Raw genomic sequence first — 57,671 nt, forward strand, 5'->3', positions numbered from 1 at the left:
ACCCGCCGCGCCGACACCGCCACTCCGCAGGCCCCGAGCGGCACCACACCCGCCCAGACCGGCCGAGTCCGCGCGCCGTCACCGGCCGAGGCGGCCGTGACCACGGTCGAGGCGGCCATGTCGACCGTCGAGGCCACCCGCGCCGCGGCCTCCGCCGCCCTGGCCGCATACGCCGCCATCCGAGCGACCGGCAAGGCCGCCGACAGCGTCCTCGGCGCCTTTCAAGCCGCTGAGGCGATGCGTGCGGCCGACAAAGCGGCTGCCGCACCCGACGACGTCGAACTCGCCAACGCCGCGACCGAAGCAGAGAACCGAGCTGCCAAGGCGACGCTGCGCACCACCCGCCCGGCGATCCCGCCGATCACCAAGTCATAGCGTCAGACAGCAGAGCAGGGCCTGCGCCGCGGCGCAGGCCCTGCTCTGTGCGCTATTGCTATGTGCCCGAAGGCGGCTCACCCACCGTCGTCGCGGTATCGATCACGCCGAACACCTCGCCCTGCGGCCCCCGCAGGATGCCCATCCGACCGAACGGACTGTCCTGGGCGCCCATCATGACGGTCGCGCCCAACGCCACGCCCTTGTCGAGAGCCGCGTCGGTGCCGTCCACCTGGAACCACGTCAGCCAGTACGACATGTCCTCGCCGCCGGGTCCGATAGCCGAATCGTTCATGCCGCCGACCGGGTCGCCACCTTGCGTCAGGCTGAAGGTGGAGTAGACGAAGTTCGTGCCGTCACCGATTTCGGTGTAGTTCCAGCCGAATACGGCCGCGTAGAACTCCTGCGACTGCTTGTACTGCAGGGTGTGCAGCTCGTTCCAGCAGTACGCGTTCGGCTCGTTGTAGATCCCGGCACCGGTGTGCGCCTTGGCTTCCCACACGCCGAAGGGCGCCCCCGCCGGGTCGGCCCCGACGAACATCCGGCCGACGTCGAGCACGTCGAACGGCGGCATGAAGACCACACCGCCTGCCGCGGTGACCTTTTCGGCGATCGCATCGGCGCTGTCCGCGGCGAAGTAGGTGGTCCACACCGACGGCATGTCCATGCCGTCGGGCTTGGGCCCGATGCCCGCGGCAGGCCTGCCGTCGAGTAGCGCCAGCAGATAGCCACCCGCCTCCGGCGGACTGTCCTGGACATCCCAGCCGAATAGTTCGCCATAGAATTCGCGGGCGCGTGCGGTGTCGTCGACTTGCGTGTCGACCCAGCACGGTGTCCCCTGCGGCCAACTTCCGTCGTGAGTGGGCATTTCCGTGGCCTCCTGACCTCGGGTTAGCTGACATGCAACCGGCCGGAGCCGACGCACGGCAAGTCAACCACCCACGGCGGGCGGCGGTGCGCGGAATCGAGGTGGCCTTGACAGTGTTGCGACCTGGACGCTTGCCCAGTAATTGCGGTGAGCGACACCACATCCACCGGGCCGGAGCGTGGCAGGTTCAACCATTCGGTGAGTTTCGAATGAACCGTGCGCGACACCTCGTGTCGCGCACCACGAAATAGTTGTCGGGTGCTCGGTTCGTCGGCAGTATGGCGGAATGACAACAGCATCCGACCTCGGGCGAGAAAGTCTGCGGCTGGACGAACTGCCGGTTCGTCCCATTCATCGCAAATTGGTTGTACTCGTCGGCGCCGGACTGTTCTTCGATCTGTACGAGCTGTTTCTCGCCGGGACCATTACCGGCGTGCTGAAGCAAGAAATGCACCTGTCCACATTCCAACTCAGCGGCATTGTCGCTTCGGCCTTCGCAGGCCAATTCCTCGGCGCGCTGGTGATCGGCAGACTGTCCGATATCTTCGGCCGCCGCCGCATGTTCATGGTCAATATCGCGCTGTATTCCGGATTCACCTTGCTCGGCGCGTTCAGCCCCAACATCACCTTTCTGATGGCGACGCGATTCCTCGCAGGCCTCGGTATCGGCGCCGAGATGACCGTGTCGGACACCTATCTCTCCGAGGTGGTGCCGCCGCAGGTGCGCGGCCGGATGATCGCCATGGCGTACACGATCGGTTTCTGTGCGGTGCCGATCGTCGGGTTCCTCGCCAAATGGCTGGTTCCGTTGCAGCCCTTCGGCGTCGACGGATGGCGCTGGCTGTTCGTGATCGGCGGGCTCGGCGCCGCCGTGGTGGTCGTGGCGCGCAAGAACATGCCGGAATCGCCGCACTGGATCGCCAGGCAGGCCGCCAAGGCGACGACCACACCCTTCAGCGCGATCGTGCGACCGCCGTACCGGGCGCGGACCACCCTGTTCTCCGCGGTGATGATCCTGCAGGTCTTCGGCTACTACGGGTTCGGCACGCTGGCCGTTCTCGTGCTGGACCGCAAGGGTTTCGAAGTGGTGACCTCACTGAGCTATCTGGCCGTCACCTATCTCGGCTATCCCCTCGGCTCACTGCTTGCCATCCCGCTGATGGAACGGTTCGAACGCAAACATCTCGTGATGGCGACCGCGACGCTGATGGCGTTGTTCGGCCTGGCTTTCGGCTTCGCCACCAGCGTGCCGGTCATTCTGCTTTCGGGCGCGTTGTTCACTCTCGCCAGCAATGTCTTCTCGGACGCGCTGCACGCCTATCTCCCGGAATCGTTCCCGACCGCGGTGCGCGGCACGGCGTCGGGCGCGACCTACTCGTTGTCGAAGGTCAGCACCGCTGTCTTGCCGTTCGTGTTGCTGCCGCTGCTCGACCACCCCAACGGCCCAGGCCTGGTGTTCACGGTCATCACCGTCGCACTGCTCGCCATGGTCACGCTCGTCGGGATCTGGGGCCCGCGCACCGGCAGGCGAGCATTGGACGCGATCTAGACCAACACCCGAAAGCGCTGTGCAACAGCCGCAGCCGAACATGACTGGCTCGTGTGCGAGACCGGCATCATGGAGGGCATGGGTGGTCCAGGTGCGATGGTTCTGCTGAAGGAACCGATCGATGCGGAGGAGGTTCGCGGCCTCATGATGCAGGCATTCCTGCCCGCCTCCTGGGAGGACGACTGGCATCTCTGTGACCCTTCGGCTTTCGGAATGCCCGAGGACCTGGTCGATGCCGGGCCTACGGCAGTCGTCGTGCGACCACCCCATCGTGCGAATCCACGACTGGCCAAGGCAATCGGCTTCACCCCGGCCACCGCGATCATCGTGTCGATGGGTGCCAACCAACGCGTCGATCACCGGCTGGCCGGGCACCTGTGCCTGGTGCTCGCGCTCGAATACGACGGCTTGATCGATTTCTCCGGCAGCCTGGTCCCGTTCCCCTGGCCCGACGACATCCCCATCGTCAAACGAACTCGTGAGCAAGATGCCGAACTGGCGAGCCGGATCGCACACGGGATGCGCAAGCTGCCGGGCCGCCTGTATCTCGTCGACCGCTGCCACGTCGGCGACGTGGAGTTCCTCGACGCGTGGCTGCGCCATCCGCGCTTTCGGATGATCAAGTGACCGAACAGATTTCGTGTCAGCCGACGATGGGGTAGTTCGCCTGAAAGGCAAGACGGTGATCGGCGCCCGCGGCAATCCGGTTGAGTTCGTCGTCCAAGGCCATGAACGCCTGCCACGACGGCTCCCCGCTCGCCGCCACGAGGTGGGCAACGACCAGCTGCTCGAGCTCGGGAACGCGCTTGGCCTTCCAGATCTTGTCGGCCAGGCTGACCAGCAGATCGTCGATGCCGATATCGGCCTCGTGCCAGGAAGCGTGGGTGCGGGCGAAGCGAGCGAGGTCCGCGCTGACACCGTGCTCCAGCAGCAGCCGGTATCCGTCCTGTTCATGGGCTGAGCCGGGCCCCGAGAGCTCGTCCTGGTGGACGACCTTGCCGACGTCGTGGGTTGCTGCTCCGAACAACACTGCGGCCCTGTCGATTTCCACCGCACCGTAGTGTCGCTCCAGCCAGTCGACCACCTCGCAGGCGACATCGTGGACCGCGCGGAGGTGCGCCGCAAGTCTCGGCGGCGCATCCATACGCTCGAGCAGCGCCCCGACTCGTTCCGGCAACGGCCGCAACGCCGGATCACCTGAATCGGCTAGGGCTCTGCGCAGGACTTCCGAAGTCATCCGAGCCAAGGTAGCAGCAACGAAAAGCGGCCCAGAACATCGCGTTTCGAGCCGCTTTCCAGACAGCGGTGCGGCGGGATCAGCGGGTGCCGAACATCTGGGTCCACCACGGCCCCGTGTCTTCCAAGCGATTGCCGCGTCCTGGACTGCCTTTCAGCGCAGCGACGCCGACCGACTTCCAGGAGCATTTGAGCAGTTCCTCCCGGTGACCGGAGCTCCACATCCAACCCTGCATGGCCTCACGGGGATTGGAAGCACCAAGAGCGATGATCTCCGAGACCTCCGCCTGGTACCCCTGCGCCTTCGCGCGGTGCTCGGGGTAGCGGTGGCTGGCGACGGGGCTGATGTGATTGAAGTAGCGTCGCTCTCGCATTTCCTGGTTGTGCAGCCGCGCGGCCTTGGTCAACCGCGCATCCATGCGCAGCGGCTGGCAGCCCTTCTTCTTGCGCTCGGCATTGGTGAGGTCGAAGACTTCCTTCTCCCACGCCGTCGCGCCCTCACCCGCGTCCGGCTTTTCCGGCTCCGCAGGCTCAGTGGGTTTCGGCGGCTCAGTGGGTTTCGGCGGGTCGGTCGGTTCCGCAGGCTCGGTAGGTTTCGGCTGCTCGGGATCGTCGCCCGAGCAGTCGGGAGCCGCAGGTTCGTCGGTTCCGGTGTCGACGAAAGCGTCGCTGATGAACCCGCCGGTGTCGAGCTTGTCCCACACATCGGTGGCAGCCCATCCACCCTTGACGCGGTCGCCGCGAACCGTGCACACGATCGTCACCGTTGCACCGTGCCGAACACGGCCGACCTTCGAACTCTTCAGGCTCGGACCGGACCGAACATTGACTGGCAGACGCCAATTCGGCGCATGAACCGTCCCTGTCGCAGGCTCCTCCGGTTCGGCGGCCGCCGGTCCGGCCACTGCGCCGCCCGCGACGACAGCAAGCGCGCAGACCGCACCGAGCGCGGCTCGTGACCGCCGACCGGTGAAGTCCCGCATCATATTCCACATTCTCGACTCTGCATTCATCGACATCGCCTGTCCCCCTTGGGATCCGGCAATTCGATGGAGGTGACCACCACTATCGCGTTCTCCGTACTCGCGCTGACCCAGTATCGATCAGCACCGGAGCGCCGTTGATCCGATGCTGATCAGTACCGAAGCGTAGGGTCCTGCGACGCCGAGGTTGCGCTGTCTTAGGCCTTGTCAATACGAGTCAAGGTCAGCCTGATACCGGCGCGGTGATCCGACGGCCGGCGAACGCCCTACTTCGAGCAGCAATGAAAAACGGCTCGGAACATTTCGTTCCGAGCCGTTTTCCCTTTGTAGCGGGGACAGGATTTGAACCTGCGACCTCTGGGTTATGAGCCCAGCGAGCTACCGAGCTGCTCCACCCCGCGTCGGTAAACACAACATTACACACGGGTTCACGCTGACGCCAAATCGCCTGGTCAGACCGGCGATTTCGGTCTCGGCAGTCGATCAGCGCGACGAGCCGAGCGGCCCGACAGCTAGCCAGAACGCAAGATCGCACACGCACGGGGGCGACGAACCCGAACTCTTAGCAATGCGAATGGGTCTATCACCGACTATCGCAACCGCTCAAACGTGATCCGGGTCACCATTTCGTAGTGATCTCGAACACTTAACGGTGCTATAACAGACCGACCGGAACGCGTGTCGAGGGCATTTCCCACCTGCACAAAGGACGATATTCGGGTTATTCGCTTCATGCAATTCGGGTGTTATCAAGACGTGATCTGCCGAGATTTCTTCGTTACCGTGCGTTCACGGCCCGGATCATCCGTGATGGGCTCGAACTCGAACCGACGAATACCGGCGACCCTGCCCCACGGTTCGAGGATCCCCGACGACCTGGGGGCAGGGACCCGGCGACGTTATTCGCCGAGCCGGTAGGCGCAGGGAGGGAAAAGCACTTATGACTGAGAACCGGAAGTTCAACGCCCGCGCCCTCGGCTTTGCCGCCGTGACCGGCGCTCTTGTTGCCGTCCCGTTCGCATTCTCCACCGCGACCGCATCCGCAGCACCCGCCCACAACTGGGACGGTGTCGCACAGTGCGAGAGCGGCGGCAATTGGGGGATCAACACCGGAAACGGCTACTACGGCGGCCTGCAGTTCTCGCAGAGCACCTGGCGGGCCAACGGCGGTCAGGGCTCGGCCCACACCGCGAGCAAGGAGGAGCAGATCCGCGTCGCGGAGAACGTGCTCGCCACTCAGGGCCAGGGCGCCTGGCCGTCGTGCGGCAAGTACCTGCGCGCAGGCACCTCCGAGCCCGAGGTCGCCGCCACACCGGAGCCCGAGCCTGAGCCCGCTGCGCCGGCCCTGCCCGCACCGGGCAGCCGTCAGGCGCTCGTCGACCAGGCCAAGTCGGTGGGTAGCAACCTGGCCAAGCAGTACGGCGTCGAAGCCCAGTTCCAGCAGATCCTGGAGCAGAACGGTCCGCTGATCGAGTCGATCGCGAACCGATAACCTGCTGTCGCACAACGCAAGCGGCGCTGCTATCCCCGGGGATAGCAGCGCCGCTTCGTGTTTCGCTCGATACCTACCTCAGCGACCGGCGTCCTGGTAGGCCTTCACTGCCGCGTCCAGCTCGTCCAGCGCCTTGCCGAAGTCCTGGAAGTTGCCGGTGCGCATGGCATTACGCACATTGTCGATCTTCCGGTTCAGCTCTGCTGCGGCAGCGTCCTTCGCCGGGGACGAGCCGGGCGGCGGCGTCACCCCGGCAGGCGGTGGCGTACCGCCGGGCGGCTGTGTCGTCGAACCGGGCTCGACAGGTGGCGGCACGGTGCCCGGTTTGGGCCGCGCACCGGAGTCGCCACCGAACGGCGTCGCCAGTGCTCCCGCTCCCGGCAACACCTGGTTCAACGCGTCGGCCAATGTCGACGCGTAGCCGACCTTGACGCTGCCCGCTTCGTCGCGGTAGCTCACCAGCACGCGCAGCAGCTGCGGGAACGTCGCGGTATTCGGCCCGGTGTTGCGTTCGTTGTAGAACGGCTCCACGTAGAGAATGCCGCCGTCGGCGACCGGCAGCGTCAGCAAGTTGCCGTATTTGATCTTGTTCGAGTTGGACAGCAAGGTCTTCTCTTGCGACACATCCGGCGCGGTCGTCATCCGGTTCTGTGTCTGCTGCGGACCGAGCGTCTGCGTGTCGGTCGGCAAGCGACGAATCGTGAACTTGCCGTAGTTCTCCGGATCGGCACGCACCGAGATGTACGCAGAGAGGAACTGCCTGTTGTAGCCGACCATGGCACTGGTCAGGTTGAACACCGGCTTGTTCGACTGCGGATCACCGAGCAGTACGTAGTACGGCGGCTGGTTGAAGGTGCCGCCCTCGATCGTCGGATCGGTCGGCACCGACCAGAACGCGTTGTTGGTGAAGAACTCTCGCGGATTGTCCACGTGATACTTGGTCAGCATCTCGCGCTGCACCTTGAACAGATCCTCCGGATAGCGGAAGTGCGCCCGCAGCTCCGGCGAGATCTCGCTCTCCGACTTCACCGCGCCGGGGAACACCCCGCGCCACGCCTGCAGCACCGGATCGGTCTTGTCCGTCTCGTACAGCGTCACCGTGCCGTCGTAGGCGTCGACGGTGGCCTTGACCGAGTTGCGGATGTAGCTGACCGTCTTGCGCGGCAGCAGTCGACCGGTCTTCTTGTCGATGCTGTCCTCGACCGTGCTGCTGAGCGAGGTGGTCTGCGCGTACGGGTAGTTGTCGAGAGTGGTGTACGCGTCGACGATCCACTGGATCCGCCCGTTGACCACTGCCGGATAAGCGTTGCCGTCGGTGGTCAGCCACGGCGCCACCTTCTGCACCCGCTCGCGCGGCGCGCGGTTGAAGATGATCTTCGAGTCGTTGCCGATGGCCGAGGAGAAGAGAATATTGCGCTCGGCGTACTTGGCGGCGAAGGCAAGCCGGTTGAACCAGTTGCCGATCGACACACCGCCCTTGCCGTCATAGGTGAACTGCGCGGCGTCCGTGTCGTATTCACGCGGCGCCTGACTGTTGGCGCCGACGATCGCGTAGTCCGGGTTGGTCTGCGAAATCACCTCTCCGTAGTAGATGCGCGGCTGGTCGACCTTGATCCGCTGCTTGTCCGTCGGCGTGAACAGGTCGCTGACCATGAAGATCGGGTAGCCGCTGTCGCTGCTGCCGCCCGTCGCGTTCGGATCGGATTGCGGCTTGTTGACCCGGTTGGCCGGTGCCGCAACGAAACCGTTGCCGTGGGTGTAGACGGTGTGCTGGTTGATCCAGTCCGTCTGGTTGCCGCTCAACGCCGCGGGCGACAGCTCACGCGCGGCGACGATGTAGTCCTGCACATCGCCGTCGAGGTTGTAGCGGTCGATGTCGAGCGACTCGGGGAAACCGTAGAAGTTCTTCAGCTGACGCAACTGAGTGAACGTCGGCGACAGGATGTTCGGATCGAGCAGCCTGGCATTGCCGATCGTCGCGGCGTCGACCGGAACCTCGAGCGGCGTCTTCTTGCTCTCGCCCTTGTAATCCACATAGTCGATCTTGTCGGGCGTGATGCCGTACGCCTGCCTGGTCGCGGCGATATTGCGCTGAATGTATTCGCTCTCCTTGTCCGCCGCGTTCGGGCGCACCGAGAACTGTTCCACCACAAGCGGCCACACCGCGCCGACCAGGATCGAGGACAGCACGAGCAAGGCCGCCGCCATGGCAGGCACCCGCAGATCGCGGAGCACGATGCCTGCGAAGAAAGCGATCGCGCAGATCACCGCGATGGACAACAGGATCAGCTTGGCGGGCAGCACCGCGTTGATATCGGTGAAGGAACCACCGGTGAAGGTGGGCTCCTTGCGGCTGCTCATCAGCAGCTCATAGCGATCGAACCAGTACGCGATCGCCTTGAGCAGCACGAAGATTCCCGCGATCACCGCAAGCTGGACCCGCGCGGCCCTGGTGAGCGTGCCCTCGCGGCCGCTCAACCGCAGGCCGCCGAAGATGTAGTGAGTGATCAAGCTGGCGAAGAACGCGATGACCACCGCGACGAACAGCCAATTCAACACCATCCGATAGAACGGAAGCTCGAACGCGTAGAAGCTGACGTCCAGATGGAACTGCGGATCCTGCTGGCCGAACGAGCTGCTGTTCAAGAACAGCTGCACCGTCACCCAATTCGATTGCGCCACCAGGCCGGACAGCAGACCGAGCAGCAACGGGATGCCGACACCGAACAGCCGAAGCCTGCTCATCACGGTGGTGCGGTACCGCGCGATCGGATCGTTCGGCCCGGCCACCGGCACGAACACCGGCCGAGACCGGTAGGCGAGCAGCAACGCGAGCCAGACGATCAGGCCGACGAAGAGGGCGGTGGCGACGAACAGCAAGATCCGCGTCCGCAGCACCGTGAGATACACACTGCGGAAATTGACCTCCCCGAACCACAGCCAGTTGGTGTAGGTATCGGTCAGTCGTGGCCCGAGCAGCAGCAACGCCGCCAAGGCGATGGCCGCCAGAAGCAGCACGCGGCTGCGTCGAGACAGCGAAGGTAAGCCGGTGGGGGGCCGCATGCCCACGATGCCACTCTCCAAGGTCCGGCGGCGCCCGCGCCGAAAACGTCCGGCCGAGCCGCCGCAGTCCGATGTTGCGGATGGTCCTTCCGGACCGCTTCGGGCCCACTCTACGGAATCGGACAGTGTCTTTGGCAGCGCCTCCGGCGCTGCGTGTTCGCGGCCATAGGAATCAGCATCGCGTAGCGATCCGATGAGGGGCGGTGGTCGGGCGACGGGTGGGCCTCGCGTCCGAGCGGCCGAGACTCGCGCCTGCGGCGCATGCGCTTCGGCCACTCGGACGCGAGACGGGCCGCGAACGGCGCTCGAAAGCCTCGCGCGTAGTGGTTGAGTGGGTCGGTAATGGTGCTGCTTGTGTAGGACACGGGTGGTGGTCGGTGGCGAATCAGCGGGTTGGTGACTCGGCCTGCGGGTCGTTTGATTGGATACACCCCGTGACCCCCGCAGATCTGCATGCCGAACTCGTCCTCGCCCGTTCCGTCCGGGAGGTGGCGGAATTTGTGGATGCCGAGGGGTGGGGCAAGCCGCCGCAGATGTTTGCGCTGGTGCCGACGGCCGACCTGGTCGCCGCCCAGCCCGAGCTGCTGGACGAGCTCGACGAGGGCGCCGAGCTCACTCCTGTTGCCCAGGAGCTGTTCCCGGACGACGTGACGGGCGGTTCGATGGCGCTCGACGAGATCCTCGCGACCATGAGCTGGCCGCCCGCGGTGCTCGGCTGCGTCCTGGTGCAGGAGATCGTGGTGTTGCCGCCGGACGCGGAATCCGCGCTCGACGACGCGCTGGTGCCGTTGCTCGCCGACCACGAGGCCGCCGACGCCGCCGCGCGGGCCGCGGCCGAAGCGCATCCCGATCGGCGCGAGGCGCGACTGTTCGCCGCGGTGCTGCGCGAGGGTGCTTCGCTGTCCCTGCTGCAGGTGCGGCCGGAGGACGACGCCGACGAATTCGCCGACATGGACCTGCGCACCTACCCGAACCTGGCGCCCAACCTGATCGAGGCGCTGCACGCCACGCTGGAGTGACCGCGTCAGCTACTGCAGCTGACGGGCTCCTTGCCCGCGTTGATGTCGTTGAGCGCCTGCACTGCGCCGGTGAGGTTTTCGACCTTCACCAGGCGCAGGCCGTCGGGGATGCGCTGCTTCGCCTCGCTGCAGTTCGCGGCAGGGACGAGGAAGGTCTCTGCGCCCGCGTCGCGCGCGGCCATCATCTTGTACTGGATGCCGCCGATCGGGCCGACCTTGCCGTCCTGATCGATGGTTCCGGTGCCTGCGACGAAGCGCCCGCCATCCAGTTCACCGGGGGTGAGTTTGTCGATCAGCGCGAGGCTGAACATCAGCCCGGCCGACGGTCCGCCGATGTCGGCGAGATTGAAGTCCACTTGCATGGGCGGGCGCGCGCCCTCCCCCGGTGTCACGCCGAGGTAGCCCTTGGCCTGATCATCCGGCCGCGGGCCGAGGGTGACGGTGACGGTCTGCTCGCCGGTGTCGCGACGCACCAGCATGGTCAACTGAGTGCCCGGCGCCTGCCCGGAGACCGCAGACACCACATCCTTCGGCGTGTTCATCGGGGCGTTGTTGATGCTGATGATCTGGTCGCCCTGGCGAAGCAGGTCCTTGGCCGGACCTTCCTCGGCCACCTTGCGCAGCAGCACCACCGTCGGCAGGTTCAGGAAATGCAGCGCCGCCACTTCGGCATTGCCCTCGGAGTCCTTGAAGTCCTGCTGGTTCGACTTGTCGATCTCCTCGCGCGGCACCCCAGGCGGATACACCTCGGCGCGCGGCACCAGCCCGTGCTTGCCGCTCACCCAGAAGCCGAAGGCCTCGAAGATGCTCAACCCGTCCCGCACCGACACCGTCGTCATATTGAGGTGACCCGACACCGGGTCCACCTCGGTGCCGCGGACATCGACGACCTCTTTGCCGTCCACCTTGCCGAGCGTGTTGAAGGTAGGGCCGGGGCCGAGTGCGACGAACGGCACAGTGAGCACGGTGCCGAGCGCACCGAGCACCAGCACCGGGATCAGAGCGGCCACCAGGGTGAGGATCCGACGATTCACCTGGACCACAGTAATGATCGCCGCCCGCTCCGGGCCGCAGAGGCGAACATTCGGCACGCCACCGCGTCCTCGGTCAGCAGTCCGACAATTGACGTAATGATTACGTCATTATATTGTCGATACGTGCTCTTTCCGACACCCGCACTGAAAAGCAGCGACGAACGCGTGTTGTCCGAGGTGGACCGCATGCGCGATGAGCTGCGCCATCAGCTCCAAGGCAAGCCGACAAAATGGGCGAAAGGGTTGCGGAAGTTCCTTACTGCGGACGCGGTCGCGGCATCGAACTCGATCGAGGGCTTCAAGGTCTCCACCATCGACGTGGAGGATCTCATCGCCGGGGAACGTGACGTCGATGTCTCGGACGAGAACCGCGCCGAAACGCTCGCCTATGAGCACGTGATGACCTACATCCAGACCATGCACGACATCGACGACTTCGCCTACAGCAAGGGGTTACTCAACGCACTGCATTGGATGCTGCAGGGGCATCGGCACACCAACAGGAAGCCCGCTGGGCAATGGCGGCAAGGACCGGGCTACGTCACCGATGCGCGAGACCCGAGCATCGCCGCCTATACGGCTCCGGACGTCGAGGCCGTGCCAGGGCTGATGGCAGAACTGGTGGACTGGCTCGGTGCCGAGGACGCGGCGCATCCCCTGGTGCGGGCCGCGATGGCACATTTGCACTTGGTGTCGATCCACCCGTGGGCCGACGGCAACGGACGAATGTCCCGGTCGCTGCAAACGCTGATGATTGCGCGCGAGGGTGTGCTGGCTCCGGAGTTCTCCTCGATCGAGGCGTGGTTGGGACGGCCGGGCAATACCTGGGACTACTACCAGGTACTCGGGCGGCGAGGCAGCAAGTACCTGCCGGATCAGGATGTGTCGGAATGGATTCAGTTCAATCTGACCGCCTACCACCAGCAGGCGCAGACCGTCCATGCTCGGTTCCTCCGCTCCGGCCAGATCTGGGAAACCCTGACCGAATTCGCGTCCCGCGAGCGCCTCGATGAGCGGTTGATCACCGCGTTGCACGACGTCGCGTTGTCCGGTCGCGTCCGCCGCACTCGTTATGAACAGAACGAAGGCCTGAACCTGCAGCAGGCACAACGAGATTTGCGTGAGCTGGTCCACCGGCAGATCCTCGAGCCCGTAGGACGAACCCGCGCGCGGTTCTACGTCGCAGGCTCCCGCTTTCCCGAAGCACCCTTGGACATCGCCCGGACGCCGACAACGTTGACAGATCCGTACACCATCACCACATAGCCCGATGAACGTCGGGACCTATCGCCATGGAGCTGAGGCAGCACGGCGGGAAACAGACCAGTGCGACGAACGGCACAGGAGCGAGCACGCCGAGAACAGGCACTGTTTCGCGCTGCGCGAACGTCGGGGGGCTGCACTAAACGCGTAACGTGAACCGTATGAGTGACGTCCCCTTCGGATTTTCGAACCGCGACGACGATGACCGCAAGCGCGGTGACGAGCCGGGCGGTCCCGAGTCGAACAACCCGTTCGGCATGGGAATGGGCGGACCTGGCGGCGGCTTCGATCCGTCGCAGCTCGGACAGATGCTGACCTCGCTCGGCCAGATGCTCAGCGGCATGGGCCAGCCGGGCTCGGCACAGTCCGGACCGGTGAACTACGACGTCGCCAAGCGGCTGGCTCGCCAGCAACTCGGCAAGAACCTGACCCCGGTGTCGGCGAGCACCGCGAGTGCCGTCGCCGATGCCGCGCACCTGGCCGAGCTGTGGCTCGACGGCGCGACCACGCTGCCCGCCGGCGCGACCAAGACCGTCGCGTGGACCGCCAACGACTGGATCGAGGAGACCCTGTCGACCTGGCAGCGGCTGTGCGACCCGGTGGCGCAACAGATTTCCGGAATGTGGACCGCGTCGTTACCGGAGGAGGCGAAGGAGTTCGCCGCGCCGATGGTCGGCATGCTCGGCCAGATGGGCGGGCTCGCGTTCGGCTCGCAGCTCGGGCAGGCGCTCGGCCAGCTCGCCAAGGAGGTGCTGACCTCCACCGATATCGGTCTTCCGCTCGGCCCTTCCGGTACCGCGGCCCTGTTGCCCTCGGCGATCTCGGAGTTCAGCGCAGGCCTGGAGCAGCCGGAGAGCGAGATCATGGTGTTCCTCGCCGCGCGGGAGGCGGCGCATCAGCGGCTGTTCGGTCACGTGCCGTGGCTGCGCCAGCAGGTGCTCGCCGCGGTCGAGGATTACGCACGCGGCATCCGGATGGATTTCTCCGCGTTGGAGGAGGCGGCCCAGGGCATCGACCCGATGGCGTTGTCGGATCCCTCGAAGCTCGAGGAGATCTTGTCGCAGGGCACGTTCGAACCACAGACGACGCCGGAGCAGAAGCAGGCGCTGGAACGACTCGAGACGCTGCTCGCGTTGATCGAGGGCTGGGTCGAGGTCGTGGTCACCGACGCGGTCGGCGATCGGCTGCCCGGCGCGGGCGCGCTGGCCGAGACGCTGCGCAGGCGCCGCGGCACCGGCGGTCCCGCGGAGCAGACGTTCGCGACCCTGGTCGGTCTCGAGCTGCGACCGCGCAAGCTGCGCGAGGCCGCCGCGCTGTGGCGCAGGCTGACCAACGATGCGGGTATGGAGAAACGCGACGGCGTCTGGGCCCACCCCGACCTGCTGCCCGACTCCGCCGACCTGGACTCCCCCGCGGGCTTCATCGATTCGGTGATCGGCGGCGGCACCACCGCGTTCGACGATCCGCTCGCGCAGCTGGCAGAGACCGAGGCGCGGGAGCAGGCCGAGCGGCAACAGGCCGAGGAACGCCGAGCTGACAGCGGCGAGTCCGGGCCCGACCTCGGTAAGGACAGCGGCCCGTCCGCCTGACCTGCCCTGTTGACCGGCGTGAATCCTGGGGATAACCACGGGATTTCGCGCGAGTCACGCACAGCGGGGTTCGCATACTGCTTGGCATGACATCCCTGCGCCGTGGTCCGATGCTGCGCTCTCAGGTCGCGGTGCTGGTGCGCCCGTCCGGCGTCGTGCAGCTCGGGTGGCAGCCGGAGACCGCGGTGGTGCTGGATTCCGGCGGGCTGGACGCCGACACGGTCGTCGCGTTCCTTCGACTGCTGGACGGGTTGCAGACTCGACCCCAGATCGTCTGGCGCGCAGGCGAACACGGCATCGAACCGGAGCATGCGGTGGCGCTGCTCGACCTGCTCGACGAGGCAGGCCTGCTCGAGCATCCGGACGAGCGTGCCGGACGCATCCGCGCGGTGCGGGTGCACGGGTTGGGGCCGATGTCGGATGCGGTCGCCGCGGGGCTGCGCAAACTCGGCCTGCGCCCGAGCCGGTCCCGCGACTACGGACCGCAGGCCGCCTCGGTGTCCACCTGGCGGGTCGATCTGGTGGTGCTGACCGACGCGCAGATCGCGGACCCGCGTCTCATCGATGATCTTGTTCGACACCGGATTCCACACCTGCCGGTGCGGATCAGGGACGGCAGAGGACTGATCGGGCCGCTCGTGCTGCCCGGCGCCACCAGCTGCCTGCGCTGCGCCGACCTGTTGCGCTCCGACAACGACGACAGCTGGCCGCACCTGGCCGCCCAGTTGCTCGGTCGCACCGGTCATGCCTCGCCCGCCCGCGTCGCGGCCACCGCGGCACTGGCCGTCACCGAGATCGAAACGATCCTGTCGCTGTCGCCGGACCGCCCGCTCGCCACCCTCGACACCACCCTCGAGCTGGACCTGGACTCGCACCGGCTGGACCACCGCCGTTGGCCCCGGCATCCGGACTGCGACTGTGCGCGCATCCCCGCCGGGCTGCCGTTGTAAGGCAACGTTCGCGCTGCTGGACAGCACCGCGGCACACCACTGAACCGCCCTCCGCACAGGGCGTTTCGATACGGAACACGCATAAGTGCGCAAGATATGGCGCGCGAATGTGATCGCGATCGGGTCGAAGTGATCGGGGTCACTCGCTCGAACGCCGCCGTTTCAAGATTGCCGTGGCTAAGTAGCGGGTGCGTCCGCCATGATGGGTACGTGTCTGAGATCGTGCGCCGTCGCTCATCCCGAAACGCCAAGTTGGCCAAGATTCCACTCGGCATCGCCGGGCGCGCGGCCGTGGGATTCGGGAAGAAGCTGGCAGGCGGCGACAAGTCGGAGATCAACGCGCAGCTGAATCAGAAGGCCGCGGAGCAGCTGTTCACGGTGCTCGGCGAGCTCAAGGGCGGCGCGATGAAGTTCGGCCAGGCGCTGAGCGTGATGGAAGCCGCAGTCCCCGAGGAATTCGGCGAGCACTACCGCGAGGCGTTGACGAAGCTGCAGGCGGCCGCGCCGCCGATGCCCGCCGAAACCGTGCACCGGGTGCTCGACCAACAGCTCGGCACGCAGTGGCGGCAGCGTTTTCAGGAGTTCGACGACAGCCCCGCCGCGTCGGCCAGCATCGGCCAGGTGCACAAGGCGGTGTGGTCGGACGGTCGCGTCGTCGCGGTGAAGGTGCAGTACCCCGGCGCCGACGAGGCGTTGCGCGCCGACCTCAAAACGCTGTCCAGGATGACGGGATTGCTCGCGACGGTCATCCCCGGCGCCGACGTGAAACCGATCCTCGCCGAGATCACCGAGCGCACCGAGGAAGAACTCGACTACCGCAACGAGGCGAGCAACCAGCGCGCGTTCGCGAAGGCGTTCGACGGGCACGCCGAGATCGTGGTGCCCAAGGTGGTCGCCAGCGCGCCGAAGGTGATCGTCACCGAATGGCTCGACGGCACCCCGGTCTCCTCGATCATCAAGTCGGGCGCCGACGATCCGGAGGGCACCCGCGCGCTGCGCAACCGGGTCGCAGGCCTGATGGGCCGCTTCCATTTCTCCTCGCCCGAAACCGTCGGCCTGCTGCACGCCGACCCGCACCCCGGCAACTTCATGATGCTGACCGACGGCAAGCTCGCCGTCATCGACTTCGGCGCCTGCGCACCGATGCCGAACGGCTTCCCGCCCGTGCTCGGCCGGATGCTCGCGCTCGCGGTCGAGGAGCAGTTCGAGGAACTCACCGAGCTGATGTACGACAACGGCTGGGTCATCCCCGGCCGCGTCGTCACGCACAAGGAGATCGCGGACTATCTGCGTCCGTTCACCGACCCGATCAAGTCCGACTCGTTCCACTTCACCCGCCGCTGGATGCAGCGGGTCGCGGGCAAGGCGTCCGACATCACCAGCCAGGAGATGAAAACCGCACGGGCCCTGCAACTCCCGGCCGAATACGTGATGATCTTCCGCGTCCTCGGTGGCTCCGTCGGCATCCTCGCCCAGCTCGACGCCGAACTCCCCTTCATGGAACTGGTCCGCACCTGGATGCCCGGCTTCCGCGAAGAGCGCACCGCAAGCTGACATCTCTCGGTCACGGCGCGGCGGCCACCGGCATGGGAGCCGGATCCGCGCCGGACTCGCTGACTGAACTGAGTGCTTTGCCGCGGTGGGTCGGTTACCGTCACTGGTGTCCGGATGATGACGACATCGGCAAGGGGTGATCATCATTTCGTACACCGCACGGGTCGTCGGTGTGTCGATCGCGACCGTTGTGGTGCTGATGTCACCGTTGACGGTGGCTACGGCACCTGCGGCCGCCGGCGCAAGTTCTTCGATGGAGCTCACGCTTGGACGTGGCGCGTCCCTCAGCCTGGTCTTCGGGAAACGCACTGTCACGCTGACGTGCGCGCCGGAGATCGGCGGCACGCATCCGCAAGCACAGGCGGCGTGCCGCAGCCTGACCTCCTCCCGCGGCAGCATTCGCTCGCTCGCCGAGTACGCCGAACCGCCGCTGTGCCCACAGGACTTCGTGCCGTACGTGGCCACCATCGCGGGCACCTGGCAGGGCGAACCCATCGCCGACGGCGGAGTGTTCTCCAACGAATGCGTGCTGCGCGCAACCACCGTCTCGGTCTTCGACTTCTGAGAGCACCGAAGGCCTAGCGCCCGACCTGGTTTCGGCGACGCGCACGGTCATTGCCACCCGCCACCCAGCAGCAACCGCGCGGGACTGATCGCTTCGAGATCACCCTCGGTCCGCATCTTTCCGCATCCGCTGCGCTTAAGCGCAGCTAGAGGGGGGTGCGGATTATTGAAGGGTGCGGATTTTCCGATTTCCGGGCCACGGGCGTTGATGAATCGGAAGCCTTCTGATTACCGTGAGGCTAATGCCGTGATCCGGCGCATAGCGGCCGACAATGGGCAGAGCGAACAAGAAGTTGGGTGAGTGTGGGCAACCAAAGCGGCGACCCCGTGCGCTGGCCGGGGCTCGGCCGGGTAGTGCACGACCGCAGAAGGGCGGCGCGGCTGACACTGGCCGCGCTTGCGGCGAAAACCGAGCTGTCCCAGTCCTTCCTGAGCCAGCTGGAAAACGGGCGAACCAATTCGAGCCTGCGCTCGCTGCAACGCATCGCCGACGCGCTCGACACCACCGCGATCGAACTGCTCGCGGCCGCCGACACGGCGCCGGAATCGGTGCTCGTCCGGGCCGGCGAAGGCAGGCTCGACCAGGACGATCCCGGGCAGGACGGCTCGGTGCGCTCACTGGTGCACGGCAGAAGAGACCTGCGCGCGCTCGAGTTCACCGGCGGAACCGAGCGGGGCGCCCGCGAATTCACCCATCAGAACGACGAATTGATCTATGTGATCTCCGGGACGATCACCCTGGCCGCCAACGGCACCGAGGTGACCCTGTCCACCGGAGACTCCTACTACTGCGCCGCGGGCGTGCGCCACCGCTGGTGGGCGCACGCCGACGACACCACAACACTGCTGCTCGCCGTCGCCGACGGGCTGACGGTCCGCAGGGCACCCCACCGGCCACCGCGAACCTGATCCCCATACTCATCCCCGAAACCACTGCAGCACAACGCAAACGAGCCGCCCACCGGGCTACGGTGAGCGGTTCGTCTGCTTTCTCGTTCGTTGGCTCGGCCCGTGTCAGGACCAACCGAATCGAGCACATCGACCGGAGGGAGGGAAGTCACTCCCGGTTTCATGCCGGGACCGCGACCTTGCGCGGGCGTCCGCGCGGGCGCTTGCGAGCGATGACGACCCCCTGTTCGAAGATCTCACCACCCCAGACACCCCACGGCTCACGCCGATCGATGGCCGCGCTCAAGCAGCCCCTGCGGATGGGGCAGCTCGCGCAGAGCGCCTTGGCCTGCTCCAACTGGTTGGGGCTCTCGGCGAACCAGAGATCGGGATCTCCGGCTCGGCAAGGCAGAACCTTGTTGACCTCCTTGGCCCGGGTAGTCGGCGCCACGGTTCGGCATGTCACGTCAGCAGTGGCTTGTGGCCATTCCTGGGCGGTGAACACGTCGTTCTCCTTCAGCTCGTTTGCAGCGGTTCGTTGTGTTGTCCGCGAAACCGGTGCCGTTGGCTGAAGGGCCGAAAAAGATTGGCCACGGTTTCGCGTTGTGCGATCCGTGGCCAGGAGGTCTGGGAGGGAGATTCCCTACCTAGGTATTCGACATCTCTGTCGAGTCCTGATCACGGTCGCTGGGTCTGCGGTGCGGAGGCGTGCTGCCTGCAGTACCGCCGGCTCATAACCGGCGTGAACTGCCATGACGTCATCTGCCTGCTTGGAGACAGACGGGTGCCAGCCTTCGGCGCTTGGCTTGTCCGTAATGACGGTGCAGACGGGGGCATGCATCAGCGTGAGTTTCGCTTGCGTGCCGAACGCACCGATTCCGGACAGACCGATCCCCTGCAAAGCGAGGATCCCCCGGGAGGCCGACATGGGTGAATTCACCGCAACGTCGATGGCGCTGAGATCAAAATTTGTGTTCACGTCTGCCTCCCTCCATATCTCGTAGTGTGTCGGTGACTATGCGCGCCGGGATGACCTCCCAGTGCGTAAAACCCACCTTAGGCAAGTTCGCCGGTGGGGACAACCTATTTTCTACCTGCGGTTTTGGGGTCTTGCGCGCAGCCGTGACGCGATGATCGCGAGCACGTCCGCGCCGTACTGGTCGAGCTTCTTCGCGCCGATCCCCGCGATAGCGGCCAGCGCGGCGTCGTCACCTGGGAGTTGTTCGGCGATCGCGGTGAGCGTGGTGTCGGTGAAAATCACGAACTCCCGCACCTGCAGCGCCTGTGCCTTCTCCGAACGCCACTCCTGCAGCGCGGTAAGCAACTCGACATCGAGCTCCGCCGGGCAGCGCCGACAGCGCCCGAGCATTGTCGCATAGGTCCCGATGAGTGGTTTCGCGCACACTCGACAGGACGGACGAATGCCCTTCGGCGCGGTATCGGCGAGCGGCGCCGCGATCCGCGAGGCCGGCGAATCGTCGGGGACCAGCCCGTTGAGGAAGCGCGAACGGCGCCGGGTGCGTCGCTTGCCCTCGCCGCGGGCCAGCGCCCATGACAGCTGGAGATGTTCGCGTGCCCTGGTCACGCCGACATAGAGCAGCCTGCGTTCCTCCTCGAGCGCCGCCTCGTCGCCGACCGAACCGTCGTCGGCGAGCACGTGCGCGATCGGCAGCGTGCCGTCGGCAAGACCGACCAGGAAGACCGCGTCCCACTCCAGACCCTTCGCCGCGTGCAGCGAGGCCAGCGTGACGCCCTGCACCGTCGGTGGGTGCCTGGCCTCGGCGCGTGCGGCCAGCTCGCGCAGCAGGCCAGCCAGATCCAGGTCCGCGTCGTGATCGAGCAGTTCCTCGGTCAGGCGGACCAGCGCGACCAGCGACGACCACTTCTCCCGCGCCTGGGCACCCGCGGGCTCCTGCGCGGTCAGCCCGACCGGGGCGAGGACCGCCCGAACCAGGGTGACCAGTGCGGTGCCGCTGCGTGATTCGACGGGCAGGTCCTCGCGGGACGCGGCCTGGCGCAGCACCGAGACGGCCTGCCTGACCTCGGGACGCGAGAAGAAGCCCTCCCCACCACGCACCTGATAGGGAATGCCACGCTCGGTGAGCGCCTGCTCATAGCTCTCGGACTGGGCGTTGATCCGGTAGAGCACGGCGATCTCGGCTGCGGGGGTGCCCGCGTCGATCAGCCGCTTGATCGACCTGGCCACCGCGGTGGCCTCGGCGGGACCGTCGTCGTATTCGGCGAAGGCCGGTTCCGGACCATCGGGGCGCTGGCCGACCAACTGCAGCCTGGTGCCCGCGATCCGGCCGCGTGCCACCCCGATCACCCGGTTGGCCAGCGACACCACCTGCGGTGTCGAGCGATAGTCGCGTTCCAGGCGGACCACGGTGGCGTCGGGGAAGCGCCGCGAGAAGTCGAGCAGGTAGCCGGGGGTGGCCCCGGTGAACGAGTAGATCGTCTGGTTCGCGTCACCGACCACGGTGAGGTCGTCACGGTCGCCGAGCCAGGCGTCGAGCACCCGCTGCTGCAACGGGGTGACGTCCTGGTACTCGTCGACCACGAAACTGCGGTAGCGACCGCGGAATTCGTCGGCGACGGCCGGGTAGTCCTCCAAGGCCGCTGCGGTGTGCAACAACAGATCGTCGAAATCGAGCAGCAGGCCGTCCGGTGTGGCCTTGAGCTTTTCGTAGCCCGCGTAGACCTCGGCCACCCGCAGCGCGTCGTACGGCGTCTCGCGGCGCTGCTTGGCCACCTGCCCCGGATAGTCCTCCGGGGCGATGAGCGAGGCCTTCGCCCACTCGATTTCGCTCAGCAGGTCGCGCACGCTGTCGGTGGCCGAGGAGAGCCCTGCGCGCTGCGCCGCCTGCGCGACGAGCGGGAACTTGCCGTCGATCAGCCGCCACGGCACGTCGCCGACGATCTGCGGCCAGAAGTATTTGAGCTGACGCAACGCCGCCGCGTGGAAGGTGCGCGCCTGCACCTGGCTCGCCTCGCCGCCGAGGCCGAGCGCGCGCAGCCGGTTGCGCATCTCCCCGGCCGCCCGCGCGGTGAAGGTCACCGCGAGCACCTGATCCGCTTTCACGTGCCCCGCCGACACCATGTGCGCGATCCGATGGGTGATGGTCCTGGTCTTGCCGGTGCCCGCCCCCGCGAGTACGCACACCGGACCCCGTGGCGCGCGCACGGCGGCGGCCTGTTCGGGGTCGAGCGAATCCAGCTCGAGGCTGGTCGGTTGGTGCGTGCTGGTTGGCGCCACGGCACCCATCATGTCAGTGCCCGCTGACAACTCTCGCGGCCCGCGCAATACTGTCGGCTCGTGGCACACGACACGCCGTCTACCGACGCTGAACCGACCGACCGGCACGCGACCTGGATGGAACTGTTCTTCGACCTCGTCGCGGTCGCGGGCATCGGCCAGCTCACCTATCTGCTGCACCGGGGCCCGACGCTCGGCGACTTCGCCCTGTACGTGCTGCTCTACCTGGCCTTCTGGACGGCGTGGGCGTGCATGATGTTGTACGGCAACATCGCTCGCGACAAGACCAGGATTCCGCTGATGCTGGCGGCGATGCTCGGCCTCGGTCTCATGGCGAGCGCGGTCACCGGCATCCCGGAACGGCACGCGACCACCTTCGCGGTGGTCTACGTCCTGGTGCGCACCGTCGCAGGCGAGGTGTGGGGCCGAGGCGCGATGTTGGTCGACTGGCCGATCGCGCAGCTGTCGGTCGGCGTTGTGCCGTGGATCGCGTCGATCTGGGTGCCCGAACCGTGGAAGTACTGGTTGTGGGCGCTCGGCCTCGCGCTGGATCTGTGGCTGATGTTCGCGATCACCGGCGAACAGATGATGGCGCGCGCACAGGACGGCATCGACCGGCGGGTGCGCGGCTCCCGCCGCTTCAAGGACGTCGAACCACCGAAAGTCAAGGCGCTGCACGTCGATTCGGCGCATCTCGGCGAACGCCTCGGCCTGTACGTGATCATCGTGCTCGGCGAGGGTTTCATCGCGGTGATCGGCGCGGTCGGCGCCGTGCAGTGGCATTGGCGGGTGCTCGCGCTCGGCTTCGGCGCATTCCTGGTGCTGGTGAGCATGTGGGCACTGACGCTGATGTACGGCTTCGTGCCGCGCTTGATGACGGGGGCGGATCCGGACGGTTCGGTGCCGAGGCAGTACATCATGGCAACGCACTGCTGGATCACCGGCGCGATCGCGACGGTCGCCGCAGGTCTCGGCCTGGCCGTCGGGCATGCGGAGGGGCATGTATCCGTCGGCATCGGCTGGGCACTGTGCGGCGGCGCAGCGGCCTACTTCCTGATCACCGGCATCGGCGGTGCGACAAGCGGCGCGGATCGAGGCTGGATTTTCACCTGGCCGTTGCCGTGTGCGGTGCTCGCGGTGGTGCTCGGCGCCCTCGGCCCGCACATCGGCGCGCTCGGACTGGTCTACGGAGTGGTTGTCCTGTTCGGCTGGGCCGTCCTGTGGCAGACCCGTGCCGCCGGTGTGTGGAGGAAGGAACACCGGCGGCCCAGACGGCGTTGAATGGTCCGTGACTGACGCGACGCCCGACCTGACGATGTACTCGACCACCTGGTGCGGCTACTGCCGCAGGCTGAAGAAGCAGCTGGACGAGGCCGGTATCAGCTACGTCGAGATCGACATCGAACAAGATCCGGCATCGGCCGAATTCGTGGGGAGCGTCAACGGCGGCAACCATGTGGTGCCGACGGTGAAGTTCGCCGACGGCTCCACCGCGACCAATCCGTCGCTGGTCGCCGTCAAGCAGGCGCTCGCCGCCCTGGCCTGATCACCACGCTGTCCATCGCCACCGCGCGGGTCCTCGGACCCGCCGCGGGTTTTGTAGTGCCGTCGAGCGCCCAGTCGAGCGCGAACCGCTGTCGGCGGCCGCTCAGTCGAGCGCGGCCCAGGACTCCATGATCGTGCGGGCGATCGAGATCGAGCCGGGCAGCAGCAACCGCGCGCCCGACCCCTGCGCCGACCAGTCGCCGACGGCCAACGCCTCGCGCACCTCCGCGCGGGTGAACCAGTGCGCCTCGGCGATCTCACCATCGGAAAAGACCAGCGGCTGCGCCGGATCGCCGACCGCGGCGAACCCGAGCATCAGCGAGCGAGGGAACGGCCACGGCTGGCTGCCGAGGTAGTGAATGTCGCGGACATCGACGCCGACCTCCTCCTTCACCTCACGCTCGACGCAGCGCTCCAGCGATTCGCCCGCCTCGACGAACCCGGCGAGCAGCGAGAACAGCGACTGCGGCCAGCTGTGCTGACGCGCAAGCAGCACCCGCTCGCCGCCATCGTGAATCAAGCAGATCACCGCGGGATCGATCCGGGGGAACTCCTCGTAGCCGCTCTCGGTAACCCGCGACCAGCCACCCTTGGTCGAGGTGGTCACCGTGCCGTCGGCGCCGTTGAAGCCTGCCTTGTCGTGCCAGTTCAGCAGGGCGACGGCGGTGGAGAGCAGGCTGGTGGTGAGGTCGTCGACCGAGTTCGTCATGCCGCGCAGATCGGTCAGCGAGCCCTGCAGCTGCCGATCGCGTACGGCCCACAGCTGGGTGCCGCGGTCGACACCGAGGAACACCGCGGCGGGGCTCGGCTCGGCGGACAGCTCGATCGCCTTGTCCAGGATGAGCGCGCCGTTCTCGAACCGCACCTGACCGCGGGAGTTCACCCGCAGCAGTTTGGCGTCGCGCCAGCCCTCCTGCAGCGCCTTGGCGTCGGCCCGCGTCTCCTCGGCACGATCGAGCGCGGAACGGGACAGCAGCGGAACACTATTGAGCTCAAAGGCCGGCACGCATCGAGACTATCGCGCCGACCGGGCGACGCCCCGGCGTGGGTTACTTGGTGGTACGGCGGATGTAGAGCAGCTTGTCGCCCGCCTCCAGCGAGTCGACCTCCGGCTCGCCGACCCGAGCCAGCACGCCCGCGCGCACCACGCCGAGCACGATGTCGCTCAGATGCCGCGGCGAGCCGCCGATTTCCGAGGTTTCCACCTCGCGTTCGGCGATCGCGAAGCCTTCCTCCGGGGTCAGCAGGTCTTCCATCATCTCGACCACCGACGGCGTTGTGGTCGCGATGCCGAGCAGCCTGCCCGCGGTCTCCGAGGACACCACCACCGAATCGGCGCCGGACTGCCGGACCAGGTGGGTGTTCTCCGCCTCGCGGATCGCGACCACGATCTTGGCGCTCTTGGTCAGCTCGCGGGCGGTGAGGGTGACCAGCACCGCGGTGTCGTCCCGGTTCGTCGCGACGATCACCGAGGACGCGTTCTGCACACCGGCCAGCCGCTGCACGTCCGACTGGGTCGCCGAACCGTGCACCGTCACCAGGCCCGAGTTCGCGGCCGCCTCCAGCGCGACCACCTCGGTGTCGACCACCACGATGTCGGCGGGCTGGATGCCGTCGCCGAGCATGGCGTCGATCGCGGTACGACCCTTGGTGCCGTACCCGACGACCACGGTGTGATTGCGCACGCTGTGCCTCCATCGCTGAATCTTGAAAGCCTGCCGAGACCGTTCCGTCAGCACGCCGAGAGTGGTGCCGACGAGAACGATGAGGAAGAGGACGCGCAGCGGGGTGATGATGATGATGTTGGCCAGCCGCGCCTCTGGCGTTATCGGGGCGATGTCGCCGTAGCCGGTGGTCGACAGCGACACCGTCGCGTAGTAGAACGCGTCGAGGAACGAGAGCGGGTCGCCCGAATTGTCCCGGTAGCCGTCCCTGCCGATGTAGACGACGAGGGCGGCGCCGAACAGCAACCCGATCGCGAACAGCACCCGGCGCGTGAGTGAAATCCACGGGCTGGTCTGAACTTCCGGGATGCGGAGCACACCGACCAGCGCGAAATGCGGGCGATTCGACAGCCCGAGGGAACGTGCGCGCTCACCGAACACCGAACTCTCCCACCCTGGTCATCGTCGAGTCGGCAGCCCCCGGCTTCGCTTGTCCCTCCGGCACAGCACCGGAGCCTACCCGGTGGCCGCGACCAGACCCGGTCTCGACGCGAACACCCGAGAAATGTAAGGGTGCCTCATGGCAGAAAAAGCACTCGCTCCCGTGCGCGTCGCCGGGCGGCGGCCCGCACTGTTCCTGGCCGCGCTGTTGTTCCCGATGGGTGTGCTGCATTTCGTCGCGCCCAAGCCCTTCGATTCGATCGTGCCGAAGTACCTGCCTGGCGAGCCGAGGACCTACACCTACGCCTCCGGTGTCGCCGAGCTCGGCGTCGCCGCGGCGCTGACCGTCCCGCGCACCCGCGGGCTCGGCGGGCGGCTGGCCGCGCTGCTGTTCATCGCCGTCTTCCCGGCGAACGTGCAAATGACGGTCGACCTGCTGGACAACAAGAAGGTGCCGCGGGTGATCAAGATCGGCTCGATCCTCCGGTTGCCGTTGCAGATCCCGCTGATCACGCAGGCGCTGAAGGTGAGCCGCTCGGCGCGGAACTCCTGATCAGGTCGGCCAATTCGGCAGGACCGGCCAGGCTGGTAGGCGCGATGGTGCGCCCGGTGCGTACGTAATGGAAAGCGGCGCTGATGCGTTCGAGCATCTCCGGTTCCGGCTTGCCCTCCCTGGCCGCCATCAGCCTGGCCCAGGCCAGGCGATAGACCGCGAGCTGCATGGCGACCGCTGACTCCTCGGCGGGCGTCGGTTCGGCGCCGGTCTTCCAGTCGACCACGATCCAGCCGCCGCCAGGCTCGGCGAACACCGCGTCCATCCGGCCGCGAATCACGGTGCCCGCCAACGATGTTTCGAACGGGACCTCCACATCGATCGGGCTGCGGTTGGCCCACGAGGAGCTCAGGAACGCATCCTGCATCGCGGTCAGCTCGTCATCGATGTGCGCGTCGGCGGCGGTGCTGTCCGCCGCGCCGGGGAGCTCGTCGAGGCCGAGCAGGCGGGTCGCGCCGAACCAGCGCTGCACCCAGGCGTGGAAGGCGGTGCCGCGGCGGGCGAGCGGGCTCGGCGGGAACGGTAGCGGGCGACGCAGGCGGGCAGCGAGTTTCGTGGGATCGGCACGCATCTCCACCAGCGCGGTGGCCGCGATCTGGCCGGGCAGCTCGACCTCCTCGGCGGCCGCTTGCTCGGACTCGAATTCGGCAAGGAGCGCGTCGACGTCGGCGGCCCAGCCGTCGGGGTCGTCCGGATCCGGTGGTGCGTTGACGGGGTCCGGCCAGTAGCCGAACTCCGCTGCGGCGAAGGCGATGTCGTCCTCGGAGACGGCATCGTCGAGCGGGTCCGGTGGCAGGTAGGCGAGCGGCTCGTCCGCTGCGGGAGATGCGGCGTCTGCGTGGTCGACGTATGGTGCGTTGTCCATCGGGTCGGGCGGCATATCGTCTGGCGGCTCAGGCAGCACGTCCGGCTCGGGGAACGCGGCCTCGAGCCCAGCGTCTCCGGTGTCCTGCACGGCCGCAACGCCTTCCGAGGCCAGGTCGGCATGCGCCGACGAAAGACTGTCTCCCGGATCGGCATGCTGCGCACGCGGGAGCGCGGGCTTGGCGCGCAACTCGGCCAGTGCGGCGCGAACCAATGCCGCACCCTGCTCGATCGGGTCGCGGCGGTTGCCGAGGGGATCGCGGGGCCATTCGGCGGTGGCGGGGTTGTCGGTGAAGGGGTTCACCGCGTCGTGGGCAGGCGGGTCGTCCCAGCGGGCGATGTCGATGGCGCCGTTGGCGGGGCTGCCCTCGGCTTCGCCTGCGTGCTTCAGTTCGAGCAGGAAGTCGGAGGGCCCCTTCGGCGAGGTGCCGGTTTCGGCCCAGTAGTGCGACGAAACGAGCAGTACCCGTTCGGTTCTGGTGAGTGCGACGTAGAAGAGCCTGCGTTCCTCGTCGATGCGGCGGCGTTCGAGGGATTCCTTGTGTGACTTGATCGCGCCTTCCAGGTCGGCGCGGTCGTACAGGTCGGCCAGGTCGAGGACCGGGACACCCTCCTCCGCGTCGTCCTGTTTGCGGTCGCCACGCAGGGTGGTCGGGAGTTCGGCGAGGGCGCCGAGCCAGGTGCCCGATGCGGTGCCCGACGGGAACACGCCGCGCACCACGTGCGGAACCGCGACGATCTCCCACTCCAGCCCCTTCGCCGCGTGCACCGTCAGCACCTGCACCCGATCCTTGGCGACCTCGACTTCGCCTGGCTCCAACCCGTTTTCGACCGATTCGGCGGCGGCGAGGAACGACAGCAGCCCGCTCAGCGCCGCACCGGAATCGGCGGCGTATCCGGCGACCACTTCGGCGAACGCGTCCAGGTGTTCGCGGCCGGCACCCGTGCCTGCCATCGCCCGGCGGGCCTGTGTCTCCACGCCGACCCCGATGGTGCGCTCCACATCGGCGACCAGTTCCGCCAACGACTGCCCGCTGCGCTCGCGGAGGGCGGCCAGCTCCCGGCTCAGTGCCTCGATCCTGGCGAAGCCCGCCTCCGAATACTGGTCGCGCGGACCGGGATCGGCGATCGCGTCGGCGAGCCCCGCTTGCTCGGCGGGCTCCGGCGCCACCTCGCGCAAGGCCTCGGCCAGCGTGCTGGAGTCGGTGATCTCCGGCGCGTCACCGCTGGTGAAGCGACTGATCGACAGGGTGCGCGCGCGACGCGCGAGCGCGGCGATATCGGCAACACCGATCCGCCAGCGCGCGCCGGTGAGCACGCGCATCGCGGCGCTGCCCGCACCCGGTTCCGCGATCAAACGCAGCGTGGCGACGATATCGGCCACCTCGGGGGTGGCGAGCAGGCCGCCGAGCCCGACGATCTCGACCGGCAAGCCTTGGGCGCGTAGGGCTTCCGCGAGCGGCGACGCATCGGCGTTGCGCCGGACCAGCACCGCTGAGGTCGGCGGCGGCTCCCCCGCGGCACGCCGCACCGCCCATTCCTCGGCGATCCGGACGGCGAGCCACTCCCTTTCGTCGGCGACAGTTTCGGTCAACGCCAGCGCAACAATTCCTTGACCCGCATCGGGTTTCGCCCGCAGCGCGTCGACCGTCACCCCGCCGCCGTCGAGGGCCCTGCGCCGCAACGGTTCCGCGACCAGATTGGCCAGCGCCAATGCCTCGGGCGGGTTGCGCCAACTGGTCAGCAACGGCAGCGTCGGTGCGGGAACGCCTGGCGCGCTGGGAAAGTCGGTGGCGAATCGGGGCAGGTTCGCGGCGGACGCCCCGCGCCACCCGTAGATCGACTGCATCGGATCGCCGACCGCGGTCACCGCCAACCGCTGCCCGACCGCGCCTTGCTGATCAGCATCGATTGCCTTCCTGGCACTTTGCCGCCCGCCAGACTTCTCCCCACGCCCAGCCTGACGCGAGGAGCCTGGCGGGTCGCCGCGCTCGGCCTGGCCTCCGATGTCGGCCTGTCGCGCTTGGCGTGCAGTGCCCGCAGACACTTCCCCCGCCAATCGTCGGCCGATGCCAGGGGCGGGTCCGGCACCACCGAACAAGGCGGCCAACAGGACTCGCTGGGCGTGGCCGGTGTCCTGATACTCGTCGAGCAGGACGAGGCCGAAGCGGGCGCGTTCGGCGGCGGCGACCTCGGGATGTTCGGCGGCGAGCCGGGCGGCCAGCGACATCTGGGCGCCGAAATCCAAGGCGCCGCGGCGACGCAACGCGTCCGCCAGCTGCTGCACCAGCGGGAGCAGAGCGACGCGTTCGCGCTGCACCTGAAGAATGCCGAGCAGGGCCTGGCTCGGTCCGCCGCGCTGGCGTGGGCCCGCGGGCAAGGTGTGCACCAGCTTCTCCAGCTCGGTGTGCGCCTCGGCCAGCTGCTCGGGCTCGATCAGGTGCTCGGCAAGCTGCCCGGACAGGGCAAGGATCGCCTCGGTGACCGAGACCGGCGTGCGGTCGGTGTCCAGATCACCGTCCCAGGTGCGCACGACCTGGTGCGCGAGCTGCCAGAGCTGGGTCTGGGTGAGCAGCGTCGCCGACGGCTCCACCGGCAGCAACAGCCCGTGCTCGGTCAGCAGCCTGCCCGCGTACGAGTGGTAGGTGCTGATCTCCGGCTCGGCGCCGGACAGCTGCGCCCGCAGCTGCCCGGACGGATCGAGGTCGCGCAGCAGCGGCGCGCCTGCCAACCGGGCCAACCGGGTCCGGATGCGAGCGGTCAACTGCTGCGCGGCTTTTCGGGTGAACGTCAGACCGAGCACCGCATCGGGCAGCACGAGCCGATTGGCCACCATCCAGACCACGCGCGCGGCCATCGTCTCGGTCTTGCCCGCCCCGGCCCCGGCCACGACAAGCGTCGGCCCCGGCGGTGCCGCGATCACGGCGGCCTGCTCATCGGTCGGCGGCGGCAACCCGAGCGCCTCGGCCAGCTGATGCGGGGAAACCCGTTCGCCAGTCAAGAACTCACCCCCTGCCCACGGCGGCAGCACGGTCGATCTCCCGCACACCACATGGCGGGTGCGGCATCGAAAAGCCTGCGGCCGTCGGCTCGGGCGATGATCACTCGTCGGTCACCTGCCTGCCGGTGTCCTGGACCGGGCAGCTGCCCGCGACCGAGCAGTGGCGGCAACCGTCGTTGCGCATGGCGAGGTAGCTCGGCCCTTCGGTGGCGGCGGCGGCATCGTGGATGGTTTCGCGCCAGGTCTCGAGCGCTTCGGCGTCCAGCGGCGGCTGCATGCGCTGGGTGGCGCCCTCTTTGTTGCTCGGCTTGGCGACGTAGACGAGGCGGGCGCCGCCTGGTTCGCCGAGGGCGCCGGATTCCGCTGCATCCGAACCCGATTCGGCGGCGTCCAGGGTCGGCTCGCCGGAATCGGCTGCCGCCGGATCGGTTTCGTCGTCCGCGCGCGCGTCCGCCGCGGCCGCGTCGAGCGCGCCCAGCGCGGCGGCCACCTGATACGTCGCCAGCTGTGCGTGATCGACCGCCGCCTGCTTGGTGACCGGCGACTTGCCGGTCTTCACATCCACGATCACGAAGCGGCCGAGCGCATCCCGCTCCAACCGGTCCACCCGGCCGCGGATGCGCACGTCCCGCTCGGCTTCGGTGCGCGCGGGCAGCACGCAGTCGACCGGCACCTCCACGCCGGCCTGGGTGAGTTCGCCGCGGGTGTTGCGCACCCACGCCATGAAGGTCTCCAGCATGGTCTCGGTGCGACGCAGCTCCTGCCGGGAATGCCAGCCGGAGCCGGGATCGACCGACTGCCACGCCTTGTCGAGCGCGGCACGCACCTGCGCCTCCGGCACCCGGCCCGCCAGCGCCTGCACCAGCGTGTGCACCAGGTTGCCCTTGACCGCGTGCGGGTTGTCGCCGTCGGTGCCGCCGTGGCGTTCCAGCGCCCAGCGCAGCGGGCAGGTGCGCAACAGCTCAACGGTGGACGGCGAAAGGCCGACCGCGGTCTCGTCCTCGTCCCACAGCGAACGCGCGGAACTCAATTCGGCGGTGCCGTACCAGTCGTCGGGATGCGTGCCAGGCACGCCGGCACTGGCCAGCCTGGCCAGCTGATGCGCCGCACGCTGCCTGCGATCGGAGTCGGACTCGGGATCGCATACCGCGCCGCGCAATTCGGCAACCAGGGAATGCATGACCAGCGCGCGACCGGGGTCGGCGATCGGCAGCGCGCCGGGTTCGCCGTCCTCGTCGTGCCCGAGCAGTTCGGCGAGGAACCGCGACGGCACCAGATCCCGCTCCCCCGAGACCGATTCGACGGCGGTGACCAGCAGCGAACGCCGCGCCCTGCTGCACGCGACCAGCAACAGCCTGCGCTCCTCGGCGAGGATCGGCGCCGCACGGCTCACCTGCTCACCGGCGTCGATGACGCCCGCCGTGAGGTCGACCAGGTCTTCGGTGTTCAGCAGCGTGCCGCGCGGCCGGGGATTCGGCCAAATCCCTTCCTGCACAGCGGCGACCGCGACGACGTCCCATTCCCGGCCCGCTGCGGCGTGCGCACTGAGCAGTGCGACGGCCTCCTTCGGCGCGGTGCGCGGCGCCGAGTCGTTCGGAATCTCCTGTTGCGTCAGGTATTCCACGAAGCCTTCGATGCTCGCGCGCGGCAGCCGGTCCACATAACTCGCCGCGGCATCGAACAGTCCGACGGCGGCGTCGAGGTCACGGTCGGCCTGCATGCCGACCGCACCGCCGCGTTCGGATTGCGCGACCCAGCGCCGCTCGAGTCGCGCACCGGTCCACAGCGCCCACAGCACGTCCTCCAGGCCGGCACCGCGCGTGCGCGCCTTGCGCGCTCGCGCCAACGCGTCGAGCACCCGCCGCAGCGGTGCCGCCTCGACATCGGTCAGCCGCTCCAGGATGGCCGGGTCGCCGGCGCCGATCAGCAGATCTCGCAGCACCTCCGCGGAGGACTGATCGATGCCGTGCCGCAGGATGATCGGCGGAGCGCTATCGGCAGCCTCGTCACCTCCTTCGTCCGAGCTTTCGACAGCGGCGCGAGGCGCCGGAGGCGCTTCGGCACTGTCGGCGGGCTCGCCGGTTTCGGCGACAGAGCTTTCGGCATCGGCATGCGGCGCCACCGCCGCATCGGCACTGTCTTCTTCCGGCTCGCCACCACGCCATTCGGGTTCTTCGGGCACCCAGTCCGGTTCTACGCCATACCAATCGGCGTCGTCGGCGGCTCGCTCCAGATTTCCCGGCGTCGGTTCCGGCAGCCCCGAGTTCCGTTCCGAGCTTTCGACTACCTGATCGGCCTCGTCCGGCGGCCGCTCCGAGTACTCGTCCTCGGGTGGCGGCTCCGGCCCATCCCATTCGGCGTCATCGACACCCGGCACGGTCGCCGGCGCGCCTTGCACCGACCGTCTGTTCCGTTCGGACTCGAGCACGCTGCGCCGCACGCCGCGCCGCAACCGCCGCAGCGTGATCTGATCGGCGCCACCCAACGGACCGGCCAGCAGATCGAGCGCATCGTCCGGTGTGAACGCCGGTTCCGCTGCTTGCCGCCCGCCGCGCCGCGGGGCCTCGCCCGCGAGCACCGCGCGCAACGACAGCAGCATCCAGGCCGCACCACGCCGCCGCGCCAGCGGCGTATCGAGCGCGGGTTGCTGCACCGGCACCCCTGCCGCCAGCAGCGCGCGCCGCAACGGCGGCAACGACAACGGCACCGACCGGACGATCACCGCCATCCGCGACCACGGCACCCCGCCGGTGAGATGCGCCCGCCGCAAGTGATCGGCAATGAGGGCGGCCTCCTTCGCCGGGGTGGCGAGCACCCGCACGCGCACCTCGGTGCCGTCGTCCTCCGGGTGATCGGCCCGTTTCGGCAGCGAAAAGCGTTGCGGCGCACTGCCCGGCAACCTGGCCGCGACCCTGGCGACCGCCAATCGCACCGCCCCGCCCGCACGATGGCTGTCGGACAATACGATTCGCTGCCCGTCCGGCACGTCCAGGTCGCCGACGAAGCGCGCGTCCGCGCCGCGGAAGGCGAAGATCGCCTGGTCGGGGTCGCCCGCGACCACCGTCGTGTGCGCGCTGTGCCCGATCGCCCTGACCAGCATCGCGGCCTGCGGATCGAGATGTTGGGCGTCGTCGACCAGCAGGTAGCGGATCCGCGCCCGTTCCGCGGCAAGCAGTTTCGCGTCGCCGGCCAGCGCGTCCAATGCGGCGCCGACCAATTCGGCGGCGTCCAGCGCCGGCGCCGTCGCTTCCGGCGCCTCAACGCCCACCGACCAGCGCAACAGCATCGTCTGCTCGTAGCGCACCGCGAATTTACCCGCCGCCACCCATTCCGGTTTACCGTGCTCGCGGCCGAGGTGCACCAAATCCTCTGGCCCGAGCCCACGTTCGGTGGCGCGAAGCATCAGATCGCGCAACTGTTCGGCGAACCCGCCGAGCGGGAGCGCTGGCTGCAGGCGTTCCGGCCACAAGCCGTCCGCGCCTGCGGCGATGTCGATGAGGTCACCGCGCAGCATTTCGCGCAGCACGGCATCCTGCTCGGCACCGGTCAGCAAACGCGGCGGCGGATTGCCGTGCGCGATGGCGTGTCTGCGCAGCACCGAGAAGGCATAGGAGTGCAGGGTGCGCGCCAGCGGCTCCCTGGTCGCACCGGGCACGCCGCCCTCTGCGTCGGGACCGGCAAGGCGTGCGGTGATGGCATCACGCGCGGTGCTGGCCGCCTGCTTCGAATGGGCAAGCACCAGCACCGATTCGGGATCGGCACCGGCCGCGATGCGGTCAGCCGCGAGATCGACGAGCAGGGCTGTCTTGCCCGTGCCTGGTCCGCCGAGCACCTGCCAGGGTCGCCACCCAGGACGGGTCGGCCCTGCCATGGCAGCGGCATCGAACAGCGCGCGAACGTCGGCTCCCCAGGCGCGCGGCCTGGGTGCCGCCACGTTCCGGCGAACAAGTCGCACCGCGCTATCCGATCGCACCACGCGGGCTATTGCAACAGACACGACCGACACGCCGACGCACGCCTCCGGCGACTCGCCCAACGGGTGTTGCGGACGCAGGGCAAACTGGACCCCGTGTCTGCTCTTCATGTCTATCGATTCGGCCCGGCTTCCGGACCGACGGTGCTGGCCATGCACGGTGTCACCGGTCACGGCAAACGCTGGGAAGACCTGGCAACCAACCATCTTCCCGATGTCCAGGTCATCGCACCTGACCTGCGTGGACACGGCCGGTCGAGCAGCTTGCCGCCGTGGACCTTCGAGACGATCGTCGACGATCTCGTCGAGGTGCTCGCGGCGCACACCACCGATCCGGTGACCGTGGTCGGGCACTCGTTCGGCGGTGCGAGTGCGCTGCATCTCGCGCATCGGCGACCAGACCTGGTCCGGCAGCTGGTGCTGTTGGACCCGGCCATCGCGGTAGAACCGGAGCGGCTCGGCCCCATCGCCGACGCGATGCTGGCCTCGCCCGACTATCCGACGATCGCGCGAGCCCGCGAAGACAAGCTGGCCAGCGCATGGGGCGACGTCGCTCCGGAGCTGCTCGAAGCCGAGCTCGCCGAACATCTGGTGCCGACGACGGGCGACCGACTCGGCTGGCGGATGAACCTGGCCGCCGTCACCTCGTACTGGGGACAGCTCGCGCGCCCGTTCGTGCTGCCACCCGCCGATCTGCCTACCGTGCTGGTGCAGGCGACGAAGGTGCAGCCGCCGTATGTCACGCCCGCGTTCCGTGCCGCGCTCAGCGAACACCTCGGTGCGAATCTCACCGTGCACGATTGGGACTGCGATCACATGATCGCCCAAGCACTTCCGGCCGAGACGGCCGCACTGATCCGAGCGGCGCTCTGAATCGATGGCCACCACCGACGCCGAGGTCGAGCGAGTGCGCGCGCTCGTCGCGGCCATCCCGCCAGGCCGGGTGGTCACCTACGGCGACATCGCCGCGGCCGCCGGGCTGTCCACGCCGCGCACGGTCGGCTGGATCATGCGCACCGACTCCGCCGACCTGCCCTGGCACCGGGTGATCGGCGCGAGCGGCAAGCCCGCCGCACACCTGGCCCACCGCCAGCTGAGCCTGCTGGCCCTCGAAGGAGTGCCGATCCAGGACGGACGGGTGAACATCCGCGCGGCACGCTTTCCGCTGCCCTAGCGCCCAGGGCCCGAATCGGTAAACGCACCCGCGGCGAGCCGCCCGCCGGTTACCGTTGAGTCATGTCCACCCGCCTGGCGTGTGTCGTGTTCGATGCAGACCGGCCGCGGTTCGTCGCGGACTTCTGGGCCGAGCTGTTGGGCTGGGCCGTGACCATCGACCGCTCGGATGAAGTGGACGTGGCCGCACCCGACCCCGACGGCGCCGATCTGGCCCTCACCTTCCTCCCTGCGGCCCGAGCCAAGCAGGGCAAGAACCGGATTCACCTCGACCTGGCCAGTCGCTCGTTCGATCATCAACGCGTGCAGGTCGATCGCGCGCTGGCACTCGGCGCCCGCCGGGTCGACATCGGACAGGGCGCGGTGCCGTGGGTCGTGCTCGCCGATCCCGAGGGCAACGAGTTCTGCGTGCTGGAGCCGCGCGAGGAATATGTGGACACCGGCGCCGTCGCCGCCATCGTGGTCGACACCCGTGATCCGGTGCGGCTCGCCGAATTCTGGTCGGCCGCCTCCGGCTGGCCGGTCGCGCACGGTGGCGAGCGGTGGGCGGGCCTGCGATCGGCGACCGGGCTCGGCTCCTGGCTGGAGTTCGTGCGCACCCCCGAGCAGAAGTCGGGTCCCAATCTGATCCATCTGGATCTGACGTCGTTCGATGACCACGCCGCCGAGGTGGCCAGGCTGCGCGCCGCAGGCGCCGTGCCGAGCGAACGGGACGTCCGCAATCCCGAGCAGGGGCTGAGCCTCGCCGATCCGGAAACCAACGAGTTCTGCGTGCTGCGCGCGGCGCACGACTGCTCGATCGTCTAGCTGGACCGCTTTCCGCGGCGGGCACCAGGTCCGCCTCCCTGGTTCGCGGCGGCGACGAATTAGCATGTCCGCCATGTTGTACCTTGCTCGAGGTTGTGCTGGGTGATCCCCGTCGACGCGATCGTGCTCGCCGGTGGACGGGCCAGCCGCATGGGCGGTGTCGACAAACCCGCGATCGTCATCGGGGGCCGCACCATGCTCGACGCGGCATTGGCCGCCGCCGCCTCGTGTGCACACATCGTCGTGGTCGGACCGCATCGAGCCGAGCTGGCGCCGGAGATCGGGCAGGTCCGTGAGGTGCCACCCGGTTCGGGTCCGGTGGCGGCGATCGGTGCAGGGCTGCGCGCGAGCGGTACAGCGTCGCTGGTGGTGGTGCTCGCGGCCGATCTGCCGTTCCTGTCGGCCTGGTCGATCACCGAATTGATCAGGCACGCCACGGAATCCGGCGCCGACGCGGTGTTCGCGGCGGACGAGTCGGGCAGGCCGCAGTATCTGATCGGGGTGTGGCGGCGCAGCGCGCTGAGCGCCGCGCTCGACCGGCTCGGTTCGCCGATCAATCAGCCGATGAAGGCGCTGATTCCCGCCGATTCGGCGATCATCGCGCTGCCCGGCGTCGCGGACTGCGATACCGAGGAGGCGGTGCGGCAGGCCCGCGCGCTCGCGGCCGCGCCTGCTCGCCCGCTCGCGCTGGATGCGGCACGAACCATCCTGCGCGACAACCTTTCCCGGCTCACCAGTTACACCGCTGAGCTGCGCTCGGTCAATGGCGCCGCGCTCGCGGCGGCGGTGGCCGCGGCCGGACCGCTGCCGCGCTTCGACGTCTCCGCGATGGACGGCTACGCGGTGGCGGGCGACGGTCCGTGGCGGTTGCGCCGCGACATCGGGTTCGCGGGCGGGCAACGCCCGGTCGGGCTGCTGCCCGGCGAGGCGGTGCGCATCGCGACCGGCGCGCACGTCCCGGACGGCACCACCAGTGTGGTCCGCGACGAATTCGTCAGGGTGGCAAGCGATGACAGCCTGCACCGACTACCGGACACCCCGATCCGCGACGATGTGCGCCGCCGCGGCGAGGATCGCGCGCCCGGCGATCTGGTCGCGCCGCGAGGCGCCAAGGTGACCGCCGCGCTGATCTCGGCGGCGGCCAGTGTCGAGGTGACGACGGCGGCGGTGCGCGGGCCGGTCCGGGCCCGCATCGTGATGACCGGGGACGAGATCCGCAGCGAGGGCCCGCTGCACGCGGGTCAGACCCGGGACTCGATCGGGCCGATTCTGCCGGATCTGCTGTCCTGGTACGGGATTCGCACCACCGATCGGGTGCATCTGCGCGACACCCCGAACGGGTTCGACGAAGTGCTCGGCGCCGCACCGGAATGCGACCTGCTTGTCATCGTCGGCGCGACCGGCGGCGGCGCGGCCGACCAGCTCCGTGCCGCGGTGACGCGCGCGCAGGCCCGTGTCCTGGTGCAGCGGCTGCTGCTGCGGCCTGGCGGCTCCACGATTGTCGCCGAGTTGGCCACGGGCACCACGGTTCTCGGCCTCCCCGGTAATCCGTTCGCCGCGATCGCGACCCTCATGGCGCTGGCGCCCGCCGTGGTGGCGGGACGCACCGGTGGTGCACCGGGGCGAGCGCTGCTCGGCCCCCTGCACAATGCCGCCGAGATCTCGGGGACCGTCGCCAGGATCGTCCCCGCGTCCTTCGCGCCGCAGGGCGGCTGGCTCGGCGACCCGAACATCCGCACCGCCCATCTCGGCGGGCTCATCGACCGCGACGGTCTGGTCATCGTCCCCGCCGACGCCGTTGACGGTGCGACGGTCGAGTTCCTGCCACTGCCGCGCTGAACAGCGGCAGCAGGTCGACACCGCGATAGACCGGCGCTATCGCCGCCGGTGGGAAACCTGTTGCTGCTCCGGCAATCACTCGGCAACAATCGGGATATGGGACGGAGCTTCGAGGATCTGGTGGCGGAGGCCGCTGCCGTATCGGTGGCAGGCTGGGATTTCGGCTGGCTCGACGGGCGGGCGAGCGAGCAGCGGCCCTCCTGGGGGTATCAGCGGCTGATCGGTGCACGCATGGGGAAAGTCGGTGCGGCGCTGGATATTCAGACCGGCGGCGGCGAGGTGCTCGCCGGAGCGGGGCAGCTGCCGCCGACCATGGTGGCCACCGAGTCGTGGCCGCCCAACGTCGCGAAGGCGACGCAGTTGCTGCACCCGCTCGGCGCCGTGGTGGTCGCCGACCCGGATGAACCGCCATTGCCGTTCGGCGACAACGCGTTCGACTTGGTGACCAGCCGCCATCCGGTGACCGTCTGGTGGGCGGAAATCGCCAGGGTATTGCGCCCTTCGGGCACATATTTGGCGCAACATGTCGGCGATGCAAGCGTTTTCGAGCTGGTCGAATACTTTATCGGCGCACAGCCCGAGGAAATTCGGCGGCGGCGCAATCCGGCGGACGATCGCGCGGCCGCAACGCAGGCAGGCCTCGATGTCGTCGACCTTCGCTACGAACGATTGCGCGTCGAGTTCGGCGATATCGGCGCGGTCACCTACTTCCTCAGGAAGGTGCCGTGGATGGTTCCCGACTTCACCGTTGACCGATACCTGGACCGGCTGCGGACGCTGCACGACGAGATCGAAGCGAATGGCCCATTCGTCGCCCACTCGACCAGATTTCTAATCGAAGCCCGCAAAAATTGACACGTCATCAATGCTTCTACCTGCGGAAACACTCAGGATCGCCGGTGTAACCCGCATTTTTCACTTTCCCTTCCGGAATTGGTGTCACCTCGCTAGTGTGGGTGAGGTTAGGCGAATATCAAATCCCCGGAAAGGACCGAGTGGAGATGGCTGAAAAGTCGAAGAACGCGCCTAAGAAAGCGCCGAGGCAGATGGATCGGCAGCAGCAGCAACAGCGCCAAGGGCAGGGTCAGAACCAGAATCAGGGAATGAACCGCACCGGCGCGAATTCAGAGGGCCAGCGCATGGGCCAGCGCCAGACCGATTCGAACGATCGGCGCAGTGACGACCAGCGCAGGATGGGCCACAACTAACTGATCTACACGTGCGGCCGCCGGTTCAACGACGAACCGGCGGCCGCGCGGGTGTCCGTCGCGGCACGTTCCGCGCAGCGTGCGTGAAAGGCTGGTCATCGGGCCCGCGCTGCGGATTACTGGGACGATGCCTGTCCCCTCGCATGCGCGCGGCTACGAATCCTTCGCCGGAACCATCGGACGCACCACCACGGATTCCACCCCCGAGTGGACCTATCCGCCGACGGCGCCCCCCGACGCACCGAACATCATCGTGGTGCTGGTCGACGACATGGGATACAGCGATATCGGCCCGTTCGGCTCCGAGATCGACACGCCGACCCTGGATCGGCTTGCCGCGCGCGGTGTCCGGCTGACGAACTACCACACCACCCCGCTGTGCTCGCCGTCGCGCGCCGCGCTGCTGACCGGAATCAACTCGCATCGTGCAGGTTTCGGCTTCGTCGCCAACGCCGACCCCGGCTATCCCGGCCTGCGCCTCGAACTCGCCGACGATGTGCTGACGTTGCCGGAGATCCTGCGCGACAACGGATACGCGACCTACGCGGTCGGCAAATGGCACCTGGTGCGCGACGCGACGATGAACCCGGCGGCGCATCGGGATTCGTGGCCGACTCAGCGCGGCTTCGACCGCTACTACGGCTCGCTGGAGGGCCTGAATTCGTTCTACTACCCGAACCAGCTGGTGTCGGACAGTTCCGTCGTCGACGTCGAGGAGTATCCGCAGGGCTACTACCTGACCGATGACCTGACCGACAAAGCGATCTCCTATCTCAAGGATCTGCGCGCACACGACGCGGCCAAACCGTTCTTCCTGTACTTCGCGCACGTCGCCATGCACGGCCCGTTGCAGGCCAAGCCCGCCGACCTGGCCAAGTACCGCGGCCGCTACGCCGAGGGCTGGGACGCACTGCGGCAGCGCAGGTTCGCCGCGCAGCTCGCGCATGGCCTGTTCCCGCCGGGCACCGAACAGAAGCCGCGCAACACCGAGCCGGGCTACGAAGCGGCGGAATGGGATTCGCTGACCGAGGCACAGCAGCGGCGCTTCGCCCGATACATGGAGGTGTACGCGGCCATGGTCGACAGCATCGACCAGAGCCTCGGCCGCATCCTCGACACCCTCGAGCAGTTCGGCGAACTCGACAACACCATCGTGGTGTTCACCTCCGACAACGGCGGCACCGCCGAGGGCGGTCCGGAGGGAACCCGCTCGTATTTCGCCGAATTCGCGCACATCGACGACCAGGACTGGATCGGCGACGTCCCGCACGACGAGGAGTTGATCGGCACCGCGCGGCTCGGCGTGCACTACCCGCGCGGCTGGGGGCAGGCGTCGAACACGCCGTTCCGCTTCTACAAGGGCCAGACGTTCGCGGGCGGCGTGCGGGTACCTCTGCTGGTGTCCTGGCCGAAGGGTTTGCCGCGCCGTGCCGACGACAACGGCATCCGGCACGAATACGCCTACGTCACCGACCTGGCGCCGACCCTGCTCGAGCTGGCCGGCCTACGCCGACCCAGCGTCCGTAACGGACTGCCCGCCAAGGACTTCGACGGCGTCTCCGCCGCCGAGCTGCTGCGCGACCCGCAAGCGGCGACCAAGCACACCGAGCAGTACTCCGAGATGACCGGACATCGCGGCTTCTATCGCGACGGCTGGAAACTGCTGTCCCTGCACGAGCGTGGCGCCGATGTCGACGCACCGAACTGGCAGCTGTTCGACGTCCGCGCCGATCCGACCGAGCTGCACGATCTTTCGGCACAATTCCCGGACAAGGCCGCCGAACTGGCCGCCGCCTGGGACGAATCCGCATGGGCCAATACCGTTTTCCCGCTGCTCACCCGACAAGATCTGGCGCGCAGGCGGCCAGAGGAAGCCAGGTTCAGCGACCCGGTTCGGCTGCTGCCAGGCACGCCGACCTTGGAGCGGTATCGGTCCCAGCGACTGATCGCCTACCGGGACTTCACGATCACCGCCGACCTGGCCGACTACCGTCCCGGCGACGAGGGAGTCCTTGTCGCACACGGTGATCCGCTCGGCGGCTATCTGCTCTACCTCGAGGACGGCTGGCTGACGTTCGGGGTGAACAGCTACGGCAGCTACGCCGCGGTGTCGACCGGACCGCTCGAGCCCGGCATCCGCCGCATCACCGTGTCGGCGACGGTGCGCCCGCGGCTGCGCTGGGATTTCGGGATCGATGTCGACGGCACCCGGGTGGCCGAACTCCGTGACCAGGTGCAACTGGTCGGCATGTCGCCGTGGACCGGCATCTCCGTCGGTATCGACGCCCGCGGGCCGGTGTCGTGGGAGCTCCGCGCGCGCCGCGGCGCCTTCCGCTACTCCGGCGCCCTGCGCGCCGTGACCTACACTCCCGGCCCGATCCGAGTTCCGACGGGCACCATCGAAGCGGTGGAGCGAGAAGCGGAATTCGTTGCGGAGTAGTCGAGTCCGCGCTTACCTCGGCGGTAATTGTCCGGCCCGTGCGCGCGGCATACGTTCGGAACGGCGTCGCGGTTCGGCGACGTCGCCGAACAAGGGAAACGCCCATGCCCGCCTATGGTTTCGCGCATCTGCGCGTCCGCACGCCGCACGCCGATATCCTCGAGTACCTGGAGCGCATTCAGGACACCCTGGATCCGTTCCACGGGCGCTTCGTGATTCACGGTCCGCCGGTCGAGGTGATCGAGGGCAGCTGGCCCGGATCCATGGTGCTCCTCGAGTTCCCCGATCTGGACACGGCGCGTGCGTGGTACCACTCCGCCGACTACCAGGAGATCCTGCACCTGCGCACCGATCACATCGAGGGCGATCTGTTGTTGATCGACGGTGTCGGGCCGAACTACGACCCGCGCGAGCGGGCCGCGAAGCTGCGCGCCGAGACCGGGTAACCGGCCTGTCCTGCACCCTTGACCGATTTTCCGAGGACAGTCTCCGTCCGATACCGTTGACCAGGCACAACACAGCGGTACGCGACGAAGGATTTGCCTGATGGACGACAGTTCTCTGATCTGGGACGACGGTGCGCTGGTCACCATCGACCAGCGCGGACTGCCGCACGAGGTGCGCGAATTGCGGCTCGGCACGGTCGACGAGGTCATCGAGGCCATCCAGACGCTCGCGATTCGCGGTGCGCCCGCCATCGGCATCGCGGGCGCGTTCGGCGTGGTCATCGCCACCGCCGCGCGCACTGTCGGCGGGGTCGTCGACGAGGCGGGCGCGCTGGCCGACGCGGATCGCATCGCGGACGCAAGGCCGACCGCGGTGAACCTCGCGTGGGCGGTGCGGCGGGTGCGCGGCAAGATCGTGCAAGGCGCCGATGCCGTGCTCGCCGAAACCCTCGACATGCTCGCCGAGGACGGCCGGGTCAACCGGGCCGCCGCCACGCATGCCGCCGACCTGGTGCAGCGACTGTGCCAGGACCGGCCGCTGCGCGTGCTCACCCACTGCAACACCGGACGGCTCGCGACGAGCGCGTTCGGCACCGCGATCGGCGCGATGCGGGTGCTTGCCGAGCGCGGCGCGATCGAGAACGTGCTGGTCGACGAGACCAGGCCGCTGCTCCAAGGCGCGCGGCTGACCGCATGGGAGCTGGCCGAGGCAGGCATCCCGCACCGGCTGACCATCGACTCCGCGGCGGCATGGGCGATGGCGACCGGGCAGGTCGATTGTGTGCTGGTCGGCGCCGACCGGGTCACGGCCAACGGCGATGTGGCGAACAAGATCGGCACCTACGCCGTCGCGCTCGCGGCCAAGCATCACGGCATCCCGTTCATCGTGGTCGCGCCGGAATCGACCCGCGATCCGAACACCGCGACCGGGCGCGACATCGTCGTCGAGGAACGGGCGGCGGCCGAAGTCACCGGATTCGGCGGTGTCGCAACGGCTCCGGCGGGGACCGAGGCCTTCAACCCCGCGTTCGATGTGACGCCTGCCGATTTGGTGACGGCGGTCGTCACCGAGTTGGGCGTCGTGCACGGCACCGCGCTCGCGACATCTGGCCACGCCGCAGCAGACCCGTTGCCAGGCAAGGCAATCGCAGATCTCTCACGTCAGCTCTACCAGCGTGGATGGATGCCGGGCACTGCAGGCAACATCTCGGTGCGGACCGGCGACACCGCCGTGATCACCGGAAGTGGCTTGTCCAAAGGCGAACTCACCGAGCACGACATGGTGACCGTGCGGGTGGCGGATTCGGCGCCGGTCGCGACGCAGCGCCGGAAACCCTCGGCGGAGACCACGATTCACACCGCGGCTTATCGGGCCACCACCGCACAGGCGGTCGTGCACATTCATCCGCCGTACGCCACCGCGTTGGCGACCCGAGCAGGCGCGCCCGGCGAGCTGACAATGCTGCGCATCACGGACTACGAGCTCATCAAAGGGCTTGGCAGCAAGGATCCCGCGGCCATCGACATCCCGGTCTTCCCCAATTGGCCCGAGGTGCCGCGCATCGGCGCCGACATCGAGCGCTATCTCCTCGAACACCCCGACGCGCCCCCGGTCCTGTGCGTCGCGGGCCACGGGATCACCACATGGGGGGAGAATCTTGCCCAGGCGCGCGATCGCGCGGAATGCCTGGAGGCCCTGTGCGAGTTGATCGCCCGCACCGGGCGCCGACAGCCCTTCGCTCGCGCGACGAGTCCCTCGAGATTGGAATGACATGACCCTGCTCCAGGTGATGGCCGCCGACAACGCGGCAGACGTGCGGGTGCGGACCACCGACGACGCGGTGATCGGCGCCGAATTGGCCGAGCACGGCATCACTTTCGGCCGCTGGCCGGTGGTGGACGGCGCCGCGGCGGTCGACTCGGACGCGCTGCTCGCGCACTACGCCGACGCTGTCGCAGAGCTGAACGCGTCGGGACGCTACCAGCACATCGACATCGCCCGCATCCACCCGGACGACACCAACCCGGAATGGCCGGAGGTCGCCGCGGGCGCCAGGGCCAAGTTCCTCAACGAACACCGGCACGCCGAGGACGAGGTCCGCTTCTTCGCGGCCGGACGCGGCTGCTTCTACCTGCATCTCGGGCACGAGGTGCTGGCCGTCGTCTGCGAGGGCGGTGACCTGCTCTCGGTGCCTGCGGGCACGCTGCACTGGTTCGACATGGGAACCAGGCCCGACTTCATCGCCATCCGCTTCTTCGAGGAGGAGGACGGTTGGGTCGGCGACTTCACCGGCGACCGGATCAGCGAAGCGTTCCCGACGCTCGACGAGTTGCTCACCGCCTCATGATCGCGGCGGTGGTCGTCGACATCGAAGGGACAACCAGCCCGACCAGTTCGGTGCGCGAGGATCTGTACGGCTATACCCGCGCACGTCTTCCGGCCTGGCTGGCCGAGAATCGCACGGGTGCCGCGGTTTCCATTCTCGCCACGACCAGGGAACTGGCGGCGCGGCCGGGGGCGGACACCGACGAGGTTGCGGCCATTCTGCGGGGATGGCTCGACTCCGATGTCAAAGCCGAGCCGCTCAAGGCGGCGCAGGGACTGATCTGCGCCGAGGGCTTCCGCAGCGGGGCGTTGCACGGCGAGTTCTTCGCCGATGTGCCTGCCGCACTGCGGGCCTGGCACGCGGACGGGCTGGCGCTGTACGTGTACTCGTCGGGATCCGTTCGCAACCAACAGGATTGGTTCACCTTCGCGCGCGAAGGCGAACTGGCCGCGCTGATCAGCGGCTACTTCGATCTGACCACCGCGGGCGGCAAGCGCGAGCAGGCCTCGTACGAGAAGATCGCGGGCGCGATCGGCACACCCGCCGAGCGCATCCTGTTCCTGTCCGACCATCCGGACGAGCTCGACGCGGCCGTCGCGGCGGGCTGGCACGCCATCGGGCTCGCGCGCCCCGGCGAGCCCAATCCCCCACGCCCACCGCACCGTTGGGTGGACACGTTCGCCGACATCCACCCGGCAGACGGTTAGCGCAACGCCGCAACAACTTTCGCGATCCGATTGACGCGCGTGTCCTGCCGTTTTGCTCCGGTGACGGCAGTGACGTGCTCGCGCCGTCGCGAAAACGACAACTCATCGAAAGCGGCACGGACACCGGCCGAGCGCAACGCCTCGGCCAGGTCGTCCGGAACCTCGATCGTGCGCTCGGCAGCATCGCGGGCCAGCGTGACGACGACCGCGTCGCCGGGCTCCTTCCCCAGCTGAGTGCGGATCGCCTTCAGCACACCGAGGCAAGGCCCTGCGCCCATCTCCACGATGGAGCCGCGGTACTCGATGCCGTCGAAGGCGGCGATCACCGGGATGCGGCCGCCGCCGCCCAACGCCGAGACCACCTCGGCGGGCACCGCGACGAACGCACCGCCGCCGACGGCGGATTCAATGGTCCCCTCGAATCGCTCCATAGGCCGACACTACCGGCCGGACCAGGTCGTTCGCCGCCACCGGGACCCGCACTCGCGGGTCCGGTGGCCGCAGCCTTCACGCGTTGTCGTAGGCGTCTTGCAGGGTCTTGATGTCGAGCTTGGACATGCTCTGCACCGCGGTGCCGACAGCGATGGTCTTGGCCGGATCCGCGCCGCCCATCAACGTCAGCAAGGTGGTCGGAACAACCTGCCAGGACAACCCGTACCGATCGGTCAGCCAGCCGCAAGGCCCCGGCGCACCACCCTCGGTGAGCGCGTCCCACAACCGGTCCACCTCGTCCTGCGTCTCGACGAGCACCTGCAACGAGGCCGCGTCGGTGAGCGGATGCCCCGGTCCGCCGTTCATCAGCGTCACCGCCTGCCCGTCGAGCTCGAGCGACACGATGAACGCCGAGCCGTCCGACTGCCGAGCGACGTCGACGACCCGCGAATTCGGCACCACCGAGGTGTAGAAGGTGGCGGCTTCCTCGGCCGCGCTGTCGAACCAGAAGAAGGTGTTGACGGACATGATGTGCTCCTTGTGATCGGTGACTTGCTGTCACCCTCTGGTCGGAGCCGTCACCGCCGGCACGACGTATCTCTCACATTTTCTCGAGAAGTTTTTCGGCGGGCCGGGATCACCGGGCAGGCAACTGCTCGAGCGAGGGCCGGATGGCCTGCTCTGCCTCGTGCGGATAGTCGAGCTCGAGCGCCGCCGCGACCTCCCTGGCCAGTTCCCCGAACAGATCGGCCGTCGCCTGCGCTTGCCGCAACGGATCACCGATCGCGAACATCTGCTCGACGCGCGGCCACACTCCTGGCGCCGCCCAGTCCCGCATCTTCGTGCCCCCGTGCCACACGTCGTGGTCGACGCCGAAGCGGGTCTGCGCATGCCATTCGATCATCGTCCGCAGGAACTCCTTGGTCTCCCAGTCCCGAGACTTGACGACCCACAGGTCACCCCGCGCCAAATACCGTGGCAGATGTGCGATTTCGAACCAGAACTCCGCGCACAGCGCCCCGAACTCCTCCTGGTCGGGCAGCTCGCCGACCGGGCCTGCCCCGCTCGCCGTTGGCAGCCCGGCCGCCGCACCGTCGCGCTCGAACAGCACCTGATATCCGCGCTCGTGCAGCTCGTCGAGCCCGTCGTCGATCATCTCCGCGAGCAGATCGACAGGCAGCACCTGAAAATCCGCCTTCACCCCACCCTCGAAGAACACCAAATGCGCCGGATTGTCATACGGCCCTTCCAATTCGATGTTCACCCACACCGCCCCGAACGCACGCACCCACGAACCATCCCCCGAATACTTCTCGGGCTCAGTCGTATACACCTCGATGTCATGATCCGACAGCGCGTCCACCGCGCCGTCCCCCCGCGCCCGCGACCCCGTCCGCAACACCACAGCCACGTCCGCCTGCCCCCGAGCCCACTCCACCACCCGCCCCACCATCAACTCGTCCCCGGCAACCCCACTCGGCACAAGACTCATACCCCCATCCTGCCGGGTCAGGCGCAGGGTGGGGCGGGGGCGTCGTTGAAGAGGGGTTTGCCGGTGGGTGGGGCGTAGACGACGTCGAGGATGAGGGGGTCGGGGCCCAGGTTGCGGCCGATGTGGATGTTCCAGGCGCCTTCGGGTTCGTAGATGAAGTCGCCGGTGCGGTAGACGGGGGTCTCGCAGTCGGGGCCGGGGTGGGTGAGGGTGCCTGCGCGGATGATGCCGAAGACCGGGCCGTCGTGGGTGTGCCAGCCGGTGGAACCGCCTGGGGCGATGGTGATTTCGCGGACGACGTAGTCGGTGCCCGCGACGAAGGGGATGAGATCGACGGGGATCTGGGCCTGGGCGAGAGTGACCGCGGTGATGCCGGTGCCGGGGGTGGCGTTGGCAGTGGCGGTGCCGAAGAGCGCGGCGCCGAGCAGGAGCGCCACGGCGGATCCGCGGGTGAAGGGCGTCATCGCGGGAGCCTATCCACCGGTGCGGTGTCCGGGGAAGAGCGAGTTCGCCCAGGTCAGGTTCAATTCGGCGGTTTTGCCGGAATTGCCCGGATCGATAAGCCGTGCTTCACGAGAGTTCATCTCTTGTTCGCATACGGCTGCAGGTGTCGAGTTGCAGGGGTGACCGCACACGACCAGCATCGGTCGGTATGGCGTCGAATCCGCTGAACCCCGCAGGTGATGTACCGGATACCGGAATTCCCAGTGCACTCTCGGCCGAGATGACGGTGGCCGAGCAGCACGACTGGCATCGAAACTATCTGCGCAGGCACCCGGTGTCCCGGCGCAACATCCTGCGCGGGGCCGCGGCCGCCGCGGCCGTCGCCGCGGTGGGCACCTCGCCGTTCGGACGGCGGGCGTACGCGCAAGACGCCCAGCTCGCGGTCGGCGGGCGGCATGTCGGGTTCGGTCCGGACGCGACGAGTCAGCTGCGGTTCGCGGCCCAGTTGTCCAGGCAGCCCGCGGGCACGAAGGTCTTTCTCGACCACGGTCCGACGCCTGCGCTCGGCGCGACGGTGGAGGCCGAGGTGCGCAACCTGCTCACGCAGCTGCCGAGCAGCGACGGCGGCGTGCTCGCGGCCGAGCAGTTCTACGCGCACGCGCCGGTGGACGGACTGCCGGGACGGGTGCCGCACTTCTACCGCTGGCGCACCGCCGACGGCTTCACCGGCGATATCCGATCCGCGTCCACCGCGATGCCGACCGCACGGGCCGCGATCGTGCCGTTCCGGTTCACCATGATGGGCGATCAGGGCACCGACGAAACACCGCGGCTGCCAGCAGGTCTGGTGCCCGGTGACTACGACGACAAGTACTACAAAGCCGACAACGATCCGAACGCACCGCACGCCACCAACGTGCTGCGCCAGATCGCCGCGGCCAAGCCGGATTTCCACATCCTGGCCGGCGACATCGCCTACGCGGATCCGTCCGGCGCGGGCAAGCCCGCCCAATTCGTCTCGCACGAAGGCAAACTCACGAGCGGCTTCGACAAATACAACCCGTACGTCTGGGATGTCTATTTCGGCGCGATCGAGGCCAGCGCCGCCGAGACGCCGTGGATGTTCGCGACGGGCAACCACGATATGGAGGCGACCTACGGGGCGCAGGGCTACGGCGGACACGTGGCGCGGCTCGACTTTCCCGGCAACGGGCCGACCGGCTGTCCGTCGGCGTATTCGTTCACCTACGGCAATGTCGCGGTGCTTTCGCTGGATGCCAACGATGTCTCGTATGAGATCGGCGCCAACACCGGGTATTCCGGTGGCGCCCAAACGGGTTGGGTGGAACGCACGCTTGCCGCCTACCGCGCGAACCCGAACATCGACTTCCTGGTCTGCTTCTTCCACCACTGCGCCTACTCGACGACCGAGGCGCACGCCAGCGATGGCGGGGTGCGCGACGCGTGGGTGGCGCTGTTCGACCGCTACCAGGTGGATCTGGTGTTGCAGGGGCACAATCACGTGTTCGAGCGCACCGACCCGATCCGCGGCAATGCCGCAACGAAGGTCGCGGGCGACAACTCGATCGTCTACCCGGAGACCGACGGCACCGTCTACTACACCGTCGGCGGCGGCGGTCGCCCGCGCTACGACTTCCAGCCCGGATCGCGGGAGTCCTACCGCGGCAACGAATTACCGGACACCACGGTGCCCGACAGCTACGTGTGGGAATCCGGCGGCGGCAAGCAGGGCGAGGCCGCGCCGTGGTCGCGGGTGCGGTTCCGCAACTATTCGTTCCTGCGCGTCGATGTCCGTCCCGGAATCTTCGCCAGCGAAATGGACGTGATCGCGGTCGACGAGTACGGCCGGGAATTCGACCGGGTCACCTATCGCCGTCAGGTCCGCGCCTGAGCGAAGCTCGCCGGTCACTTCCGCTTCGGCGGCAGTGACCGGGCGTACCCGACACCGCGCTCGATCCACTCCCGCAGCACCGTATCGTCGTCGGCCGCGTCGGCCGCGAGATACAGCCAGCCGACCATCTCCTTGCCGCCCATCACCATCGGCTCCACCACATCGAGCTCGAGCAGCTTGCTGTTCTCCTTCGGATCGACCCGGACCAGCATGCCGCCGTTCCTGCTCGCCGCGACCGCCATATTGCCGCTGATCAGGAAGGCGAGGCCGCCGAACATCTTCCGCTCGCTCAACTCGGGGCCAGGGGTGATCATCAGCCGAATGCGATCGGCCAGTTCCTCGTCATATGCCATAGCGGCATTGTCGTCCCAGACACCGACACATTCGGGCCGAACGCGCTCATGCCCCGATCGCGCCTGCGAACACCGGCCAGGAATTGTGCACGTCGTCCTGCCAGTAGGTCCAGGCATGGGTGCCGGCCGGGCGCAGGTTCGCGGTGACCGGAATGCCGAGCGCGCGCAGGCGATCGATGAACGGCCGAGTGCAGCCGCTGACAAACGTCTCCATGGCACCGCCGACCACCACCCGGTCGACCAGCCGCGCGGGGTTGCCGTCGACGCCGGGGTCGCTGATGTCGTCGTGTTCGCCGGGGGCGCCGGTGCCCGCCGACACGTAGAGGGCCAGCCCGCGCAGGCGCTCCGCCTGCACCATCGGGTCGTGTTCGATCCAGGCCGGATTGTCCGGTGCGCCCCACATGTTCGCCACATTCGCACCGAACACAGCCAGCTGCGAGGTGACCATCGCCTGAGCGACCGCGTCACTGGTGCGCGGGCAGCCGCTGAAGGCGCCGACCGCCTGATACATGCCGGGCGCGCTGATCGCCAGGTTCAATGCTGAGGTCGCCGACATCGACAGTCCCGCAACAGCATTGCGTCCGGTGCTGGCGAACCTGTCCGCGAGCAGCGGCGGCAGCTCCCTGGTCAGGAACGTCGTCCACTGGTTGCGGCCGAGCGCGGCGTCGTCGTGCAGCCAGTCGGTGTAATAGCTGGCCCGCCCGCCCATCGGGACGATCACGTTGACGTTCTTGTCCGCGAAGAACGCCGCGACATCGGTGCGACGCGGCCACGGTCCGCCGTCCTCGCCGCCGTCGACCGCGTTGAGTAGATACAGCGTCGGCGCACCGGCGCCGGGATGCGACATCCACAGGGTGATGGGCTTGTTCATCGCCGCCGAGTGCACGACGACCTCCAGTTGCCGCCCGCCTAGCGGCCGCACGTCGAGGATGCGGGAGTCGGGGTCCGCGACGGCCGTCGGGGCCGGAACGAGCGCGGCGACCACCGCGAGAACAGGGACCAGGCATCGCTTCAGCCGGCGCATGGAATCGAGTATCTATCAGGGCCGCGACGGCGCCCCGCATTCATCGGGCGTGTTCGCCCACCGAATGAATGCGCAGGTCGGTAATGGCATCGCCGGGCACCTCGGCCAGCTGCAGTCGCTCAGCAATCAGCCAGCGCAGCCGCACCGGCAGATCGGGCGCGACGTGCGTCAGGTAGGCGTAGAGCCACTCCGCACGCTCGACAACGAAGGGGAAGTCGGTGGTCGTCATCGTGCGGATCACCAGCATCGGCAGCGGGGCGTCGAGGGGACGAAAGTCCTTGTTCCACAAGCCGGAGATGCCGCAGCCCGGATAGAACTGGCCGAGCATGCGCCCCTGCGCGACGACGGCCGACTTGCGGTTCAGGTGTGCGGTGTCGACCCGCTCGTAGCGGGTGAGGCCGGGAAAGACGGTGACTGCGGCCATGATTCGGGCATCATGGCCCGTGGACATGGCGCGGTGGAACTCGAAGGCGTCGTCCACCGCCGCCGTCATGGTGTCGACGGCGATGTCGTCGCCAGGCACCACGGCGACCCACAGGGTGTGCCGCGATATCGCACGGCGGACGAAGGGACACACCGGTCCGTCGCGACCAAGCCGCGGATCGGGTCGCACCAGCTGGTCACCGAAATAGTGAAGCAACGTGGCGGCGTCCGGATTTCGCCGCGCCCACGCCTCCGGGTCGTCGTAGACATTGCCCCACTCGAACCCGGTGCGCGCACCGACATGGGTGCGCATCCCCGTGCCGCTCAGTGCTCGCTCCGCGCAAGCCCGTGCGGCACCTCCGTGCACACAGCGCGCTCTGCGCCGACGGCGATCCGTTCGAGATGCCTGGCCAGGATCGGGCCGATCACCTCGACCACAGCGGTATTGGTGAGCTGGGCGTGCGTCGCCACCACCTGATGTTCGATGAGGTCGCCGGTGATGAACGGCCGCCAGATATCGGCGCCGAGCAGCTCGGTCACGCCGCGGGTCGCCGAAAAGTACAGCAGGTCACCGTCGAAGACGCCGGGGCGATAGCCGTGCGAGAGCGCGACCCCGTCGACGTAGCCGCGGTGCAGCCGCTCGAGCTGCGCGACCGACAGCCCGGTGCCGAATGACGCACCGGCGGCGGCCAGTTCGGCGGCGGCCTCGGCGGCGGTCACCTCGGGAGCCGCGTCGGCGTCGTCCGGTTCGTCACCGAGCAAGTGGGTCAACAGATCTCGCATCCTCGGCACCGGCGGCGGAGCCGCATCCTCTGGGATGACGACGCTGTCCAGCATGGTCAGCGCGGCAACAGCAGCACCGTGGGCCCGCAGCCGCACCGCAATCGCGTGCGCGATCTGCCCGCCGAGCGACCAACCGAGCAGGTGGTACGGCCCCTCGGGCTGCACACGGACCATCGCGTCCACGTAGCTGTCGGCGAGTTCATCGATGGTGCCGATCGCATCGACGTCGCCGGTCAACGACGGCGCCTGCAGGCCGTAGACCGGGCGGTCGGTGACGTACCTGGCCAGCCCCGCATAGCACCAGGCCAGCGGCACCGCGGAATGCACGCAGAACAGCGGCGGACGAGTTCCCTTGGTGCGCAACGTGAGCAGTACCCCGAGCGCGTCATCGGTGGTTTCCGCGCCGTCGTACCCGGCGATGCGATCGGCCAGTGCCTCGACCGTCGGCGCCGTGTAGAGCCAGCGCACCGTCACCGGAACGTCGGTCGCGGCGGCCAACTCGGCCGAGACCGTCACGCCGAGCAGGGAATTCCCGCCGAGCTCGAAGAAGTCATCGTCCAGGCCGACAGTGGTTCGCCCCGTTGCCTTCTCGAAGCATTCGGCAACCAACCGGTGCATCGGGGTCGTCGGCGCGCGGTACGAGCGCCGCGGCGCCATCGGCGGCGGCAGCGCAGCACGGTCGAGTTTCCCGTTGCCGGACACCGGCAATCGGTCCAGCTCGATCAGCGCCGACGGCACCAACGCCGCGGGCAGGGTGGCGCGCAGTCGGCGCAGCGTCTCGGCAGGCTCGAACCGAACACCGCGCGCCGCGACCACATAGCCGACCAACCTGGCCTCCGGCCGTCCGTGATCGGCGACGGTGACCACCGCGTGCTCGACCTCCGGCCCCGCACGCAATGCCGACTCGATCTCGGCCGGCTCGATCCGCCGTCCGCGCAGCTCGACCTGATCGTCGGCGCGGCCGAGGAATTCGAACGCACCATCCGGGCTCGCGCTGACCAGATCGCCGGTGCGATACAGCCGGTGGCCGATGCCGAACGGGTCGGCGATGAACCGCACGGCGGTGCCGACCGGATTCCGCAGATAGCCGTCGGCCACACCGAGCCCGCCCAGGTAGAGCTCACCCCTGGCACCGGGCGGGATTCGCCTCAGGCGCGAATCGAACACCACCGCACGCACTCCGGGCAAGGCGGCGCCGATGGTAACCGGCTCACCGGACACCATCGCCGCGGTTTGTGTTGCCATGACAGTAGTTTCGGTCGGCCCGTACCCGTTGAACAGTCGCAGGTGCGGCGCCCATACCCGCACCAGCTCCGCGGGGCAGGCCTCCCCGCCGACGACGACCGCCCGCAGCGCGGGCACCTCCGCTGGCGACAGCGTCGCGAGCACCGCAGGCGTGGTGAGGAAATGGGTGCTGCCGCTGTCGACGATGAGTTGTGCCAGCGCGCCGCCCGCGACCACCGACGGCGGTTCGACGACCAGACAGGCGCCCGCCGCGAAGCAGGCGAGCAGCTCGAGCAGGTGCGCGTCGAACGACGGTGCGTGCGCGTGCAGGACTACCGAGTCCTGGCCTACCCCATAGTGTTCGGTGATGTAGTCGGTCAGTGCCCCGAGTCCGCGATGCGTGACGAGCACGCCTTTCGGGATGCCGGTGGTGCCCGAGGTGTAGATCAGATACGCAGCGTGACCCGGCCGCAGCGCGCGCGGCCGCTCCTCGTCATCGATCGCGGTGTCCGGTCGGCGCTCGACCTCCGCACGTACCCGCGCGTCGTCGAGTGCGAGCCAGTTGGTGCCGCACGGTAGGCCGTCTCGGACCGCGGCGACCGTAAGCCCTTGCCGTGCCGCGGTATCCGCGATCACCGTCGCGATCCGCTCGGCCGGATCGGCCGGGTCGACCGGCGCGAAGCAGGCCCCAGCCTTCGCGACCGCCCACAGGGCGAGCACCGACTCGAGCGAGCGCGGCACCGCGACAACGACGAATTCGCCGGGCCGCGCACCACCTGCCATCAGTTCACGAGCCCACCGCGACGATGCCTCGTCCAGCTCGCGATACGTCATGGTGCGGTGGCCGTCTCGGACCGCGACCGCGTCGGGGCGCAGGCCGGACCGGAGTAGGTCGGGCAGCACCCGGATGGGGCCTGCAGGCTCGTCGACCACCGGAGTGGGCGGCGTGAGGTGCAGAGCCGGTATCGGACAGTCGGATTCGACCGCGAGGAAGCCACCGAGATAGTCGAGGAACATCCGGTGGTGCCAGGCGACCAGGTCGCCGCGGTAGCGCGCCGGATTGGCATGGAAGTCGATGCTGATCGACCGCTCGTCCGGGCCTGCCTGATAGCCGTTCACCAGCAGGTCCTCCACCGGACCGAGCGAAAGCAGCCGCACCTGCCCGGCCAGCGCGCCGAGCCGGAACGGCTCGGTGAACCCGAGCACGTTGACCACCGGCCCGAATCCGCCACGCACCACATGCTGTTGGCCGCGATCGCGCTGCATGTCCTCGGACCGGTAGCGCTGATGCCGCAGTGCGCCGATCACCGCCGAGCGCACCTGCGCGATGGCCGCACCGACGGTGCCGGTGTCGAGACCGGTCAGCCGCAGCGGCACCACATTCGACATCGACCCGGCCGACCGGCGCAGCGCAGCGGTGGGCCTGGCGGTGACCGGCAGGGTCAGGGTGACCTCGGCACTACCCGTCATCCTGGCCAGGTAGCAGGCGAAGGCCGCCACCGCCAGCTCCGGGAAGGTCGCGCCGTGCCTGGTGCGGGCGCCCGCGAGCAGTTCCGCCGTCGCGGCGTCCAGCGTTGCGGTCACCCGATGCGGCCGTGGCTCCGGTGCGACAGGCCGACCGGCCAGCGCGACCGGTTCCTCGAACGTGGCGAGTTGTGCGCGCCAGTAGTCACGATCGGCCGCGGCACGGGCCGAATCCTGGTAATTGCGTTCATCTTCGAGCAGCTCCGGCACCGAGAGCACCCGGCTGACCGAACCACGTTTTACCGCAGCACTATTCACCACCGCGCTGTCGTCGGTGATGGTGCTGACCGAACCCGTTGACGGTCGCAGTGATTCGTTGCCGATGACCGGGGCTGAGCGTGCCAGCACGCGCGCGTTCTGCCCGCCTGTCCGCCTGGGGCCACGATCGACCAGCAACCGCTCCCCCAGGGATGAACGGCTGCCTGCACCGTCAATCCCTTGCACCGCAGCAACTTCCGACCGATAGAGCTCCCCCGTGCGGCGCAACAGCGCCGCCGCGCCCATGCCGTCGAGCACGATGTGATGACTGCGCAGATAGAGCAGGTGCCGATCCGGCGCTACCTGGAACACCGTCGCCACCGTGAGCTGATCGGTGAGCGGATCCAACGGCGACCCGTAGTCGCGTTCCATCCGCGCCAGCGCGGCGGCGATCGGCTCCGCCTCCCCGGTCAGATCGACAGAGTGGATCGGCAGTTCCGCTGCGGCATCGACGTACTGGCGCGGACATCCGTCGACCAGACGAAACCGCACCAGCGGCGACTCCAGCTCACGCGCCGCACACCGGGCGGAGCGCGACATCAACCCGGTGTCGAGCGGCCCGACCAGATCCAGGTACATCGCCACCGTGATCGGCACCGCAGGCTGCAATTGCTGCGCCACCCACCAGCGCAGCTGCGCCGTCGACAGGGGATGCGTCCCCGGCACTGCGGCGTCGGCTCCGGTCAACACGCCTCCCTCGAATTCGGAAAGCCACCGCTGATTCGTCCTCGAGCAAACTTACGGCATCCATGCATCGACCAGCCGTTATTCCAGCATGATCGGCGCGTGCGGCCGCACGTGTCTGCGGAGATCACCGCCAGGCAAGCCCCAACCCCGGTGTGAAATCGACCATTTTCACGGTCGGGACGGCTCAGCGGGCGCGGAGCTGCACCAGTTCGCGCGCCGCAGTGCGATAGCGGTCGACGATGAGCCGAACCACCGCAGGGTGGACGCCGATGGGTTCGGCGACGCCGTCGGCGCCTGCTTCGTGTAGGCGTTGGTGGAACAGACCGTGCGCCAGCAGGTAGGAGGCGATGAAGACCCGCTCCGAGCCGGAACGACGAAGGGCAGCAACGACTTCGGGAACCCGAGGGGTGCCGGTGGCGATGTAGGCCAGGTGCACCGTTGCACGCAGGTGCTCGGTGAGCATGGCGGCGGCGCGGCGGACGTCCTGGCGCGCACGGGCATCCGAGGAGCCGGCGGCAGCGAGGACGACGGTGTCGCCGGGACGCCAGCCCGCGGCACGCAGCCGCATGGTCATGATGCGCGCCAGCGCGGGGTCCGGCCCCATCGCGGGCGTGACCGCAACGGTGGGGTGCGCGCTCTCCGCCACTTCGCGTGGCACGTCCTGGTAGACGTGATAACCCGACGCCAAGAAGGCCGGAACCACCACGGCGGGAACGGAATTCCCGACCGCATCGGTCAGGTCGCGCAGCACCTCGGCGGGGGAAGGACCCAGCACGTCGACGAAAGCGGTTCGGACGGGCGGCAATTCAGGTGACTCGGCGTCGCGCCCCGAAATCGCGACGCCGAGCTCCCTGTGCACCGCCTCGGCGAGCGCGGCGATCATCTGGACGCCCCTGGTGCTCCTGGTGCCGTGCGCAACCAGCACCAGGGCGGGAGCCGTCACCAAGCCTCCACGGACTGCACGTAGCGAGTCGGCATGCCGGGGGCCTGTGGTCCGGACAGCTCGGGGCGCGGGTTGTTGTCGATGCATTCCGCGGCGTCGAGGGCGAGCCGATAGCCGCGCTTGACCACGGTCTGGATGGCCTTGGGCGCACCGAGCCCGGCACGCAGCCTGGCGATCGCGGTTTCCACCGCATGCGTGTCGTCACCGCCGCCCGGCAGCGCGGCGAGCAGGTCTTCCCTGGAGACGACCCGGCCAGGTTGCCTGGCCAGCGAGCGCATCAGCGCCATCGGCGCCGGCGCCAGCTTGCGCACCTCGTCATCGACGACCACGCAGCCGCCGCGCACGCTCAGGATGTGCCCCGCGGCGTAGATCCGGTTGGCCCGGCGCGGCAATTCCTCGGCGACGTGGCGAGCAAGCGCACCGAGCCTGGCGCGGCCTGGCATCGACGTGGCCACCCCGAGTTCCTCCAGCGGCGCGGCGGTGATCGGCCCGACACAGGCGGCGAGCACCCGCCCGCGCATCGCGTGCAGCACGCCCTCCAGCAGCCCGGTTTCCTTGGCACGGATCAACATCGACGCCACGGCAGGCGCACTGGTGAAGGTGACGCAGTCGAGGCTGGAGGTGACGACGGCCTCGATCAGCTGGTCCATCGGCCCCTGATCTTCCGGCGGCACCCACCGGTACACCGGCACCGGAACGACATCCGCACCGGCACAGCGCAATACCTCACAGAAGTCGGGCACCGGCTCCCACTCGGTGGTGGCGCCGTGCAGCTGCACGGCGATCCGCACACCTTCCACGCCCTCGGCGAGCAGATGGTCGAGCACCTCGGCGGAGGATTCCGACGCGGGCGACCATTCCTCCCGCAGTTCGGCAGCGCGGATGGCGCCCTTGGCTTTCGGGCCGCGGGCCAGCATTCTGGTGGTCCCCAGGGTGGCGCGCAGCTCCTCGGCGATGCCCCAACCCTCGGCCGCCTCCATCCAGCCGCGGAAGCCGATGCCGGTGGTGGCCACCACGATTCGCGGTGGGTCGACGAGCAGCTGGCGGGTGACCCGCTCCAGCTCGGTGTCGTCGGCGAGCGGAATGATCCGGATCGCCGGTGCGGACACGATGTCGGCGCCGCGGCGCACGAGCAGCGTGGCGAGCTCGTCGGCGCGCCTGGCCGCGGTGATGCCGACCGTGAATCCGGCCAGCATCGCGCCCGAGTCGAGAGTTGTCATGCGCTCACCCATCCGAAGAAGCGAGCGCGGAAGACACCGGCTCGTTGGAGACCGCGACGACGCCGTCGACGACGCGTACCGCGTAGACCGGCAATGCTGCCGAGTCGTCATCCAGGCAGTGCCCATCGATCAGGGAGAACGCCTGCTTCAACAGCGGCGAGGCCACGACGGGCACGCCGCCGCGGTCGCCGACGATGCCGCGCGACATCACCGCGGCACGGCCGAAGGGATCGATGTTGCCCACGGCATACAGCATGCCGTCGGCCAGCAAGAATAGGGCG

Annotated in this window: 48 protein-coding genes and 1 tRNA gene (1 of these 49 running past the window's edge); 26 read left to right on the forward strand and 23 right to left on the reverse strand. The window is 68.3% G+C overall.

Annotated features, from left to right (window positions below; genetic code table 11):
* Positions 1–375 (forward strand): hypothetical protein (locus tag NA11_RS45725; protein WP_218023350.1); only part of this gene is annotated, 375 nt, incomplete at its 5' end.
* Positions 376–433: 58 nt separating this feature from the next.
* Here NA11_RS45725 and NA11_RS20205 read toward each other — a convergent pair.
* Positions 434–1,243, reverse strand: coding sequence for a VOC family protein (locus tag NA11_RS20205; protein WP_069163514.1), 810 nt, complete (start codon positions 1,241–1,243; stop codon positions 434–436).
* A 286-nt stretch (positions 1,244–1,529) separates the two neighbouring features.
* Here NA11_RS20205 and NA11_RS20210 point away from each other — a divergent pair, with 286 nt between their 5' ends.
* Together NA11_RS20210 and NA11_RS20215 are read left to right on the forward strand one after the other, a co-directional pair.
* Positions 1,530–2,792 (forward strand): MFS transporter, encoded by a 1,263-nt coding sequence (locus tag NA11_RS20210; protein WP_069163515.1) that lies wholly within the window; start codon positions 1,530–1,532, stop codon positions 2,790–2,792.
* A gap of 78 nt (positions 2,793–2,870) precedes the next feature.
* Positions 2,871–3,419 carry a DUF6368 family protein gene (locus NA11_RS20215; RefSeq protein WP_141717720.1) on the forward strand — a complete coding sequence of 183 codons (549 nt, stop codon included), beginning with the start codon at positions 2,871–2,873 and terminating at the stop codon, positions 3,417–3,419.
* Between the two features lie 16 nt (positions 3,420–3,435).
* Here NA11_RS20215 and NA11_RS20220 read toward each other — a convergent pair whose 3' ends face one another.
* The 3 genes from NA11_RS20220 to NA11_RS20230 form a co-directional block, all read right to left on the reverse strand.
* Positions 3,436–4,029: an HD domain-containing protein gene (locus NA11_RS20220; RefSeq protein WP_069163517.1), complete on the reverse strand. Its 594-nt coding sequence runs from the start codon at positions 4,027–4,029 to the stop codon at positions 3,436–3,438.
* A gap of 79 nt (positions 4,030–4,108) precedes the next feature.
* Complete coding sequence (locus NA11_RS20225) at positions 4,109–5,014, reverse strand: CAP domain-containing protein (protein ID WP_069163518.1); 906 nt, start codon at positions 5,012–5,014, stop codon at positions 4,109–4,111.
* A 324-nt stretch (positions 5,015–5,338) separates the two neighbouring features.
* Positions 5,339–5,412 (reverse strand) — tRNA-Met (locus NA11_RS20230).
* 539 nt (positions 5,413–5,951) lie between these two features.
* On the opposite strand from NA11_RS20230, the gene NA11_RS20235 reads away from it, so the two are divergent.
* The gene (locus NA11_RS20235; RefSeq protein WP_069163519.1) at positions 5,952–6,503 is read left to right on the forward strand and encodes a transglycosylase family protein; all 552 of its coding nucleotides are present in this window, start codon (positions 5,952–5,954) and stop codon (positions 6,501–6,503) included.
* Positions 6,504–6,581: 78 nt separating this feature from the next.
* On the opposite strand, the gene NA11_RS20240 is transcribed toward NA11_RS20235, so the two are convergent.
* Positions 6,582–9,572: a UPF0182 family protein gene (locus NA11_RS20240; protein WP_069163520.1), complete on the reverse strand. Its 2,991-nt coding sequence runs from the start codon at positions 9,570–9,572 to the stop codon at positions 6,582–6,584.
* A gap of 428 nt (positions 9,573–10,000) precedes the next feature.
* On the opposite strand from NA11_RS20240, the gene NA11_RS20245 reads away from it, so the two are divergent.
* Positions 10,001–10,585: a PPA1309 family protein gene (locus NA11_RS20245; RefSeq protein ID WP_069163521.1), complete on the forward strand. Its 585-nt coding sequence runs from the start codon at positions 10,001–10,003 to the stop codon at positions 10,583–10,585.
* Positions 10,586–10,590: 5 nt separating this feature from the next.
* Here the strand turns inward: NA11_RS20245 and NA11_RS20250 are convergent, their stop codons facing one another.
* Complete coding sequence (locus tag NA11_RS20250) at positions 10,591–11,619, reverse strand: YlbL family protein (RefSeq protein ID WP_218023351.1); 1,029 nt, start codon at positions 11,617–11,619, stop codon at positions 10,591–10,593.
* 123 nt (positions 11,620–11,742) lie between these two features.
* On the opposite strand from NA11_RS20250, the gene NA11_RS20255 reads away from it, so the two are divergent.
* The 6 genes from NA11_RS20255 (at position 11,743) to NA11_RS20280 (ending at position 18,448) form a co-directional block, all read left to right on the forward strand.
* Positions 11,743–12,885: a Fic family protein gene (locus NA11_RS20255; protein WP_069163523.1), complete on the forward strand. Its 1,143-nt coding sequence runs from the start codon at positions 11,743–11,745 to the stop codon at positions 12,883–12,885.
* 158 nt (positions 12,886–13,043) lie between these two features.
* Positions 13,044–14,471 carry a zinc-dependent metalloprotease gene (locus NA11_RS20260; RefSeq protein WP_069163524.1) on the forward strand — a complete coding sequence of 476 codons (1,428 nt, stop codon included), beginning with the start codon at positions 13,044–13,046 and terminating at the stop codon, positions 14,469–14,471.
* Between the two features lie 86 nt (positions 14,472–14,557).
* Entirely contained in the window at positions 14,558–15,421 is an 864-nt protein-coding gene (locus tag NA11_RS20265) for a TOMM precursor leader peptide-binding protein (RefSeq protein WP_069163525.1), read from the forward strand.
* Positions 15,422–15,631: 210 nt separating this feature from the next.
* Positions 15,632–16,975, forward strand: coding sequence for an ABC1 kinase family protein (locus NA11_RS20270; RefSeq protein ID WP_069163597.1), 1,344 nt, complete (start codon positions 15,632–15,634; stop codon positions 16,973–16,975).
* A 136-nt stretch (positions 16,976–17,111) separates the two neighbouring features.
* On the forward strand, positions 17,112–17,540 hold the full coding sequence (locus tag NA11_RS20275; RefSeq protein WP_084654840.1) for an SSI family serine proteinase inhibitor: 429 nt from the start codon (positions 17,112–17,114) through the stop codon (positions 17,538–17,540).
* A 296-nt stretch (positions 17,541–17,836) separates the two neighbouring features.
* Positions 17,837–18,448 carry a helix-turn-helix domain-containing protein gene (locus NA11_RS20280; protein ID WP_218023352.1) on the forward strand — a complete coding sequence of 204 codons (612 nt, stop codon included), beginning with the start codon at positions 17,837–17,839 and terminating at the stop codon, positions 18,446–18,448.
* Between the two features lie 160 nt (positions 18,449–18,608).
* Here the strand turns inward: NA11_RS20280 and NA11_RS20285 are convergent, their stop codons facing one another.
* Both NA11_RS20285 and NA11_RS20295 read right to left on the reverse strand, forming a co-directional pair.
* Entirely contained in the window at positions 18,609–18,932 is a 324-nt protein-coding gene (locus NA11_RS20285) for a WhiB family transcriptional regulator (protein ID WP_141717721.1), read from the reverse strand.
* Between the two features lie 585 nt (positions 18,933–19,517).
* A complete protein-coding gene (locus NA11_RS20295; protein ID WP_141717731.1) occupies positions 19,518–21,692 on the reverse strand; it encodes an ATP-dependent DNA helicase UvrD2 in 2,175 nt (724 codons plus the stop codon).
* 51 nt (positions 21,693–21,743) lie between these two features.
* On the opposite strand from NA11_RS20295, the gene NA11_RS20300 reads away from it, so the two are divergent.
* Positions 21,744–22,964, forward strand: a complete 1,221-nt coding sequence (locus NA11_RS20300; RefSeq protein ID WP_069163530.1) for a low temperature requirement protein A — start codon at positions 21,744–21,746, stop codon at positions 22,962–22,964.
* A 34-nt stretch (positions 22,965–22,998) separates the two neighbouring features.
* Positions 22,999–23,229, forward strand: coding sequence for a mycoredoxin (locus NA11_RS20305; protein ID WP_141717732.1), 231 nt, complete (start codon positions 22,999–23,001; stop codon positions 23,227–23,229).
* A gap of 102 nt (positions 23,230–23,331) precedes the next feature.
* Here the strand turns inward: NA11_RS20305 and nudC are convergent, their stop codons facing one another.
* Both nudC and NA11_RS20315 read right to left on the reverse strand, forming a co-directional pair.
* The gene (gene nudC / locus NA11_RS20310; RefSeq protein WP_069163532.1) at positions 23,332–24,234 is read right to left on the reverse strand and encodes an NAD(+) diphosphatase; all 903 of its coding nucleotides are present in this window, start codon (positions 24,232–24,234) and stop codon (positions 23,332–23,334) included.
* A gap of 43 nt (positions 24,235–24,277) precedes the next feature.
* Positions 24,278–25,333: a potassium channel family protein gene (locus NA11_RS20315; protein WP_069163533.1), complete on the reverse strand. Its 1,056-nt coding sequence runs from the start codon at positions 25,331–25,333 to the stop codon at positions 24,278–24,280.
* A 139-nt stretch (positions 25,334–25,472) separates the two neighbouring features.
* Here NA11_RS20315 and NA11_RS20320 point away from each other — a divergent pair, with 139 nt between their 5' ends.
* The gene (locus NA11_RS20320) at positions 25,473–25,886 is read left to right on the forward strand and encodes a DoxX family protein (RefSeq protein WP_069163534.1); all 414 of its coding nucleotides are present in this window, start codon (positions 25,473–25,475) and stop codon (positions 25,884–25,886) included.
* On the opposite strand, the gene NA11_RS20325 is transcribed toward NA11_RS20320, so the two are convergent.
* Positions 25,843–29,751: an ATP-dependent helicase gene (locus NA11_RS20325; protein ID WP_069163599.1), complete on the reverse strand. Its 3,909-nt coding sequence runs from the start codon at positions 29,749–29,751 to the stop codon at positions 25,843–25,845. The genes NA11_RS20320 and NA11_RS20325 overlap by 44 nt on opposite strands.
* Positions 29,752–29,851: 100 nt before the next feature.
* Entirely contained in the window at positions 29,852–33,724 is a 3,873-nt protein-coding gene (locus NA11_RS20330; protein WP_069163600.1) for a PD-(D/E)XK nuclease family protein, read from the reverse strand.
* Between the two features lie 87 nt (positions 33,725–33,811).
* On the opposite strand from NA11_RS20330, the gene NA11_RS20335 reads away from it, so the two are divergent.
* From NA11_RS20335 to mtnC, 11 genes are all read left to right on the forward strand, one after another.
* The gene (locus tag NA11_RS20335; protein WP_281197021.1) at positions 33,812–34,597 is read left to right on the forward strand and encodes an alpha/beta fold hydrolase; all 786 of its coding nucleotides are present in this window, start codon (positions 33,812–33,814) and stop codon (positions 34,595–34,597) included.
* A 4-nt stretch (positions 34,598–34,601) separates the two neighbouring features.
* Positions 34,602–34,898 (forward strand): MGMT family protein, encoded by a 297-nt coding sequence (locus NA11_RS20340; RefSeq protein WP_069163535.1) that lies wholly within the window; start codon positions 34,602–34,604, stop codon positions 34,896–34,898.
* 62 nt (positions 34,899–34,960) lie between these two features.
* Positions 34,961–35,704, forward strand: coding sequence for a VOC family protein (locus tag NA11_RS20345; RefSeq protein ID WP_069163536.1), 744 nt, complete (start codon positions 34,961–34,963; stop codon positions 35,702–35,704).
* A 102-nt stretch (positions 35,705–35,806) separates the two neighbouring features.
* Positions 35,807–37,543 (forward strand): NTP transferase domain-containing protein, encoded by a 1,737-nt coding sequence (locus NA11_RS20350; RefSeq protein ID WP_141717722.1) that lies wholly within the window; start codon positions 35,807–35,809, stop codon positions 37,541–37,543.
* 96 nt (positions 37,544–37,639) lie between these two features.
* Positions 37,640–38,398, forward strand: coding sequence for a class I SAM-dependent methyltransferase (locus NA11_RS20355; RefSeq protein ID WP_069163603.1), 759 nt, complete (start codon positions 37,640–37,642; stop codon positions 38,396–38,398).
* Between the two features lie 146 nt (positions 38,399–38,544).
* Positions 38,545–38,751, forward strand: coding sequence for a hypothetical protein (locus tag NA11_RS44910; RefSeq protein ID WP_141717723.1), 207 nt, complete (start codon positions 38,545–38,547; stop codon positions 38,749–38,751).
* Between the two features lie 127 nt (positions 38,752–38,878).
* Positions 38,879–41,191 carry an arylsulfatase gene (locus tag NA11_RS20360; RefSeq protein ID WP_069163537.1) on the forward strand — a complete coding sequence of 771 codons (2,313 nt, stop codon included), beginning with the start codon at positions 38,879–38,881 and terminating at the stop codon, positions 41,189–41,191.
* A gap of 104 nt (positions 41,192–41,295) precedes the next feature.
* On the forward strand, positions 41,296–41,637 hold the full coding sequence (locus NA11_RS20365; RefSeq protein WP_069163538.1) for a DUF1330 domain-containing protein: 342 nt from the start codon (positions 41,296–41,298) through the stop codon (positions 41,635–41,637).
* A gap of 100 nt (positions 41,638–41,737) precedes the next feature.
* The gene (locus tag NA11_RS20370) at positions 41,738–43,408 is read left to right on the forward strand and encodes a bifunctional S-methyl-5-thioribose-1-phosphate isomerase/methylthioribulose 1-phosphate dehydratase (RefSeq protein ID WP_069163539.1); all 1,671 of its coding nucleotides are present in this window, start codon (positions 41,738–41,740) and stop codon (positions 43,406–43,408) included.
* Between the two features lies 1 nt (position 43,409).
* Complete coding sequence (locus NA11_RS20375; protein ID WP_069163540.1) at positions 43,410–43,985, forward strand: 1,2-dihydroxy-3-keto-5-methylthiopentene dioxygenase; 576 nt, start codon at positions 43,410–43,412, stop codon at positions 43,983–43,985.
* Entirely contained in the window at positions 43,982–44,671 is a 690-nt protein-coding gene (gene mtnC, locus NA11_RS20380) for an acireductone synthase (protein WP_069163541.1), read from the forward strand. The genes NA11_RS20375 and mtnC overlap by 4 nt, the downstream gene beginning before the upstream one ends.
* On the opposite strand, the gene NA11_RS20385 is transcribed toward mtnC, so the two are convergent.
* The 4 genes from NA11_RS20385 to NA11_RS20400 form a co-directional block, all read right to left on the reverse strand.
* On the reverse strand, positions 44,668–45,102 hold the full coding sequence (locus tag NA11_RS20385) for a YdeI/OmpD-associated family protein (protein WP_069163542.1): 435 nt from the start codon (positions 45,100–45,102) through the stop codon (positions 44,668–44,670). The two genes, mtnC and NA11_RS20385, sit on opposite strands and share 4 nt — an antisense overlap.
* Before the next feature lie 76 nt (positions 45,103–45,178).
* On the reverse strand, positions 45,179–45,631 hold the full coding sequence (locus tag NA11_RS20390; protein WP_069163543.1) for a VOC family protein: 453 nt from the start codon (positions 45,629–45,631) through the stop codon (positions 45,179–45,181).
* Positions 45,632–45,740: 109 nt separating this feature from the next.
* Complete coding sequence (locus NA11_RS20395; RefSeq protein ID WP_141717724.1) at positions 45,741–46,595, reverse strand: aminoglycoside 6-adenylyltransferase; 855 nt, start codon at positions 46,593–46,595, stop codon at positions 45,741–45,743.
* Between the two features lie 17 nt (positions 46,596–46,612).
* Entirely contained in the window at positions 46,613–47,059 is a 447-nt protein-coding gene (locus NA11_RS20400) for a cupin domain-containing protein (protein WP_069163544.1), read from the reverse strand.
* A 188-nt stretch (positions 47,060–47,247) separates the two neighbouring features.
* Here NA11_RS20400 and NA11_RS20405 point away from each other — a divergent pair, with 188 nt between their 5' ends.
* Positions 47,248–48,951, forward strand: a complete 1,704-nt coding sequence (locus tag NA11_RS20405; protein ID WP_069163545.1) for a metallophosphoesterase — start codon at positions 47,248–47,250, stop codon at positions 48,949–48,951.
* Positions 48,952–48,965: 14 nt separating this feature from the next.
* On the opposite strand, the gene NA11_RS20410 is transcribed toward NA11_RS20405, so the two are convergent.
* The 7 genes from NA11_RS20410 to nirD form a co-directional block, all read right to left on the reverse strand.
* Entirely contained in the window at positions 48,966–49,304 is a 339-nt protein-coding gene (locus tag NA11_RS20410) for a TfoX/Sxy family protein (RefSeq protein ID WP_069163546.1), read from the reverse strand.
* A 46-nt stretch (positions 49,305–49,350) separates the two neighbouring features.
* A complete protein-coding gene (locus tag NA11_RS20415; protein WP_069163547.1) occupies positions 49,351–50,328 on the reverse strand; it encodes an alpha/beta hydrolase in 978 nt (325 codons plus the stop codon).
* 40 nt (positions 50,329–50,368) lie between these two features.
* Positions 50,369–51,064 carry a DUF6875 domain-containing protein gene (locus NA11_RS20420; protein ID WP_069163548.1) on the reverse strand — a complete coding sequence of 232 codons (696 nt, stop codon included), beginning with the start codon at positions 51,062–51,064 and terminating at the stop codon, positions 50,369–50,371.
* A gap of 11 nt (positions 51,065–51,075) precedes the next feature.
* Positions 51,076–55,230 (reverse strand): non-ribosomal peptide synthetase, encoded by a 4,155-nt coding sequence (locus tag NA11_RS20425; protein ID WP_084654850.1) that lies wholly within the window; start codon positions 55,228–55,230, stop codon positions 51,076–51,078.
* 181 nt (positions 55,231–55,411) lie between these two features.
* Positions 55,412–56,170, reverse strand: coding sequence for a sirohydrochlorin chelatase (locus NA11_RS20430; protein ID WP_069163549.1), 759 nt, complete (start codon positions 56,168–56,170; stop codon positions 55,412–55,414).
* The gene (locus tag NA11_RS20435) at positions 56,167–57,390 is read right to left on the reverse strand and encodes a uroporphyrinogen-III synthase (protein WP_069163550.1); all 1,224 of its coding nucleotides are present in this window, start codon (positions 57,388–57,390) and stop codon (positions 56,167–56,169) included. The genes NA11_RS20430 and NA11_RS20435 overlap by 4 nt, the downstream gene beginning before the upstream one ends.
* A gap of 4 nt (positions 57,391–57,394) precedes the next feature.
* Positions 57,395–57,671, reverse strand: partial view of a nitrite reductase small subunit NirD gene (nirD, locus tag NA11_RS20440; protein WP_069163605.1) — the 3' portion only. Its footprint extends 125 nt past the window's final position; the window shows 277 of its 402 coding nt (coding positions 126–402); its start codon lies beyond the right edge, outside the window — the gene reads right to left on this strand; the stop codon is at positions 57,395–57,397.

Source organism: Nocardia altamirensis NBRC 108246, from assembly GCF_001612685.1.
GTDB lineage: Bacteria > Actinomycetota > Actinomycetes > Mycobacteriales > Mycobacteriaceae > Nocardia > Nocardia altamirensis.

What these genes read in the sequence shown, in the direction of transcription:
- NA11_RS20205 (WP_069163514.1), bottom strand. Translation starts at nt 1,243, where the DNA reads ATGCCCACTCACGACGGAAGTTGGCCGCAGGGGACACCGTGCTGGGTC.
- NA11_RS20210 (WP_069163515.1), top strand. Translation starts at nt 1,530, where the DNA reads ATGACAACAGCATCCGACCTCGGGCGAGAAAGTCTGCGGCTGGACGAA.
- NA11_RS20215 (WP_141717720.1), top strand. Translation starts at nt 2,871, where the DNA reads ATGGGTGGTCCAGGTGCGATGGTTCTGCTGAAGGAACCGATCGATGCG.
- NA11_RS20220 (WP_069163517.1), bottom strand. Translation starts at nt 4,029, where the DNA reads ATGACTTCGGAAGTCCTGCGCAGAGCCCTAGCCGATTCAGGTGATCCG.
- NA11_RS20225 (WP_069163518.1), bottom strand. Translation starts at nt 5,014, where the DNA reads ATGATGCGGGACTTCACCGGTCGGCGGTCACGAGCCGCGCTCGGTGCG.
- NA11_RS20235 (WP_069163519.1), top strand. Translation starts at nt 5,952, where the DNA reads ATGACTGAGAACCGGAAGTTCAACGCCCGCGCCCTCGGCTTTGCCGCC.
- NA11_RS20260 (WP_069163524.1), top strand. Translation starts at nt 13,044, where the DNA reads ATGAGTGACGTCCCCTTCGGATTTTCGAACCGCGACGACGATGACCGC.
- NA11_RS20265 (WP_069163525.1), top strand. Translation starts at nt 14,558, where the DNA reads ATGACATCCCTGCGCCGTGGTCCGATGCTGCGCTCTCAGGTCGCGGTG.
- NA11_RS20295 (WP_141717731.1), bottom strand. Translation starts at nt 21,692, where the DNA reads ATGGGTGCCGTGGCGCCAACCAGCACGCACCAACCGACCAGCCTCGAG.
- NA11_RS20305 (WP_141717732.1), top strand. Translation starts at nt 22,999, where the DNA reads ATGTACTCGACCACCTGGTGCGGCTACTGCCGCAGGCTGAAGAAGCAG.
- NA11_RS20320 (WP_069163534.1), top strand. Translation starts at nt 25,473, where the DNA reads ATGGCAGAAAAAGCACTCGCTCCCGTGCGCGTCGCCGGGCGGCGGCCC.
- NA11_RS20340 (WP_069163535.1), top strand. Translation starts at nt 34,602, where the DNA reads ATGGCCACCACCGACGCCGAGGTCGAGCGAGTGCGCGCGCTCGTCGCG.
- NA11_RS20345 (WP_069163536.1), top strand. Translation starts at nt 34,961, where the DNA reads ATGTCCACCCGCCTGGCGTGTGTCGTGTTCGATGCAGACCGGCCGCGG.
- NA11_RS20355 (WP_069163603.1), top strand. Translation starts at nt 37,640, where the DNA reads ATGGGACGGAGCTTCGAGGATCTGGTGGCGGAGGCCGCTGCCGTATCG.
- NA11_RS44910 (WP_141717723.1), top strand. Translation starts at nt 38,545, where the DNA reads ATGGCTGAAAAGTCGAAGAACGCGCCTAAGAAAGCGCCGAGGCAGATG.
- NA11_RS20360 (WP_069163537.1), top strand. Translation starts at nt 38,879, where the DNA reads ATGCCTGTCCCCTCGCATGCGCGCGGCTACGAATCCTTCGCCGGAACC.
- NA11_RS20365 (WP_069163538.1), top strand. Translation starts at nt 41,296, where the DNA reads ATGCCCGCCTATGGTTTCGCGCATCTGCGCGTCCGCACGCCGCACGCC.
- NA11_RS20370 (WP_069163539.1), top strand. Translation starts at nt 41,738, where the DNA reads ATGGACGACAGTTCTCTGATCTGGGACGACGGTGCGCTGGTCACCATC.
- NA11_RS20375 (WP_069163540.1), top strand. Translation starts at nt 43,410, where the DNA reads ATGACCCTGCTCCAGGTGATGGCCGCCGACAACGCGGCAGACGTGCGG.
- mtnC (WP_069163541.1), top strand. Translation starts at nt 43,982, where the DNA reads ATGATCGCGGCGGTGGTCGTCGACATCGAAGGGACAACCAGCCCGACC.
- NA11_RS20385 (WP_069163542.1), bottom strand. Translation starts at nt 45,102, where the DNA reads ATGGAGCGATTCGAGGGGACCATTGAATCCGCCGTCGGCGGCGGTGCG.
- NA11_RS20390 (WP_069163543.1), bottom strand. Translation starts at nt 45,631, where the DNA reads ATGTCCGTCAACACCTTCTTCTGGTTCGACAGCGCGGCCGAGGAAGCC.
- NA11_RS20395 (WP_141717724.1), bottom strand. Translation starts at nt 46,595, where the DNA reads ATGAGTCTTGTGCCGAGTGGGGTTGCCGGGGACGAGTTGATGGTGGGG.
- NA11_RS20400 (WP_069163544.1), bottom strand. Translation starts at nt 47,059, where the DNA reads ATGACGCCCTTCACCCGCGGATCCGCCGTGGCGCTCCTGCTCGGCGCC.
- NA11_RS20405 (WP_069163545.1), top strand. Translation starts at nt 47,248, where the DNA reads ATGGCGTCGAATCCGCTGAACCCCGCAGGTGATGTACCGGATACCGGA.
- NA11_RS20410 (WP_069163546.1), bottom strand. Translation starts at nt 49,304, where the DNA reads ATGGCATATGACGAGGAACTGGCCGATCGCATTCGGCTGATGATCACC.
- NA11_RS20415 (WP_069163547.1), bottom strand. Translation starts at nt 50,328, where the DNA reads ATGCGCCGGCTGAAGCGATGCCTGGTCCCTGTTCTCGCGGTGGTCGCC.
- NA11_RS20420 (WP_069163548.1), bottom strand. Translation starts at nt 51,064, where the DNA reads ATGCGCACCCATGTCGGTGCGCGCACCGGGTTCGAGTGGGGCAATGTC.
- NA11_RS20435 (WP_069163550.1), bottom strand. Translation starts at nt 57,390, where the DNA reads ATGACAACTCTCGACTCGGGCGCGATGCTGGCCGGATTCACGGTCGGC.